The 57671-nt window shown below is 61.6% G+C and carries 47 protein-coding genes and 9 pseudogenes (2 of these 56 only partly in view); 27 read left to right on the top strand and 29 right to left on the bottom strand.

The genetic code is table 11. From position 1 onward, the window contains the following. Window positions 1–319, top strand: a pseudogene (locus tag EB815_RS14375) (transposase) (its annotated part extends 79 nt beyond the left edge of the window); the annotation flags it as partial. Window positions 320–335: 16 nt separating this feature from the next. Here the strand turns inward: EB815_RS14375 and EB815_RS14370 are convergent. Beyond that, window positions 336–485 (bottom strand): annotated as a pseudogene (locus EB815_RS14370) (IS256 family transposase); the annotation flags it as partial. Window positions 486–951: 466 nt separating this feature from the next. Between EB815_RS14370 and EB815_RS14365 the strand changes: the two are divergent. After that, window positions 952–2637, top strand: a complete 1686-nt coding sequence (locus EB815_RS14365) for an NAD(P)/FAD-dependent oxidoreductase (RefSeq protein WP_065005780.1) — start codon at window positions 952–954, stop codon at window positions 2635–2637. Between the two features lie 256 nt (window positions 2638–2893). On the opposite strand, the pseudogene EB815_RS14360 reads toward EB815_RS14365, so the two are convergent. Next, window positions 2894–3133: pseudogene (locus EB815_RS14360) on the bottom strand (DDE-type integrase/transposase/recombinase); the annotation flags it as partial. A 209-nt stretch (window positions 3134–3342) separates the two neighbouring features. Between EB815_RS14360 and EB815_RS14355 the strand changes: the two are divergent. Beyond that, entirely contained in the window at window positions 3343–4077 is a 735-nt protein-coding gene (locus tag EB815_RS14355) for an IS110 family transposase (protein ID WP_171883292.1), read from the top strand. Next, window positions 4064–4297: a hypothetical protein gene (locus EB815_RS14350; protein WP_065005782.1), complete on the top strand. Its 234-nt coding sequence runs from the start codon at window positions 4064–4066 to the stop codon at window positions 4295–4297. Before EB815_RS14355 ends, EB815_RS14350 begins: the two co-directional genes overlap by 14 nt. 401 nt (window positions 4298–4698) lie before the next feature. On the opposite strand, the pseudogene EB815_RS34245 reads toward EB815_RS14350, so the two are convergent. After that, window positions 4699–10266, bottom strand: a pseudogene (locus EB815_RS34245) (DUF3320 domain-containing protein). A gap of 428 nt (window positions 10267–10694) precedes the next feature. On the opposite strand from EB815_RS34245, the gene EB815_RS14340 reads away from it, so the two are divergent. Further along, entirely contained in the window at window positions 10695–11783 is a 1089-nt protein-coding gene (locus EB815_RS14340; protein ID WP_023827759.1) for an IS5 family transposase, read from the top strand. Continuing rightward, window positions 11780–12124 carry a hypothetical protein gene (locus EB815_RS14335; protein WP_019859992.1) on the top strand — a complete coding sequence of 115 codons (345 nt, stop codon included), beginning with the start codon at window positions 11780–11782 and terminating at the stop codon, window positions 12122–12124. The genes EB815_RS14340 and EB815_RS14335 overlap by 4 nt, the downstream gene beginning before the upstream one ends. On the opposite strand, the gene EB815_RS14330 is transcribed toward EB815_RS14335, so the two are convergent. Together EB815_RS14330 and EB815_RS14325 are read right to left on the bottom strand one after the other, a co-directional pair. Beyond that, on the bottom strand, window positions 12110–12487 hold the full coding sequence (locus EB815_RS14330; protein WP_065141645.1) for a hypothetical protein: 378 nt from the start codon (window positions 12485–12487) through the stop codon (window positions 12110–12112). The two genes, EB815_RS14335 and EB815_RS14330, sit on opposite strands and share 15 nt — an antisense overlap. Further along, complete coding sequence (locus EB815_RS14325; RefSeq protein ID WP_155249130.1) at window positions 12484–12624, bottom strand: hypothetical protein; 141 nt, start codon at window positions 12622–12624, stop codon at window positions 12484–12486. Before EB815_RS14325 ends, EB815_RS14330 begins: the two co-directional genes overlap by 4 nt. An 851-nt stretch (window positions 12625–13475) precedes the next feature. Between EB815_RS14325 and EB815_RS14320 the strand changes: the two are divergent. From EB815_RS14320 to istA, 8 genes and pseudogenes are all read left to right on the top strand, one after another. Then, window positions 13476–13814 (top strand): annotated as a pseudogene (locus tag EB815_RS14320) (IS21 family transposase); the annotation flags it as partial. A gap of 121 nt (window positions 13815–13935) precedes the next feature. Further along, window positions 13936–15162, top strand: a complete 1227-nt coding sequence (locus tag EB815_RS14315; protein ID WP_065005785.1) for a tyrosine-type recombinase/integrase — start codon at window positions 13936–13938, stop codon at window positions 15160–15162. Further along, a complete protein-coding gene (locus tag EB815_RS14310; protein WP_065005786.1) occupies window positions 15159–16103 on the top strand; it encodes a tyrosine-type recombinase/integrase in 945 nt (314 codons plus the stop codon). Before EB815_RS14315 ends, EB815_RS14310 begins: the two co-directional genes overlap by 4 nt. Then, window positions 16093–17088, top strand: coding sequence for a tyrosine-type recombinase/integrase (locus tag EB815_RS14305; protein ID WP_065005787.1), 996 nt, complete (start codon window positions 16093–16095; stop codon window positions 17086–17088). The genes EB815_RS14310 and EB815_RS14305 overlap by 11 nt, the downstream gene beginning before the upstream one ends. 276 nt (window positions 17089–17364) lie before the next feature. Next, window positions 17365–18246 carry a tyrosine-type recombinase/integrase gene (locus EB815_RS14300; protein ID WP_065005788.1) on the top strand — a complete coding sequence of 294 codons (882 nt, stop codon included), beginning with the start codon at window positions 17365–17367 and terminating at the stop codon, window positions 18244–18246. Between the two features lie 6 nt (window positions 18247–18252). Beyond that, on the top strand, window positions 18253–19452 hold the full coding sequence (locus EB815_RS14295; protein WP_065005789.1) for an IS91 family transposase: 1200 nt from the start codon (window positions 18253–18255) through the stop codon (window positions 19450–19452). Window positions 19453–19804: 352 nt separating this feature from the next. Further along, a pseudogene (locus tag EB815_RS34130) lies at window positions 19805–19951 on the top strand (IS91 family transposase); the annotation flags it as partial. A 393-nt stretch (window positions 19952–20344) separates the two neighbouring features. Further along, a pseudogene (gene istA, locus EB815_RS14290) lies at window positions 20345–20773 on the top strand (IS21 family transposase); the annotation flags it as partial. Here istA and EB815_RS14285 read toward each other — a convergent pair. Next, window positions 20774–22429, bottom strand: a complete 1656-nt coding sequence (locus EB815_RS14285) for a recombinase family protein (protein WP_245303401.1) — start codon at window positions 22427–22429, stop codon at window positions 20774–20776. It lies immediately after the preceding pseudogene. A gap of 146 nt (window positions 22430–22575) precedes the next feature. Here EB815_RS14285 and EB815_RS14280 point away from each other — a divergent pair, with 146 nt between their 5' ends. After that, window positions 22576–22866: a hypothetical protein gene (locus EB815_RS14280; protein WP_155767380.1), complete on the top strand. Its 291-nt coding sequence runs from the start codon at window positions 22576–22578 to the stop codon at window positions 22864–22866. Continuing rightward, a complete protein-coding gene (locus EB815_RS14275; protein ID WP_065005791.1) occupies window positions 22863–24926 on the top strand; it encodes a recombinase family protein in 2064 nt (687 codons plus the stop codon). Before EB815_RS14280 ends, EB815_RS14275 begins: the two co-directional genes overlap by 4 nt. Before the next feature lie 17 nt (window positions 24927–24943). Here EB815_RS14275 and EB815_RS14270 read toward each other — a convergent pair. The 3 genes and pseudogenes from EB815_RS14270 to EB815_RS14260 form a co-directional block, all read right to left on the bottom strand. Continuing rightward, window positions 24944–25321 (bottom strand): annotated as a pseudogene (locus EB815_RS14270) (recombinase family protein); the annotation flags it as partial. A 258-nt stretch (window positions 25322–25579) separates the two neighbouring features. After that, window positions 25580–26059, bottom strand: coding sequence for a helix-turn-helix domain-containing protein (locus EB815_RS14265; RefSeq protein WP_065005804.1), 480 nt, complete (start codon window positions 26057–26059; stop codon window positions 25580–25582). A gap of 167 nt (window positions 26060–26226) precedes the next feature. Then, window positions 26227–26514, bottom strand: coding sequence for a DUF5372 family protein (locus EB815_RS14260; RefSeq protein ID WP_081295214.1), 288 nt, complete (start codon window positions 26512–26514; stop codon window positions 26227–26229). 26 nt (window positions 26515–26540) lie between these two features. Between EB815_RS14260 and EB815_RS14255 the strand changes: the two are divergent. The 3 genes and pseudogenes from EB815_RS14255 to EB815_RS14245 form a co-directional block, all read left to right on the top strand. Next, window positions 26541–27317: pseudogene (locus EB815_RS14255) on the top strand (Mu transposase domain-containing protein); the annotation flags it as partial. Between the two features lie 13 nt (window positions 27318–27330). Next, entirely contained in the window at window positions 27331–28068 is a 738-nt protein-coding gene (istB, locus tag EB815_RS14250) for an IS21-like element helper ATPase IstB (protein WP_065005793.1), read from the top strand. Between the two features lie 383 nt (window positions 28069–28451). Next, on the top strand, window positions 28452–28814 hold the full coding sequence (locus EB815_RS14245; RefSeq protein WP_019859994.1) for a helix-turn-helix transcriptional regulator: 363 nt from the start codon (window positions 28452–28454) through the stop codon (window positions 28812–28814). Here EB815_RS14245 and EB815_RS14240 read toward each other — a convergent pair. The 6 genes from EB815_RS14240 to EB815_RS14215 all read right to left on the bottom strand — a co-directional run bounded on the left by EB815_RS14240 (window position 28795) and on the right by EB815_RS14215 (window position 35022). Then, window positions 28795–30048, bottom strand: a complete 1254-nt coding sequence (locus EB815_RS14240) for a tyrosine-type recombinase/integrase (RefSeq protein WP_065005794.1) — start codon at window positions 30046–30048, stop codon at window positions 28795–28797. The two genes, EB815_RS14245 and EB815_RS14240, sit on opposite strands and share 20 nt — an antisense overlap. A 316-nt stretch (window positions 30049–30364) precedes the next feature. Further along, on the bottom strand, window positions 30365–31927 hold the full coding sequence (gene guaA / locus EB815_RS14235) for a glutamine-hydrolyzing GMP synthase (RefSeq protein WP_056565210.1): 1563 nt from the start codon (window positions 31925–31927) through the stop codon (window positions 30365–30367). A gap of 55 nt (window positions 31928–31982) precedes the next feature. Then, entirely contained in the window at window positions 31983–32648 is a 666-nt protein-coding gene (locus tag EB815_RS14230; protein ID WP_056565213.1) for a 5'-methylthioadenosine/S-adenosylhomocysteine nucleosidase, read from the bottom strand. Beyond that, a complete protein-coding gene (locus tag EB815_RS14225) occupies window positions 32648–33106 on the bottom strand; it encodes a PaaI family thioesterase (protein ID WP_013893903.1) in 459 nt (152 codons plus the stop codon). The genes EB815_RS14230 and EB815_RS14225 overlap by 1 nt, the downstream gene beginning before the upstream one ends. 98 nt (window positions 33107–33204) lie before the next feature. Continuing rightward, a complete protein-coding gene (locus tag EB815_RS14220) occupies window positions 33205–33657 on the bottom strand; it encodes a TspO/MBR family protein (RefSeq protein WP_056565217.1) in 453 nt (150 codons plus the stop codon). Window positions 33658–33732: 75 nt separating this feature from the next. Beyond that, window positions 33733–35022, bottom strand: a complete 1290-nt coding sequence (locus EB815_RS14215) for an RsmB/NOP family class I SAM-dependent RNA methyltransferase (protein ID WP_056565220.1) — start codon at window positions 35020–35022, stop codon at window positions 33733–33735. Between the two features lie 302 nt (window positions 35023–35324). Between EB815_RS14215 and EB815_RS14210 the strand changes: the two genes are divergently transcribed. Then, window positions 35325–36002: an MIP family channel protein gene (locus EB815_RS14210; RefSeq protein WP_056565223.1), complete on the top strand. Its 678-nt coding sequence runs from the start codon at window positions 35325–35327 to the stop codon at window positions 36000–36002. A gap of 73 nt (window positions 36003–36075) precedes the next feature. On the opposite strand, the gene katG is transcribed toward EB815_RS14210, so the two are convergent. Beyond that, entirely contained in the window at window positions 36076–38274 is a 2199-nt protein-coding gene (katG, locus tag EB815_RS14205; RefSeq protein WP_056565226.1) for a catalase/peroxidase HPI, read from the bottom strand. Between the two features lie 161 nt (window positions 38275–38435). Between katG and EB815_RS14200 the strand changes: the two genes are divergently transcribed. Beyond that, window positions 38436–39344: a hydrogen peroxide-inducible genes activator gene (locus EB815_RS14200; protein WP_056565229.1), complete on the top strand. Its 909-nt coding sequence runs from the start codon at window positions 38436–38438 to the stop codon at window positions 39342–39344. 120 nt (window positions 39345–39464) lie between these two features. Here the strand turns inward: EB815_RS14200 and EB815_RS14195 are convergent, their stop codons facing one another. The 4 genes from EB815_RS14195 to EB815_RS14180 all read right to left on the bottom strand — a co-directional run bounded on the left by EB815_RS14195 (window position 39465) and on the right by EB815_RS14180 (window position 43228). After that, entirely contained in the window at window positions 39465–40217 is a 753-nt protein-coding gene (locus EB815_RS14195; RefSeq protein ID WP_171883354.1) for an amino acid ABC transporter ATP-binding protein, read from the bottom strand. A gap of 50 nt (window positions 40218–40267) precedes the next feature. Beyond that, window positions 40268–41209, bottom strand: coding sequence for an amino acid ABC transporter permease (locus EB815_RS14190; protein ID WP_056565235.1), 942 nt, complete (start codon window positions 41207–41209; stop codon window positions 40268–40270). Window positions 41210–41266: 57 nt separating this feature from the next. Next, entirely contained in the window at window positions 41267–42124 is an 858-nt protein-coding gene (locus EB815_RS14185; protein WP_056565238.1) for an ABC transporter substrate-binding protein, read from the bottom strand. 90 nt (window positions 42125–42214) lie between these two features. After that, entirely contained in the window at window positions 42215–43228 is a 1014-nt protein-coding gene (locus EB815_RS14180) for an isopenicillin N synthase family dioxygenase (RefSeq protein WP_056565241.1), read from the bottom strand. A 103-nt stretch (window positions 43229–43331) separates the two neighbouring features. On the opposite strand from EB815_RS14180, the gene EB815_RS14175 reads away from it, so the two are divergent. Together EB815_RS14175 and EB815_RS14170 are read left to right on the top strand one after the other, a co-directional pair. Next, window positions 43332–44276, top strand: a complete 945-nt coding sequence (locus EB815_RS14175; protein WP_056565243.1) for a nucleoside hydrolase — start codon at window positions 43332–43334, stop codon at window positions 44274–44276. A 103-nt stretch (window positions 44277–44379) separates the two neighbouring features. Then, window positions 44380–45066 carry a TetR/AcrR family transcriptional regulator gene (locus tag EB815_RS14170; protein ID WP_056565807.1) on the top strand — a complete coding sequence of 229 codons (687 nt, stop codon included), beginning with the start codon at window positions 44380–44382 and terminating at the stop codon, window positions 45064–45066. 41 nt (window positions 45067–45107) lie between these two features. On the opposite strand, the gene EB815_RS14165 is transcribed toward EB815_RS14170, so the two are convergent. Together EB815_RS14165 and EB815_RS14160 are read right to left on the bottom strand one after the other, a co-directional pair. Continuing rightward, a complete protein-coding gene (locus tag EB815_RS14165) occupies window positions 45108–45596 on the bottom strand; it encodes a hypothetical protein (protein ID WP_244493930.1) in 489 nt (162 codons plus the stop codon). A 48-nt stretch (window positions 45597–45644) separates the two neighbouring features. Further along, entirely contained in the window at window positions 45645–46454 is an 810-nt protein-coding gene (locus EB815_RS14160) for a class I SAM-dependent methyltransferase (protein WP_245303402.1), read from the bottom strand. 100 nt (window positions 46455–46554) lie between these two features. Between EB815_RS14160 and EB815_RS14155 the strand changes: the two genes are divergently transcribed. After that, window positions 46555–47463 (top strand): LysR family transcriptional regulator, encoded by a 909-nt coding sequence (locus EB815_RS14155; protein WP_056565250.1) that lies wholly within the window; start codon window positions 46555–46557, stop codon window positions 47461–47463. A 41-nt stretch (window positions 47464–47504) separates the two neighbouring features. On the opposite strand, the gene EB815_RS14150 is transcribed toward EB815_RS14155, so the two are convergent. From EB815_RS14150 to hisS, 4 genes are all read right to left on the bottom strand, one after another. Next, window positions 47505–49277 carry an AMP-binding protein gene (locus EB815_RS14150; RefSeq protein WP_056565252.1) on the bottom strand — a complete coding sequence of 591 codons (1773 nt, stop codon included), beginning with the start codon at window positions 49275–49277 and terminating at the stop codon, window positions 47505–47507. Window positions 49278–49377: 100 nt separating this feature from the next. Next, complete coding sequence (gene hisG, locus EB815_RS14145) at window positions 49378–50076, bottom strand: ATP phosphoribosyltransferase (RefSeq protein WP_056565255.1); 699 nt, start codon at window positions 50074–50076, stop codon at window positions 49378–49380. After that, window positions 50073–51194, bottom strand: a complete 1122-nt coding sequence (locus EB815_RS14140) for an ATP phosphoribosyltransferase regulatory subunit (protein WP_056565258.1) — start codon at window positions 51192–51194, stop codon at window positions 50073–50075. The genes hisG and EB815_RS14140 overlap by 4 nt, the downstream gene beginning before the upstream one ends. Before the next feature lie 11 nt (window positions 51195–51205). Then, window positions 51206–52699: a histidine--tRNA ligase gene (gene hisS, locus EB815_RS14135; protein WP_056565810.1), complete on the bottom strand. Its 1494-nt coding sequence runs from the start codon at window positions 52697–52699 to the stop codon at window positions 51206–51208. Window positions 52700–52868: 169 nt separating this feature from the next. Here hisS and EB815_RS14130 point away from each other — a divergent pair, with 169 nt between their 5' ends. Beyond that, window positions 52869–53204, top strand: coding sequence for a hypothetical protein (locus EB815_RS14130; protein WP_320411993.1), 336 nt, complete (start codon window positions 52869–52871; stop codon window positions 53202–53204). A gap of 3 nt (window positions 53205–53207) precedes the next feature. On the opposite strand, the gene EB815_RS14125 is transcribed toward EB815_RS14130, so the two are convergent. Further along, complete coding sequence (locus EB815_RS14125) at window positions 53208–53846, bottom strand: DNA-3-methyladenine glycosylase I (RefSeq protein WP_056565261.1); 639 nt, start codon at window positions 53844–53846, stop codon at window positions 53208–53210. 213 nt (window positions 53847–54059) lie between these two features. Between EB815_RS14125 and EB815_RS14120 the strand changes: the two genes are divergently transcribed. Both EB815_RS14120 and EB815_RS14115 read left to right on the top strand, forming a co-directional pair. After that, window positions 54060–54800: a L,D-transpeptidase gene (locus tag EB815_RS14120; RefSeq protein ID WP_056565264.1), complete on the top strand. Its 741-nt coding sequence runs from the start codon at window positions 54060–54062 to the stop codon at window positions 54798–54800. Window positions 54801–55064: 264 nt separating this feature from the next. Further along, window positions 55065–55985 carry a bifunctional 5,10-methylenetetrahydrofolate dehydrogenase/5,10-methenyltetrahydrofolate cyclohydrolase gene (locus tag EB815_RS14115; protein ID WP_056565815.1) on the top strand — a complete coding sequence of 307 codons (921 nt, stop codon included), beginning with the start codon at window positions 55065–55067 and terminating at the stop codon, window positions 55983–55985. 10 nt (window positions 55986–55995) lie between these two features. Here the strand turns inward: EB815_RS14115 and glcF are convergent, their stop codons facing one another. Continuing rightward, window positions 55996–57321 (bottom strand): glycolate oxidase subunit GlcF, encoded by a 1326-nt coding sequence (glcF, locus tag EB815_RS14110; protein WP_056565267.1) that lies wholly within the window; start codon window positions 57319–57321, stop codon window positions 55996–55998. Between the two features lie 10 nt (window positions 57322–57331). Further along, window positions 57332–57671 carry the end of an FAD-binding protein gene (locus tag EB815_RS14105; RefSeq protein ID WP_056565270.1) on the bottom strand. 866 nt of this gene lie beyond the right edge of the window, so only the last 340 of its 1206 coding nucleotides appear in the window; its start codon lies beyond the right edge, outside the window — the gene reads right to left on this strand; the stop codon is at window positions 57332–57334.

The following is a 57671-nucleotide window of genomic DNA, read 5'->3' as shown; positions in this document are numbered from 1 at the left end:
CCGGCACCAAGCAACAGCGCTGCTGGGTGCACAAGACCGCCAATGTACTGAACAAGGTGCCGAAATCTGTCCAGGCCGCCGTGAAGACGGACCTGCGCGAAATCTTTTCCGCTCCCAACCGGCTTCAGCCGAGGTGGCGATTGCCGTCTTTGTCGACAAATATGGCGCGAAATACCCCAAGGCGGTCAACTGCCTGACGAAAGATCAGAATGCCTTGCTGGCGTTCTACGACTTCCCCGCCGAACATTGGGATCATCTGCGAACCTCCAATCCCATCGAGAGCGTTTTTGCCACCGTTCGCCATCGCACGGTGCGCTCTGCGGCTTCGTTTCGATGACCTCGATTCCGTCCAGGAACCTGGCAACTGCGATGAGTTTCGGCAACTGATTTTGTCCTTTCAATCGTCGCCACGTCCTGGCCGCGGCCATGATCAGCTTGAAGACCATCAGCCTGGCGGTTTTCGAGGATAGCGAGCCCTTGGTGCGCCGCTTGATCAGCCTCGTCGCCCCAATTCCAGCATAGCTCATATTATATTACATATGAAACGCAATATTAATTCAATCAGTGGGAATTGAGTGATAGAAAGAAATAGATAATTTGGATCATTAGCAAGCACTAATAGAAGATATCGCGCCAGGGTATTTGTAACATGCTCGGTGACGGGAGCGATACTCCCCTATATAAGAGGAACGCGATGGATTACGACTGAGCAATCCATTATGCTCCAAATAAATATCCGTAAATCGTCTTCCACTAGCGAGGTGCGTTCGCAGTGATTGTTATTACTAAGTACAGAATCTGGCAAGCTTTCTACTAATATACACAGTTACTTGCGTCTCCGATGCGCAGCAATTGTTATGCTGAGGCCGCGGCGTTCCAATCTAACGAAGGAGGCACTCTGAGGGCAGCCACACTAGATCTCAAGAAATATAGCTATCACCGGAGAGCGGTATGCTGAACAATACCATCGCAAGAAATTCATTGCCGAGTATCGATCTTCTGTATGATTATGGACCGTTCTTGCGGTTGAGCGAGTCTGAAGGTGGTATTGGGAGCTTTGCTCAAAACAGCCGGCGCCCGCGGGTTGGCATTGTGGGCGCCGGCATCAGTGGCTTGGTGGCGGCGACTGAACTTTTGCGCGCCGGAATAACGGACATCGTGCTATTTGAGGCGCGGGATCGTATGGGTGGGCGGGCTTGGTCACAAATCTTCGACCCGCGCGAACCGCATCTCATTGCCGAGATGGGCGCTATGCGCTTTCCTTCCAGCGCAACCTGCCTGTTCCATTATCTGGACAAATTGAGGATAGATACCGCAGCTTCCTTCCCCGATCCGGGCATCGTGGATACCGAGGTGCACTATCGAGGTGCGCGTCATTTATGGCAGGCCGGCGAGTCTCCGCCGCCACTGTTCAGGCGCGTTCATCAAGGATGGCAGGCTTTGATAAGCGACGGTTACGTGCACGAAGGGATTCAACTGCCCGCACCGGCGAAGATCACAACTTTGCTTCGGTCGCATCGCTTTGACCAAGCTCGTGACGCATGGCAGGCCTGGCTAGATTCGTTTCGCGACATCTCCTTCTATTCGGCCCTCGTCACCATCTTTACCGGACCGCAGCCACCAGGGCGCGTACCTTGGAAAAGGCCGGAAGATTTTGAGCTTTTCGGATCGCTGGGAATTGGATCTGGAGGCTTTTTACCTGTGTACCAAGCCGCGTTTACTGAGATACTGCGTCTTGTAATTAACGGGTACGAGGACGATCAGCGCATGATTATGGGAGGGATCTCCCTGTTGGTGAACCGGTTGGCTGAACAGGAGCTTAACGGTGTGAGTTTGCGGCAGCGTGTCCGCTACGGTCATGTAAGCCGTATTTACAAGCAGGGCGGTCAGATTCTCGTGACATGCGCAGCAGGGCAGGTCGTGCCTTTTGACCGCGTCATCGTCACTACCAGCAATCGAGCTATGGAGCTGGCCCATCGTCTCACGGCGGATGGAACCTTTCTTACTAACGAAGTTTTGCGAGCGGTCAGAGAAACTCACCTTACCGGCTCTTCCAAGCTGTTTATGCTGACGGAAAACAAGTTCTGGTTAAAAAAGGGCACGCCGACAACCATCTTGTCAGATGGCCTTGCCAGAGGGGTTTACTGCCTAGACTATCAGCCAGATGATCCGGATGGTAAGGGCGTTGTGCTGTTAAGTTATACATGGGAAGATGATGCTAACAAAATGCTTTCCATTCTGGACAAAAAGGAACGGTGCCAGCGTCTGGTCGATGATCTGGCCACCATTTCCCCTGATTTCGCCCGTCATCTAGTCCCGGCTAACGGTGACTATGAACGTCATGTCCTGCAGCACGATTGGCTGATGGATCCATATTCAGTAGGTGCCTTCAAGCTCAATTATCCTGGTGAAGACATCTATTCAGAACGGTTATTTTTCCAATTCGCTACCGCAAAAAGACCGGAAGAAGACACGGGCTTGTATCTCGCAGGATGTGGATGCTCCTTTACCGGCGGGTGGGTCGAGGGCGCGGTACAAACGGGCTTGAATGCCGCATGTGCTGTTATCCGCAGCAGTGGCGGCCAGCTCTTGAGCGGTAACCCCATTGATTCGATGAATTCCGCTTATCGATATTGAGAACCGGTAAATTCTTTAGAAAAGGCTTCTTAAATGTTTGCAACGTCCACACTCGAGGAGATTTGCAATCAAATACTGGCCGGGAAAACTTCGGCGTTGGATATCAGGGAATCGGCACTTTAGGGCGCAAAAATCCATGGTCGACCGGTAGGATGGGATTTCCTGCGCTGACAGGCGCGGGATGCAGTAGCATCGGTTCTGGTGTGGTTCTGTAGCAAATTTTTGTTGAACTGCAAGAAGAGATGGCGGGCGGTGCTTATGCGGCGGCGAGGATATCGAACTGCTCGGCCAATGACGGATTTGGGTTGAAGGCGAATCTCGCCTGTCGTTTGCGCATCATGTGAAGCATTTCGATGCCGTCGAGGATGATGCTTGCGGCTGCGGGAGATTTGAAGCCGAGCATCGGCCGAACACGGCGCTTGATCCGCCGATGTCCCTGCTCGATCCGGTTGTTATCAGGCATGAATAGGCGCGACGCGCCAATCCGTATTTTCTTGCACGGATGGATCGACTACCGTCCACCTACCGGGATTGGGGTGTCGGGAGCACGCATGGCGGGCAGGCCGAAGTACCTGATGAACTGAGAGTTCGAGTTGTTATCGGGCCGCCCCCTTCGACTTGCCCGGTTGCGCTGCGAGCGCGGATCCGTAGTTGTCGTGAAGCCCGCCGACTCCCATGGTTGCTGACCCTGGAAAGGAGCCGGGAATGAGAAGCATTGCCCTTGATGTCCACCGATCATTCGCTCAAATGGCGATCTTGGAGAAAGGCAAAATCCGGGATGCCGGGAGGATCGATCTCGAACGCAGCCGCCTGTTGCAGTTCGCCACGAAGCTCAAGCCGGATGACGAGATCGTCATCGAAGCGACAGGCAATACGAGCGCGATCGTCCGGTTGCTCTCGCCCTTTGTGGGCAGGGTGGTCATAGCCAATCCGATCCTGGTTCGGGCCATCGCCTGGGCCAAGGTCAAGACCGACAAGATCGACGCGGCTGTGCTGGCCAAGCTCCACGCGAGCGGCTTTCTGCCTGAAGTCTGGATGCCGGATGAGGAAACCGAGACGCGTCGTCGCGTGGTAGCGGAACGAACGCAGCTCGTCTCCCAGATGACCCGTCTCAAGAACCGGATCCATTCGGTTCTGCACGCCAACCTGATCCCGCCCTACAAAGGCACCCTGTTCTCAAAGCGCGGCAGGACTTGGCTGGAGGCTCAGCCGCTCGCCGAGGATCAGCGCCGTGTTGTCCTTCGCCATGCCGGTGAACTCGATCGCCTTGGCGGAGAACTTGCACAGGTTGACAAAAGCCTCGCAAAGACGGCCCTCCAGGAACCACGGGTCAAGCGGCTGATGACGATCACCGGCGTGGATGTCACGGTGGCACTGAGTATCGTGGCAGCCGTCGGCGACATTCCCAACCAGCGGCGGCCTGATCATGCAGCGCGATAAGGTGCATCACGTCTACACCGTCGACCGTGTCGCCAGGGACCTCGGCGTCAGCGAAGAGCTCATCCAGGACCTGACGCTCGGTCTCGAGCCCGAGGACGGCGTCATCTGGGTGTACGGGGCCATCGATGACGACGGGATCTTGGCCTTCACCGATGAAGGTATCGAGGAGGTCAAACTCCTCCTCGAAGAATATCATCGCGTCTCCCTATCGAAAGCTTGACCCCAGCACCGCGGTGCTCAGGTGCTCATGGCCGCCGGATACGCACGTCTACGGTCTTCACCGGATGGGTACTGTATACACGGAGATTCGTACCCATCTTCGGCGGACCATCCATTGGCGAGAACAGCATCATTTACTTCTACCGGCCCACCTACGGGTGAGCAAGTCTAGTTGTTCAGCTGAAAAAATGCGATTCGCAATTTGGATTCTCTGGCGTCAACTCACTCATCGAAACTAGCGTAACAACTCGCTGAACAAACGCAGCGGTGAATCGAGATGGGTGTCGGCCGTGTGAACAAATCGAAATGCCATTCAGTCTCCAGCCAAGGGACAGGGTTCGTCCCAGGTTCGCTCTGATTTAGCGAGGGCGATTAAGCCCACCCTCACATTTCGCTGATTTCTTACTGAGCGTTTGCGCCGTCTATCAGCAGCCCGTCTTGGTACCGCAACGATCCCTTGGCGACAGCAGCGGCGACCGCCGTTGAAATCAATTGCCTCAATTGAGCGCTTGTGGCTTTGAAGCCCAGCATCCTCGCGATGCTCGGTCCAATTTCGTCCTCCGTCGCGCCGAGATTGGATCTCACCACCTCAATGGCTCCTTGGGCAACTTCTTCCGATGAGATCATTTCGGGCTTACGCAATCCAGGGGACATGACACCGCTGCGGTCCCGTAGCTTAACGGGGGCGCCGGGCTTAAAGCAGAAGTCGCCCCGCCGTGCCACCGCTCCCCGTGCTTCGGCGACAATAAGGCCGCGCTCAATCGCGTCCTGAATCCTACCGCCGGCCCGCTGCAGACCCCACGCAAGCCGAATACGCGATACCACCTCATCGAGATGGATTGGCGTCTCCGCAGCCACGACCTGCTCGACCAGCCCAGCCAGAAGACCGGTGGGCGTCTCGTGAAGTTCAAACTGGCCGGGCGGTCTCTGTATATGGGCTTCCGAGTAGGTCCGATCTGGTGCCGCGGTTCCGTTGGCGGTTTCCAAGCCGATTTCGGTAACATTACCTCGGTCGACGGTTACGACTCGTACGGCTGCGGCACGGCTTCTCTGGTTTCCCAACTCTGCTCGTTCAGCGAGTTCTCTTGTCGCAGCATCAATCGCCGCCACTGTCCGCTCGAGCTGTTCGCGCGGCCGTTGGAACCAATCAGCGCTCCAAATGCGATGTATGATCCAGCCATGGTCTTCCAGGACAGCCTGACGCAGCCGATCCCGATCTCTGGCAGAGCGCGACGAATGATACTCAGCGCCGTCGCATTCGATGCCTAGTAGGTAGCGCCCTGGCCGCTCCGGATCAGCAACCGCCAGATCGATGAAGAAGCCCGCGATACCGACTTGCGCATGGACCTGGTAGCCTCGTTCAATCAATGCGTTGGCTACCTGTTCTTCAAAGATTGAATCCATCTCCCGGGTCGTCGTCTGGGCGAGCGAGATACGCCCGGTCCTCGCGTAGTGCAAAAAGAGCTTGAAGGCGAACACCCCCTTGCCCTTTCCGCGCTCAAGGTCGATGTCCTCATCTGTTATCGACGCGTACACCTCACAGGCACGCTTGGCCCGGCTTATGAGAACGTTGAGGCGACGCTCACCGCCTTCCGAACCGAGTGGGCCGAAGCGCATGGCCATATGGCCCTGGGCATTCTTCGCGTACGCTACCGAGATAATGATTACATCCCGCTCGTCACCTTGAACGTTCTCCAGGTTCTTGACGAAAAACGGCTCACTCGGATGGGCGTGGAAGAAGTCTTCCGTGTCGGTATTCAATCGCCGCAGCGCTTCAAGCTCATCTTGAATTGCACGACGCTGGCTAACAGAGAAAGTCGCAACGCCCAGAGACTCCTGCGGATTCGACTTCGCATGACGGATGATCGCTTCTGCTACAGCTCGCGCCTCGATCGGGTTCGTTCCGGTCCCTCCTGAATCGAACACCCCGTCCGGCACGTGATGGAATCGCAGCCCCATGCCGGCCTCCTGGGTGTAGGGGCTCGGCACAATGAATAGCCGGTTCTCGTAGAACTGGCTATTCGACACGGCGATCAGCGATTGATGGCGACTGCGGTAGTGCCAGCGAAGCATCCGCTGCGGCAAACCACGAGCCGTGAAAAGCCCGAGGATGCTCTCGATATCAGCGACCTGTGCACCCTCTCCGTCGTCATCTTCAGACTGCGAACCCGTCATCTTCGCGAAAAATGTGGTCGGCGGCAGTTGCCGTTCATCGCCAACGACAACCACCTGGTTCGCCCTGGCAATTGCGCCGAGCGCATCCACCGGCTGGATCTGAGACGCTTCGTCCATAACCAGGAGGTCGAACGACATCCGACCGGGCGACAAAAACTGTGCCACCGAAAGCGGGCTCATCATGAATACCGGCTTCAACGCTTGGACAGCAGGCCCTGCCTTGAGCATCAACTGCCGGACAGGCATATGGCCCCTCTTGCGAGCCATCTCAGATCGAAGCAATCCGACAGGCCCAGCTCCGCCATCTCTTGGAGGTATCTTCCGATGATGTGCGGTCACGACCTCGATGGCGCTAGCCTTGATCCTTTGTCGGTCCAAATCAGCAAAATCGCGGACAGCTCTGGAATGAAGCTCGCCGTCGAACCTCCCTAGCTCCGGCTCTCTATAAGCCATCGCCGTCAGCATTTTCTCGTAATAGGCCATATCGAAAACCGACCGCGCAAATGCGGTTGGAATCTGGCCGTTGGCCAGGCCGTCTATCAACTGCCCTAATCCGGCCTTTCGGGCAGTGTCGGATCGTTCTTCGTACCCAACCCATTTCGAGAGCTGTTCGTGATGCTCGACCCAGCCCTGCAATCGAGCAATCAACTCGGATATCACGACCTCGGAGAAATCGCCTACTCCAAACAACGACGAAGCGTCTGCTTTCAAATCCTTTGCAACCGCCCTGAATTGCAGCGCCGCGGCTTGGGTCGCTTCTCGCGTTGCACGAGCTGATTTCGCTATCTCGGCCCTGTCAGGCAAACGGGCGACAAGGTGTCGAAGTGCGCTATTATTTTTCAGCCAGAGCTCGGCCTGCGTAAGCGCGGCCCAGTTGGATCCTCGCCCGAGCCAAGACGAACCGAATGCTGACGTGCCAAGGGCGTGAGCCGCATCGATCTCTTGAGCAAGCGTCTGTAGGGCGCCCAGGCGTCTTACGAGCTCCAGCCGATGCGACAACTGATCGGGCACGATGGCCAGAAGCTCTCTAGACGCTTCGTCCGCTCGTGCCACGGAGCGCGCCTTCGCTTCCATCAGCTGCAGTGAAGCTCTTTCTGCGGAAGCCACGTCACCCAGCATGGACGGCGCGAGGTGACCGAGATCATTCCAGAAGCCCTCGATCATCGGCCGGCCGATATCGATCACCTTGCGAACCCGGAGCGCCCGCGCGCCCGCTTCGGAGCGTTCGGCCATCCGCCCAGCGATAAGACGCGGTTCCGAGCCAAGCCCCCTCAGCGTGCGCATCCATTCCACTAGCGCCAGGAGCGGTGCCGACGACGATTTCTCCCGGCGCCAATCTGCTCCGAAGGCGGAACGACCAAAGGTGTCGCCATCACGGACCCTCGAGGCCGCCGCTTGTCCCTTCATCAATACGTCTAGAAGACGCACGATCTCGGTCTACGGCGCGTTGGAATCAACCAGAAGGGATTGCACAAGTGCTTTGGCGCGGCGGTAGTCGCCGCTCAATGCCTTCAGCAGTCCGGTTTGGGTTGCGAGGGCCTGCCTTGTCGGTGCTACGTCCGTGTTCCAGGCAGCGTCGACAACCTTGCCCTTCAGTTCTGCTTGAACCGCCTCAAGCGTTGCGACGCTCTCGGCAAGATCTGCTGCTTGCTCAAGTCCAGAGTCCCACACGGTCGCAGCAAACGCTTCTGGACTTGCGTCAGGGGCGGCCGCAACTCTCTCCCCCGTCACGATTAGTCTAACGAGCCCTGCCAGCGTGTCCGGTACAACCGTTGACCCCAGCTCCTGATTCAACCGCTCCGCTTCATCCCGCAATCGCGGGAGCAGAACGGCCAGATGGTGCGCGCGGACAAAGCCTTCTTTCGGAAATTCAGATGGCAGTTTCGCAAGCTCTGTCTCGAGATCGTCAATTGGGGTATCGATCGCTGTCGCCGCCAAATGCCGAGAAACGTCTTCGAATTTGCGGGCGAAATCCGATCCTGTCCAAAGGACCGACGCGATTTCCTTCGGCTGGTCGTCCCACGCCGGCGAGACCAACGCGTCGGCGGGCAGCTCTGGTGCGGAAGCAAGAAGTTCCCCGCGATCTTCTATCTCGCCGCTGTCGCTCAGAATTCGCGGAGGCTCGGCCTCGATCCGCGCGGCAATGTCAATCAGTTTGGCCTGTACGGCCTTCGCTTGATCCAGCAAGGATGATATCCGTGGGATAAACCGTTCGACGGTGGTCGGCAGTACGACATCCAGGCCAACCCCTCTCCAGGGATGGTGGATGGGTAGCCCGATTTCGTTGATCCGCTGAGAGACCTCGTCGAGCAGCTTCCGGCGTGACGAGACGCCCTCACTCGTCCAATCGGTGGCACCCGCGAGTTCGATATCAACGGGTTTTTGCCCGCTCTGCCTGAGCCGGGTTAACTGGCCGAACACCTGGTACGGCGTCAGGGCGGATGCGCCCAACGGTACATGCATCCGGTCGGCATGCGCATTGAGTCTATCTCGCGCCTGCAACAACTGGTCGGTGAGCGCGGACGGAAATTGGCCTCGGGGCGATCCGAGCTGCCAGGTGCGGCGCAGCTCCTCCAGCATCATGCGCTTGTTCGCCTTGTTGCTGTGGAGTTCCAGGCAAGCGTCACCTACCCCGGCATTGTCGAGGCGACGCTTAACGACCTCCAGCGCGGCCATTTTTTCGGCTACGAAAAGGACGGTTTTTCCGTCGGCCACGGCCGACGCGATAACGTTTGCAATCGTCTGCGATTTGCCTGTGCCGGGAGGACCTTGGATCACAAGGTCGCGCCCCTTCCTGACATCATGGATCGCGAGCGTCTGGGAACTGTCGCTGTCGACAATATGCAACATCTCCGCAGGCGCAATGTGCGGATCGATCGCGATATCATCAGACATCAGCGGCTCGCGTGCTTCAAAGCCGTCTGAAAGGAGCGAGCGGATCCTCGGCTGTTCGATAATCTTAGTGCCATCGGGCCAGATTTCGGGATCAAGGTCCCGGTACATCAAAAACTTCGCGAACGAGAAGAACCCCAGCACCATGTCGTCCCGGAGCACCTCCCAACCTTCTTTGGTTGAGATCGCTGCGGCCACGGCATCGAGGTACTTTGAGGCGTCGAAGTCGTCTCCAGCATCGAAGCTCGGCATGGCGAGCTTGTGCATCCGATCGAGATAGAGTTCGAGAGAGAGATTCGCGCTCTGATCCTCAGGCCTCGCGCGTAACCGGAACTTCTCTCCGGCCGTTCCTCGCTCGAGACGAACCGGTACCAAAATGAGCGGTGCTTGACGGATGTTTTCCTTGTTGCTCGGGTCAACCCACTTCAGCATTCCGAGCGCCAGAAAGAGGACGTTAACGCCCTGCTCCTCTTCTAGCGTCCTGGCATCGTGGTAGAGATCAAGAAGCCGGCGTTGCAAGCCGGTGGGAGTCATCCGCGTTTGCAGCTTGGTGTCTGAATGTCGCGTCGAGATCCCCCGATCGTCGACCCCATCGTCCTCTGGCTGAGCCAGGGAAATGGGCGAGTAGTCAATCTCGTCATCCGCGGCGGCTTCTTGGCCTGCCTTCGGTCTATCGGGCTTGCCGGCGAGGAAGGTAAAGGCCTTGCCTTCGTTCACCAGCAACCGATAAATCTCGGACGACTTCTCATCGACGATGTCGATCGTCTTCGCGCTCTTGGAAAACCGCGGCACATTCAAAAGCCGATTGCGCGCGGAAAGGTCGAGCAGCTCCATCCTGGCACGCTCGAGTTTCTCCCTCAGAGGCAGATCGCTCTGGAAGACCGATTTTTCGACGTCAGACAACTACACCCCCATGCAGAACGAAACACATAGAACCTACGCAATGGCAGTCGCAATAAAAAAACCAGTCGCTTTTGAAATTTGTGAATAAAAGGTTTCATGCCGGCTAGGCCTCAATATTTGTGAAAGCCGACTGCGCCAAACAGCACACTGGGTTGGATGCGCCGGAAGGTGGCATATGGCGTCACCGATCGCTTGGGGTTAACGCTAGAGAGCGACGCAAGAGGATCTCGTAGACGGCTCGGTGTCGCATACCAGCTCTGATGGCCCTGGGGTCACCTCGGTCTATTTCTCCAGAGCTAAAAAATCCCTGATGTTAGCAAATGTATCTGGATCGTGGATTGCAGCCCTTAGCAGGCTGTTGAAAAAGGGGCTCGCGGTTGGGGTAGCTCCGTGATTCACTCATTTCGCGAGAATGCGGAGGGTGAATCGTGCGCGGCGGCGACAATCGAACTGGCGAGTTGTTCAGCTACGTTGATCTCGAGGCGCGGGTTCGGCGCGATCATCCACTGCGCGCGATCCGTCGGATAGTGAATGAGGCGCTGGCAGCGTTAGAGCGGGACTTCGCGGCGCTGTATTCGCCGATCGGGCGACCTTCGATCCCGCCGGAGAAGCTGCTCAGGGCAATGCTGTTGCAGGCGTTCTATTCGATCCGCTCTGAACGGCTTTTGATGGAGCGGCTGGAATACGATCTTCTGTTCCGCTGGTTCGTCGGCATCGGCGTTGACGACGCGGCCTGGGATCACTCGGTCTTCTCGAAGAACCGCGACCGGCTGCTGGAGGGCGACATCGCGGCGAAGTTCTTGAACGCTGTCCTGGCGCAGCCCAAGGTGAAGAAGCTTCTCTCCACGGATCACTTCTCAGTCGACGGCACCTTGATCGAGGCCTGGGCGTCGATGAAGAGCTTCAAGCGGAAGGACGGCTTGGATGAGCCACCGTCGGGTGGCGGGCGCAATGAGGAGGCGGACTTCCATGGCCAGAAGCGCTCGAACGAGACGCATGCCTCGACCACTGATCGTGATGCTCGGCTGTTCCGCAAGGGGAAAGGCAAGGAGGCCAAGCTCAGCTTCATGGGGCACGGGCTGATGGAGAACCGGCATGGTCTTCTGGTTGATGCCTGCCTGACGCTGGCCGACGGGCATGCCGAACGAGTGGCGGCTCTGCACATGATCGAACCCCGCGCCGAGCGACCGCAAGCCATCACCCTCGGCGCCGACAAGGCCTATGACGCGGAGGACTTCATTAACGAGTTGCGCTCGATGAAGGTGACGCCACACGTGGCGCAGAACACGAACGGGCGCCGTTCCGCTATAGATCGTCGCACGACCCGGCACGTCGGCTATGTCGTCAGCCAGCGCATCCGCAAACGCATCGAGGAGGCGTTCGGCTGGATCAAGGTCATCGCAGGTCAAGAGAAGACGAAGTTCCGCGGTCGCGACCGTGTCGGATGGGCCTTCACCTTCGCGGCTGCCGCCTACAATCTGGTGCGGCTGCCCAAGTTGATCGCGGTGCCGACATGAGCGCGCCGGCGGACTGCAAGCTGATTGACCGCTGGCATATCGTCGAGGCCGATCTGTGGGATTGCGGCTATCTCAGCCTCTGCGGTCCCGCCATGGTCACCATCGGGGCCGACAACACCGGTGAGATCGCCTTTGGCGCTCTGCAAGCCAGCCTCGATCTCAACTACGGTCCCTCGATGGTATTCTTCACATGGGCCGGCTTCGACGAAATGGACGAAGCCACTGGTGATGGCTCCGCCGAACTACTCGACGACGGCTCCATCGAGATCACATTCGCCTATCACAATGGCGATGAGGCCATCCTCAAAGCCAAACGGGACACTTCTTCAACAGCCTGCTAGATGCTCCCGTAGCGACTCATCATCTTGGAACAACTTCAACATGTCGTGAATGAGGAATTCGGCCAGCTTTCCAGTCCTACCGCTGAATTGGCTATCAAGGTAGGTGGCGCAAGCTACTTCCAGATCGTTTAGGAGGTCGCGAAAGGCACCGGCCCATTCAGGGTTTTCGCTATCGCCGAGAGTCGGATCTAAGCGGGACAACATGTCGATCCGTACGCGAATATTCTCGTGTAGTGTAGCCACGGCTCCTGCAGAGGCTGACAATTTGTCGGTTCGCATTTGGTATAAAACTAGTCCGACGCCAACCAAGCCAAGAGGAAAGCCGATCACTGTGAAGAGATCGGCCAAATTGCTGAGGCTCAAGACTTCTTCCCGCCGCTTTTCACGCCCAGCCGCGCTTTGTAGTGATCGGTACTCAGAGATTTTGTTTCGTTGGTTGCGCCAGTGCGAGTCTTCCCGTCACCTGCAGGCCTTTTAACAACTTCAATCTTCTTAACCATTTCGTCCCTCCGCTAATCGTGAAACCGGCGGGCCGAAGCCCGCCGTCATTTTATTTTCCGTGCTTGGTCGGATCCACAAGCTTGTAAGTGGATCCCTTTGACGGAGTCGGCGGTAGTGGCTCATTGCGAGTCACTGTTCTTTCCGGTCCCTTGCCGCCACGTGGGCCAGTAATTTCGTACTGACCTGACCGTGGAGCGGGTTGACCAGGCCGAAGGGGAGGATTCTTCGCCATTAGTCTTTACTCCTGTGGCTTGCCAATGAAGCCTCAGGACGCTAGCTACCGACCTGCTAGGGAGCGGACTCGCGGTCTTTGTTCGTCCACTCGGCGCCACATTGACCGCGAGTACGCGTAAAGACAGAGGCAGGCTACCGAATCGGCGCCTGCCTCTTTTTTATGCAGAACTTGTTTGGCAAGTAAACAGAGATTCCCGTGCTGTGAGCAGGGAAGCACAAGCAAATAAGTCAGTATTGCTGTCCTTCTAGTGCGTCCTTTGACCTGGAAGAGCTAGAGGTACGGCACAACATCGTAGAAACTCGGGCGTGGGGAGGTGGCTCGCCAGTTCGCATCCCGAAAGCACTCCCGAACGGAGTCATGCGGAGAGGCGGCCATTCGGGCCTGCAAATTGCCCGTGTGCACTCGGTTTGTGGGCGCTGTGCTGATTCCGAGGCATGCCGCCCCCGTATTCCGAAATGATGCCGCCCCCTCATTCCGAGAAATAGTCGCCCCCTGATTCCGAGATGAAGCCGCCCCCCTCGTGGCGGTGTTTGGGCCGGGTGCTCTGCCGGTTACAGGTTCGTTCCCTTGGGATTGTCCAGAGGAAGGAACCAGATGCCGGCGGAGAGACTGACCATGCGGCGCGTCCGTGAGATTTTGCGATACCGATTTGAAGAAGGCCTTGGCCACAAGGCGATCTCGTACCGGGTCGGGGCCGCGCCCTCGACGGTGCGCGAGACGCTGCGGCGCGCCGAGGCTGCCGGGCTGGTGTGGCCACTCGGTGAGGAGATTACCGATACGGTTCTGGAGGCCGCGCTCTACAAGGCTGCCGGGACAAAGACGGGGCACCGCCGCAGCGTCGAGCCTGACTGGGCGCAGATCCATCGCGAGCTGAAGCGCAAGCACGTGACGCTGCAGATCCTGTGGGACGAATACATCGCGCGCCACCCGGACGGCTATCGCTACAGCCGTTATGTTGCGGCCAGATTTATGTTGCGCAAGCCTCGCTGTTGCTCGGGCGCTTGGCCATCTTCGGGTTCTTGACGCAACATAATTCAATGGCTGGGTAGCAAGCCTTTTCCAATGGAGGTTTGCGATGGATCTGACGACTGATGCCGGCCATTCGGCCGGCCACTACCATGATGACACGCCGTTTGCCGAAGAGCGGGACCGTTACCTTCGCCACTGTGCTGAATGCGGGGCGACTCCCGCTTCGCTGACGATAAAGCGCAACGAGCTGTTGTGGATTGCCACGCGTCTCGGCCCGGATGCCGCTTCGGAAGGCATCGACATCGAGGCACTTCGACGGATTGCCATTGAGAGGCAACAGGCCCACGGAGCGGTCACAGCGGCGCGAAGAGTAGTCGATATCGGACGACCTTGGCTTCGATTTCTCGGCTGGTGGCGTGAACCGAGTGCCGGGTTTGAGTATCAGAACCAACTCGACGATTATGTGAGATGGATGCGCGATGAGCGCGGATTCACACCATCGACACTCGAGCAATGGACCCGTGTGATCGGTAGGTTCCTGCGCTGGTGTGACGAGACAAATCGGCATCTTGGCAATCTTCAGGCCGGCGACATAGACGCTTATTTCGTTACCCAGGCAACGGGACGATGGTCCCGCGTGTCGGTCGCCAATACCGCTTCGGCTCTGCGCGGATTTCTGCGCTACGCAGGAAAGCGGGGAATGTGCGCAGACAGTCTAGCCGGATCGATTTGCCGTCCCCGGCTCTATCGACAGGAGTCTCTGCCGTACGCCCCGGACTGGTCAGACGTGCAGCGCATGTTGGCCGATGCCGAGACCGACAAGCCGCGAGACATCCGCGATCGTGCAATCCTACTGCTGCTTGCGGTCTATGGAATGCGCAGCGGGGAAGTAGTGGCATTGCGCCTCGATCAGATCGACTGGTCCGGTCGGACGCTCAGGCTTTTCCGTCTGAAGCGCCGCCAGCTGCAGATCTATCCACTTGTTTCGTCTGTTGCTGAGGCGCTCGCCCGCTACATCGACACGGTGCGGCCGCCGTCATCGTGCCCAGAGATCTTCCTTTGCATGCAAGCACCCCGTCGGCCGTTGAAGGCGGGGAGCATCTATGATGTCGCGAACCGCAGATTTGTCGCGCTTGGAATCGAAGCGGCTCATCGCGGAGGGCATGCACTGCGCCATGCCTGCGCCTCTCGGCTTCTTGCCGAAGGTCTGTCGATAAAGGAGATCGGAGATCATTTGGGACACAGTAGCGCGGCGACAACCAGTATCTACGCCAAGGTGAACATCAAGGCCCTTCGCGAGGTTGCTGCATTCGACCTGGGAGAACTCCAATGATGCTGGCCGATGTCATCGACAACTATCTGGCCAAGCAGCGGTCATTGGGCATGCGTTTCGGGTCCGCCGAGGTGTTGCTGCGCCGGTTCTGCCGCGTGATGGGCAATCGCGAGATCAGCGAGATTACCCCCGAGGCGGTCGCCATCTTTCTCCAAGGCAGCGGTTCGCTCAGTGCCACATGGATGCTGCGCTACAAGGTCCTGAGCGGATTTTATCGCTTCGCCGTCAGCCGCGGCTATGCGACGTTCTCGCCACTGCCGACATCATTGCCGAAGCTGCCGCCGCAACAAACACCGTACGTCTATTCGACGGAAGAGCTGCGTCGGCTGCTGGCCGCGACCTCGATCCTGAAGGATGGGCACAGCCCCCAGGTGCCGACAATTTATCGTACCCTTCTCCTGCTGCTTTACGGTAGCGGCATGCGCATCGGCGAGGCGCTTCGCTTGGTCTTGCACGACGTGAATCTGACCGAGCAGATCATCACCGTCCGCGACACGAAGTTCTTCAAAACGCGTCTCGTGCCGATCGGACCAAAGCTCAACTGCGAGCTGGCTGCGCATATCGAACGCCGGCACCTTCTACCTTTGCCGCGCGGGGAAGAATCTGCGTTGTTCACCACGCGCGATGGCCGGCCGTGGCATTACGTGCGGGTCATTTCCTGGTTCCAGCACGTCCGTCGAGCTGCCGGAATCAGTTGCCCTATCGGCGAGCTGCGGCCGCCACGGCTGCACGATATTCGTCACACGGCGGCCGTGCACCGGGTGATTGCCTGGTATCGCTCCGGCCAAAACGTGCAACGATTGCTCCCGCAACTCGCAACCTACCTTGGCCACATCGATATACGTTCAACCCAGCGCTATTTGCAGATGACGCCGGATCTCCTCCAGGCGGCCAGCGAGCGCTTTGCACAGTACGCGATGGGGGCCGGCCATGAAGGATAAAAACCTCCTTGGCCCGTGGATCCGTCGGTTTCTACTGGAACATCTGGTCGCCGAGCGCAATCTTTCCCGCAACACCCAAGCCAGCTACCGCGACACGCTGGCCCTGTTGCTGCCGTTTGCCAGCAAACAGGAAGGCTGCGCCATCGATCGCATGACCGTCGAAGATCTGACGCCGGACATCGCCCGCAAGTTCCTGGACCACCTGGAACGTGATCGCCGATGCAGCGATGCGACCCGCAATCAACGGCTTGCGACCATTCATTCACTGGCACGCTTCATCGGCATGCGTTCGCCGGTCCACCTGGCCTGGTGTTCCGAGATAAGGGCAATACCATTCAAGAAGACGGCAAAGGCCGCGATTGGATATCTCGAAAAGGCCGAGATGGATGCGCTTCTCGGTCAACCCGACAGGCGTACGACTCTGGGCGCGCGCGACCATGCTCTGCTGCTATTCCTGTACAACAGCGGTGCTCGCGCGGATGAGGCAGCAAAATTGACGGTCGGTAATCTTCAACTGGGCGCGTCTCCTTCAGTGCGCCTTCATGGCAAGGGAAACAAGATCCGGATCTGCCCATTGTGGCCAGCGACGGCAACATCGCTGGCCGGCCTCGCGACCGATCGGGATAATAGCGATGCGGTCTTTCTGGGGCGGATGAAGGAGCCTCTGACGCGGTTCGGAATACACCGCGTCGTGACGCAATATGCTGCCATGGCAAGCAAAACCGTTCCGACCCTGGCCACGAAGCGCGTCAGCCCCCATACGATTCGGCACACAACAGCCGTCCACCTCCTGCGTGCAGGTGTCGATATCAACACGATCCGCGCTTGGCTGGGCCATGTGTCGTTGGACACCACGCACATCTACGCCGAGGTGGATCTGGATATGAAGGCCAAGGCGTTGGCCAAGGTTGATATTAGCGGCTTGAAAGAGCCCCCACGGCAACGATCCCTGCCGTCATTGATGGCATTCCTGAAAGCATTGTAGGCAACTACCATCGCCGTTCTTCTTATGTGGCGGCTTGGGCCAAGGAAGTCACCGAGAGCCTTGGCTCATCCCCTGCAACCGCAACATAAATCTGGCCGCAACATAACAGGTGTTGGACTAACCCGCTCCGCGATTGCGGAGCGGCAAGGAGGTGTGCCACCGGCGTGGTGTTGATCGCGTCGTCTGTCGCGCTGGTCATGTGTCCACAACAAGCTCCGACTGCGTCAGCATGGAGTGGCTGCTTGCAGCCCATTCCATCGGACAAAGGAGCTTGTGATGACCCAACTTCGCCAGCGCATGAGCGAGGACATGGAGGTGCGCAACCTTTCGCTCAATACCCAGCTCTCCTACCTTCAGCAGGTCTCGCTGTTTGCCCGCCACTTCGGCAAGTCGCCGGACTTGCTCGGGCGAGAGGACATTCGGACCTATCAGGTCTATCTGACCAATGAGAAGAAGCTATCGCCCGGCTCGATCCACACCGCCATTGCGGCGCTGCGGTTTCTTTACAAGGTGACGCTCGAGCGGGATTGGGCGCCTGAAGAGGTCCTGCCGCTTCCCAAGAAGCCGCAGAAGCTGCCGATCGTCCTCAGTCCCGACGAAGTTCAGCGGTTCCTCGGTTGCGTCCTCGACCTCAAACACAACGCCATCCTGACCACTTGCTATGCCGCCGGCTTGCGCATCTCGGAGGCGGTGCAGCTGAAGCCCACGAACATCGACAGCCAGAGAATGGTCATCCGCATCGAACAGGGCAAAGGTCAGAAGGACCGCTATGTGATGCTGTCGCCCAAGCTGCTGGAGATCCTGCGCGACTATTGGAAGATGCGGCGGCCAAAGGCGTGGCTCTTCCCCGGCGATCGCGCCAGCCAGCCGATCACCAGGAGTGCGGTGGGACAAGCCTGCGCGAAAGCGCGCGACCTCTCCGAATTGTCCAAACCGGTCACGCCCCATAGTTTGCGGCACGCCTTCGCCGTCCATCTATTGGAGGCCGGCGCCGACGTGCGCACCATTCAACTGCTGCTCGGTCACCGCAGCCTCGCGACCACCGCCCATTACCTGCGGATTGCCACCAACAAGGTCTGCGCCACGTCGAGCCCCTTCGAGCTCTTACCGCGTCCAGCGCCCATCCTGTCGCCACCCGCCAAACCGCAATACTTCTGAGCGGCAATGGCCCGCTCGGGGCCGGAAGTGGCGGATATCTTCCGCCGCTACGGCGAGGCCTATCGCGCACAGCATGATGCGTCGCTGTCGACCGCCCAGCGCCGTGTCATGACGGCGATTGAACTGTGCCGGACCGCCGCGCTCGGCGGGCACGTCGAAGCATGTGATCAATGCGGCCACCGACGCATCGCCTTCAACAGCTGCCGCGACAGGCATTGCCCCCGCTGCCAATCGCTGGCCCGCGCACAATGGCTGGAGGATCGTCGCGCCGAGCTTCTCGACACGCAATACTTTCACGTCGTCTTCACGCTGCCGGAGCCCATTGCCGCCATTGCCTATCAGAACAAGGCACTCGTCTACAGTCTTCTCTTCCGCGCCACCGCCGAGACGCTGCGCACCATCGCCGCCGATCCCAAACACCTGGGCGCCGAGATCGGCTTCTTCGCCGTGTTGCACACCTGGGGCCAAAACCTGCTTCATCATCCGCATCTGCACTGCGTTGTCACCGGCGGAGGCTTGTCTCGCGACGGCCATCGATGGATCGCCTGCAAGCCCGGCTTCTTCTTGCCCGTCCGGGTGCTCTCGCGTCTGTTCCGACGATTGTTCCTGGAGCATCTTACGAAAGCCTTCGAGGCCGGCCAGTTGAAGTTCTTCTCTGACTTGCAGGCCTTGAGCGAGCGCAACGCCTTCCGGCGTTATTTGGCGATGCTACGAAAGGCCGAGTGGATCGTCTATGCCAAGCCGCCTTTCGCCGGACCCGAACAGGTCCTCGATTACGTCGGCCGCTATACCCACCGCGTCGCCATTTCCAACAATCGCCTCGTCGCCATCGAGGACGGGAAAGTCGCCTTTCGCTGGAAGGACTATCGGCACGGCAGTCGGCAGAAGGTCATGACTGTCGCGGCCGACGAGTTCATTCGCCGCTTCCTGCTACACGTCCTGCCCGAGGGCTTCCATCGCATCCGCTACTTCGGCTTCCTCGGCAATCGCTATCGCGCGCAAAAGCTCGCCCAGTGCCGCGACCTGCTCGGCATGCCGGTTCCCGAGCCGTCGGACAGCCGATCCGCAAAAGACTATCGCGACCGCTACGAGGACATCACCGGGCATTCCCTCAGGCAATGCCCGGCCTGTCGTCAAGGCCAGATGATCATCATCGAAATCTTCGAGGGCGTCACCGGACGCCCGCCATACGAGGACACGTCATGAAGCAGGGGCGTCGCCCTCCTTGTCATCAGCATCGCGCCGGCCCGCTCGGAAGCCAAACTGAGCCGGTCCCGCAAAAGTGTGCGCCGTCATCACCGGCAACTTCTCCCAGGCAAGGCGCGGCGCCGATCGTCACATGCCGGAACGATATCCGTGCCGCTTTCGGCGCACGCCACGCCTTCAATCACCGCGTCGCGACCGCATCCGCACCGCCGCGCGATGGCTGTTCACGGGTGCGGCCCCAATTGAAAACCCATAGCGCCCACCCGTGCCAGCGGCTTAGTCCAACACGTTTTTAGCTCACCGTCGCGATCCACCCCAGCGCGCTCTCGCCACCCGCCCTTCAGCGCGACGCCAAGCTAAAAACGCTCTTCGCGACCGCTACGAGGACATCACCGGGCATTCCCTCAGGCAATGCCCGGCCTGTCGTCAAGGCCAGATGATCATCATCGAAATCTTCGAGGGCGTCACCGGACGCCCGCCATACGAGGACACGTCATGAAGCAGGGGCGTCGCCCTCCTTGTCATCAGCATCGCGCCGGCCCGCTCGGAAGCCAAACTGAGCCGGTCCCGCAAAAGTGTGCGCCGTCATCACCGGCAACTTCTCCCAGGCAAGGCGCGGCGCCGATCGTCACATGCCGGAACGATATCCGTGCCGCTTTCGGCGCACGCCACGCCTTCAATCACCGCGTCGCGACCGCATCCGCACCGCCGCGCGATGGCTGTTCACGGGTGCGGCCCCAATTGAAAACCCATAGCGCCCACCCGTGCCAGCGGCTTAGTCCAACACGTTTTTAGCTCACCGTCGCGATCCACCCCAGCGCGCTCTCGCCACCCGCCCTTCAGCGCGACGCCAAGCTAAAAACGCTCTGCAATATGTTCTGCAGAACATATCAGCCGCTTCTGCGATCTTTACCGGGGCTGGGCGGCACGGCTGCCGGTGACGATGCGGCAGAACTATGCTGCCGGCGACAAGCTGTTTGTCGACTATGCCGGCGACACGGTGACGGTGGTCGTCGACCGGCTCACGGGCAAGACCCGGCAGGCGCATTTGTTTATCGCGGTCCTTGGCGCCTCGAGCCTGTCCTATGCCGAGGCCCGGTGGAGCGAGACGCTGCCGGACTGGATGGAGTGCCATGTGCATGCGCTGGAGGCCTTCGGCGGCGCGCCGGCGCTGTTCGTCCCCGATAATGCCAAGGTGGCGGTGATCAAGGCCTGCCGATACGACCCGCAAGTCAACCGCAGCTATGCCGAGATGGCGGCCCATTACGGCACCGCAGTCCTCGCGGCCAGGCCAAGACGTCCCCGGGATAAGGCAATTGTTTCATAGTGAGTCCTGTTCGGTTGATGGCACGGTAATTGAGGCACGGCGGGCGGCAACGGCGTTTCGGCCCGGGCGGCCTTTGATGATCTCGAGGTCGTGAGGAATGTCCCACAGACCACGGTTGAGACTGTCGCTGCAGACTTTGGTGATGAGCCCCTGGCGCCCCCATTGATGCACCGTGGTCTCGGCGATAGCGAAGTGTTCGGCCACTTCCTGGGTGGTGAGCAGACCACAATCCCGCAGACGCTGGCGACGGCTGGGCAGGTTGTAGGCTCCACGGATAAAGGCGATCTTCTTGAGACTGAACGGCTTGCCTTCCCAGGTCCGCTGACCGCGTTCATTGAAGATATCGGCGATCTCGCGATCGCAATGACGGTCGAGCAAGCGGTCGACCTCGGCGACGAGCTCAGGCTTGAACTTGCGGATCTGGGCGATCGGCAAAGGCCGCTCCAGCGTCAAGGTGCGGGTCGCCCCGCCGGATAGTCGCACGTTTGCGGTAATCGTCTCGGCCTTGACCAGGGTGACGTCGGCGACCAGCAGCCGCAGGATGCGCTTGCGCTCGCGGACGTCGATGCGGGCATCGCTCCAGATCCGCGGGAACTGCTCGGCAAGATCGCGGACGCGTTGCTGCGTCTCGGCATCGAGGGCGGCGGCTTCCTCGGGCGCGCGTCGTTCATAGTCCTCGACGACGTCGGTGTGGAGCCGCAGCTTCTCGTTCCACTCGGCCTCGAGAGTGTCGGCAACGAGGCGATTGTCGGGATCGACCTTCATGTAGCGGCGCCGGGCGAGCTCGGCGTCATGACGCGTCCGCTCGATATGTTGTCGGCGCAACGTGTCCATCTCGGCGGCGCGTGCCTCAAGCTCGCGCTGCACCGCCAGGGTGACCTCAAGGGTCATCGGCGTCATCAGCTCGACAAGCAATGCACCCACCGCCGGGTCGACGACTTTGCCGGGCACGGACTGGCAGACCTTGCCGCCACGGCGGGTGGCGGTCTCCTGACAGATATAGGTCGGGACAGGCTGACCATGCTCCTGGCTGTAATGGACGCCCATGCGCGCGCCACACAGGCCGCAGAGAACTCTGCCCTGGAGCAAGGCGGATCCTTCGCGGACCGGTCCGGCGTGGCGCTGCATTCCGTAGGCTTGCGCATTGTCGGCGAGACGCTGCTGGTTGGCCTTGAAGCGCTCCCAGTCGATATAGCCCGGGTGCGCGTCGGGGATCACGAACCGCCAGTCAGCCATATCCACCTTGATCTGCGAGACGCCGCCGCCCGGCCGGGGCCGTCCACGCGTTCGACCGTAGACGAAGGCGCCGGCATATCTCGGATTATGCAGGACCTGGAGGATGCGGGCGTGCCGTGGCGGCGCCCACATGAGTTCGCCTTTGTGCGATCCCTTGCGCAGTCGTCGCGGGAACAGGATGCCTTCATCGAGGAAGAACTTGACGGTTCTGGTTGCGCTGCCCAGGCGCTCGAAGGTCGTGAACACCATGCGGAGCGCGGCCTGGACCTCGGCGTCCGGGTCGAGTGCGAGGGTGCCATCGGGCAAGTAGACCAAGCCCACGGGCGGCCCTATCTTCAGATCGCCGCGGCTTGCCTTGTTGAGTTGGCCGCCTCGCATGCGCGCCTTGAGGAAGTGCAACTCCGCTTCCGACATCGTTCCTTTCAAACCCAAAAGAAGTCTGTCGTTGAAGCTGGCCGGGTCGTACGAACACACATCTTAATGCCCCAATTAGATTTGGGGATGATCAACGGATAGCAGTTACCGATCCGACGCACCCACTTTATGGGCGCGATTTCATTTTGGCGGGCAGACCGAGCGGCGCCGACCCCTATCGTCAGCTTCTTGTCGTTTACCGCGATGATATTTTCCTGAAGATTCCGATCTCGGCCACCAATCTGTATCCATCGGCACCAGATCTGCCGTCAGCCAAGCTTTCAACTACGAGCGTTCGCGATTTTATTCGCCTGGTCTGCTCTGCAAAGGCGCAGGCGCCGCAAAGTTCCGTCGATATACCTGAGCATGATAGCCTGACGTCAGAAACCGAATCACCCCTATCGGACCCGCATGGTTCTCTGGAGGGCGAGCCATGATGTCGGATCTGATAACGACCCAGCATTTGTGCCGAAAAGCCGTGATTTACATCCGGCAATCGACACCACATCAGATGGTCAACAACCAGGAAAGCCTACGGCTGCAATATGCATTGCATCAGCGTGCGGGAGATCTCGGCTGGGACGAAAACAATATCGAAGTGATCGACGCGGACCTTGGCCAGAGTGGAGCTGCGGCGGCTCACCGGGCCGGCTTCAAAGATCTCCTTGGACGCGTCACATTGGGTGAAGTTGGCATCGTTCTCTCGTACGAAGTGACACGCCTTGCCCGCAATTGTTCCGATTGGTACCCACTCCTCGATTTATGCGGCTATCGGCAATGCCTCATCGGCGACCGCGACGGAATTTACGACCCGGGCTCGGCCAACGGGCGCTTGTTGCTTGGCCTGAAGGGTACGATCTCGGAAGTGGAATTGCACACGCTTCGTGGCCGCCTGACAGCCGGTTTGCTCAGCAAGGCTGAGCGGGGCGAGCTGGCATTGCTGTTACCAGCCGGGTTGGAGCGGGACGCCAATGGTGTCGTGATGAAGGATTCAAACCAGGAAGTGCAGGACCGGATTGCCCTGATATTCTCTGCATTTTGGGAGTTGGGCACCGTCGGAAAAGTGATCCGTTCCTTGCGGGATCGTGCGCTCACCATACCGCGGCGAAATCGCTTTGGCGACGTTGTCTGGCGCGTCCCAACCGCCAGCATGCTTGCCGGGATGTTGAAGAACCCGGCCTATGCCGGCGCCTTCGTCTATGGCCGCACCCAGTCCTGTCACGCCAGATATGCAAGTGGTAAGATCATCTCGCGACGCCGGCCAATGGCAGAGTGGAAAATCGTAGTGAAAGACCGCTATCCTGCTTATCTCGATTGGGAGCGTTACGAGCGGATCCAGACCATGCTGACTGACAATCATGCTGAATACCGACGAAACCAGACACGCGGTGCGCCGCGTGATGGCGCGGCGGTGTTGCAAGGCATTGTCTGGTGCGGGCGATGCGGCCATAAAATGGGCGTTGAATACAAGAACGGCAACCGTTACGTCTGCAACTTCCTGGCACGCAGCCAGGGCGGAGCCTTATGCCAGCATTTGCCAGCCGATCCCATCGACGCCCGCGTCGTTGAGGCCTTCTTCGCGGCGGCCAGTCCGGCTGAGTTGGCCGACTTGATGCACGCCAAAGATGCTCGTCAGCAGGCAGACGAGGCTTTTGAGCGCGCTGAAGAGCAGCAGATCAAACGGCTGCGTTATCAAGCGCTGCTCGCAGAACGGCAATACGATCGGGTTGACCCAGACAATCGGTTGATCGCGGCAGAGTTGGAGCGCCGTTGGGAGAGGGCTCTGCGTGAGCTTCGTCAAGCGGAGGATGCACTTGAGCGCCGTCGCGCGATGCAAAGTCAATCTGACGATCTGACGCCGACAGAACAGAATGATTTTATCGCTGCCGGTTCGCAACTTCCTGAATTTTGGCAGAGACCTGACATAGAGTGGGGACGCAAGAAAGCCTTAATACGCAGCTTGATCGACAAAGTGATCCTGCAACGGGTGGTCCGAGATCGGATTACGATCCGCATCGTTTGGCGAGGCGGTGAAGTTACCGAACGCGAGGTCGAGCCGAGAGTTCATGCCTTGAGCGCCCTGTCTCGCGGCGCCGAGATGAAGGTCCGGCTGCTCGAACTGGCTCATCAAGGGCTCGACGACACGGCAATAGCGGCCAGACTGACTAAGGAAGGTTTCCGCTCACCGCGCCGCAGCTACGTTCCTGTGCGCACCGTCCAGGTCGTCCGACAAGGCCATCGCGTATTGAGGCAGTCTACACCAGCCCGCTCTTACCACATTCCCGGGTGGCTATCGGTGTCTGAATTAGCGATGGCGGCGGACGTTTCTCGATCCTGGATCCGGCATCGAATCCGCAATGGCGTGATCAGTATCCACCAAAGCGCCACTCACAAACGCGTTCTGTTTCCAGATGCCGCTGCAACAATCGCCGCAATAAAAGAGCTCAAATCCGGCGTGCGGCAACACCTCGACTTTACTCAATCCGCTACCGAATGAGGGTATCAACATGATAGATCGTAGACGCCATCCTCATCGAGGATGAGGGTGCTGGTCAGGGCGCACAGCTCAAGCAGCCGGTGCCAGTCGGCGGAGTTGCGGGCCAGGCGCGAGACCTCCAGCCCCATGACGACGCCGGCCTTGGCGAGGGCTACTTCGCTGACCAGTTCCTGGAAGCCGTCGCGGGCAACGGCGCTGGATCCTGATTTGCCCAGGTCGCAGTCGATCACGTGGACGCGTTCGGCCGGCCAACCGGCGGCAATGGCGCGATCACGCAGCCCATACTGTCGCTGCGTGCTCTCGCCGTTCTCGGCGACCTGTCGCAGCGTAGACTGACGGATGTAGAGGTAGGCGTCGCGCCGAAGGTGATCGGCGGTGACTTTGAGGTCAGGCATGTGCTGGCTCCGCGGTTAGCGTGACAACAAGGCTGGCAAGGATGAGGGTAAGCTCGCTGGTGGCGATCGCGCCTGCCGACGGGGGGCGATGTACCGGGCAAGGCGGCGTAAAGTTGGGTGTTGTCGTTGCGGCCTTGATCCAGGCGACCATGCCTTGACGGCGCAGGGTTACGAGTCCTGATCCGGTGATCAGCCGGGCGCTGAGCACCGCGGCGCGCAGTTGTTCGTATGTGCCGACGAGGCTGGTCGCGCGGACGGTTAAGGCAGATCGAGTGGTTTTTTTTTGGGCGCCGTGGCCCGCTCCAGACTTCGCCGGTGCACCCTGACGCCAAAGCGTGTGGCGATAGCGTCTACACATTGCGGCACGGTGAGGTCGGGCCTCGTCGTCCTGAGTTGGTCGATGTAGGCGATGACCTCGGCAGAGATCTTGTGTCCGCCCTTTGGACCCCGCTGCCGGGGCACCAGCCCGGCGAGGCCCTGGTCGGCCAAGGCGCTCTGAGCTTTGTAGAAGGTCGGCCGCGAGACCCCGAAGGCGCTGGCGACGTCGCTGATCGGCACGCGATCGGCCTGATGGCGGCGCACCATCTCGTAGCGGACCTGCACAAGGTCCCTGGCATCGAAGAAGGGATTGCCGGCAAACAGGGTGTCGCGCACGGCCTCGGGGTGGGGGTTGAGTGCGCCGTCGCGGGCCAAGGCCTCGGCCTTTGGGTCGCGTCGTCCTGGCTTTGGCTTCGCCATGACCATCATCCAAATTGATTCGTAAATATAAATACGCCTTACCTGGTGAGACGTCAAACAAGGTCGCTTCACGGTGCCCGAGACAAATCCTGCAATTCTGGGCATACCTGCGGTATCCGAGCAGGCGTTGCGGCGTAATTTGCCTTACACCAGCGGCGTATTTAACCTTACGCATCCTTCGCCTCCACCGGCGCAGAGACCCGATCCAGCAGCGTCAGCAAATCCAATAGGTCGACCGTCCGGAACGCCGCGCGCCCGGCCGCGACGCGCCGGAATGCGTCAGGCTGCTCCATGTCCGTCATTGCGGCGGCAATCGTGGGCAAGGTCCCGTCCGCCGCCCTGTAGATCACCCGGTCGTCGCCCCAATGCGGGCTGCGGCTGATCACCTCGAAAGTCTGGCCCTTAAGAGGGTGGAATGGATGCGTAATGCGGACCGTGAGGCCGGTCGTCCCCATACGGGCTGCAGTTGACGGCTTTATCCAAGGCAAAAGTTGAGTCGGCGGTGCTTATTGTCGAGCGCTGGCTGCTCGGCCGCCTGCGCCACCGCGTCTTCTATAGCCTGGCCGACGTCAACGCCGCGATCGGCGAACTGCTTGCCGATCTGAACGATCGTCGGATCTTGCGCCGGGTCGGCCGGACGCGGCGTCAGCTGTTCGAGGAGATCGATCGCCCGGCGCTGCGCCCGCTGCCCGTCGAGCGCTACGTCTATGCCGAATGGCGCGTACGCCGGGCCGGGCTCGATTATCATGTCGAGATCGAACGCCATTATTACTCAGTGCCGTATCGCTTGGCGCGCGAGCAGGTCGAGGCGCGGATCACCGCCAACACCATTGAGCTGTTCCACAAGGGCGAGCGGATCGCTGCCCACATGCGAAGCGGCAATGGCCGGCATACGACCGTGGCGGCGCACATGCCGTCCTCACATCGAAGGTTTGCCGACTGGACGATCGAGCGGATCACCCGGGAAGCTTCCGCGGTCGGCTCCAACGCGGCGCTGCTGTGCGAGCGCATCCTTGCCGATCGCCCGCATCCCGAGCAGGGCTTCCGGGCCTGCCTGGGCATCATCCGCTTGGTCAAGGGCTTCGGCCGGGAGCGCGTCAACGCCGCCTGCGGGCGCGCGCTCGAGATTGGCGCGCGCACCTACGGCTTCGTGCGGTCGATCCTCGACAACCGGCTCGACCAGACGGCGGCATCGCGTCCGGCGGCACGAGATCCCATCGAACACCCCAACATCCGAGGCTCACGCTACTACCACTGAAGAGGAGAACTTCATGCTTGCACATCCTACCCTCGACCGCCTGCACGCCATGGGCCTGGCCGGTATGGCCAGGGCATTCGACGAACTGGCCGCCAATGCTGAGGCGGAGCAGCTTTCCCATGCCGAATGGCTCGGCCTGCTGCTCGATCGTGAGTGGAACTCGCGATACGACCGCAAGCTCGCCGCGCGACTGCGCTTCGCAAAGCTCCGCCACCAGGCCGCGCCTGAAGATGTCGACTATCGCAGCGAGCGTGGTCTCGACCGCGCGCTGTTCGTCAAGCTCATCGCCGGCGACTGGATCGACGCCCATGACAATCTGGCCATCTGCGGCCCTTCAGGAGTCGGCAAAAGCTGGCTGGCCTGCGCGCTCGGCCACAAGGCCTGCCGGGATGATCGCTCCGTCCTCTACCAGCGCGTTCCACGCCTGTTTGCCAATCTGGCGCTGGCCCGGGGCGACGGACGCTACGCGCGACTGCAACGCACGCTCGGACGCGTCCAGCTCCTGATCCTCGACGATTGGGGACTTGAGCCGCTCGACGATCAGGCCCGTCATGATCTGCTTGAAATCCTCGAGGACCGATACGGGCGCCGCTCGACCATCATCACCAGCCAGCTGCCGGTGTCCGCCTGGCATGACGTGATCGGAAATCCGACCTACGCCGATGCCATCCTCGACAGGCTCGTCCACAATGCCCATCGCATCGATCTCACAGGCGAAAGCTTGCGCCGAAATCAACAGCGAAAAGCTTGACACCAATCGCGAACGAAATGACAACAATCACAGCCAGCAGAGCTCCAGCCCCAGGGGGCGACATCATGTCGGAATCCGGGGGCGCAATCATCTCAGAATCAAGGGGCGGCTTCGTCGGAATCGGCAGCGCTGCAAGCGGCGAGAGTCGACGTGGACATTTTGCTGCCTAGTCTAGTGCTACCCCGGCTCAGGGGGCTTGTTGGCGTCCGTATGGTGCGGAGGACGAGCTGGCGACATGGCGATGAAGATTCCAGACCTCGCTATCATGATGCCTCCAAAGCTCGCCTGCTGGTCAAAGGAGACGGTTGGATCGTAGTTGAGAGCTATACCTGGATTGGAGCAGACGCACGATCTTTGATCCGACGGAGCCCTTCGGTAAGCACATGGTCAAACGGCAGAAGCCAACTCAATGCGAAAGCTGCCAAGGCATAGGGGGCGCGCCAGCGGATAGCTCGCTTCCGGTTCTACCGCACATTGAGACGCGACAGGTCGTGCGAACCGTTCGCCGATCGCAATTGCGAGAAATCGTCCCGTTATCGGACACGACCATTTATGAAATGGAACAACGAGGCGAGTTCCCCCGACGGTTCAATCTGACCCCCCGCTGCGTCGTTTGGGACCTGGGAGAAGTCGAAGCCTGGATTCAGGAACGCCGGAACGCGTCCTTTGCTGGTTCGATCGAACTGGCCCCGGGACCAGACGTGCGGTCGCGGAAGACGAAGCCCGTCAAATCGGATCGAGGATGACGGCTGCCCCGGAAATCGGCTGCAGTGTGGGTGCGTGTTTGTTGCCAGCCGCCCACGCTTCAATCATGTCGGCCCATTCCTGCAGCATGTGGCGCCGCTGCGGTTCGTATTCAGCCTTGTTATAGACGCCGCGGGAGGAGCGACTGTCTTCGTGTGCAAGGCATTTTTCGATCCAGTCGCGATTGAATCCGATCTCGTTTAGCAGCGTGGAGCCGGTCCGCCGTAGATCGTGCACCGTAAAGGGAGCAAGCGGCAGATTTTGTTGTTTTGCGCGGTCCACAATCGTCATCGTAATCCGATTGAAGGTCGCGCGCGACATGGGTTCGTCGGCGTCATAGCGAGATGGAAGCACGTATCGAGAGTTCGCAGCGCAAGTCTTGAGCGCAATCATGATGTCGAGGGACTGGCGGGATAGGTAGACGTTATGTGGCTTCTTCCGCTTCATTCGCTCTTTGGGAATGCTCCATACCGCGTTCTCGAAGTCGACCTCATCCCACGTCGCGTCCAGAAGCTCACTCTTCCGAACCATCGTGAGCAGGATCAGCTTTAGGCCCAGCCGAATGGTCGGCAAAGTAGGCACATTCTCCAACTCTTTCAGCATGATTCGAATTTCTACGGGTGACAACGCCCGGTCTTTCGCCTCGAAGGTGGCTATCGAAGATGGCCCTACCTTGTCCGCCGGATTAGCGATCTTCTCGCCGTGCAGAATGGCATAACCATAGACCTGCTTAACAATATCCCGGACATGAATGGCGGTTGCTGGTGCGCCACGGTCCCGGACCTTTGCGCACAGCGCCCGCAAATCGTCCGATGTTATTTCTGTGAGGAGCCTTTTGTCCCAAATCGGCAAGATGTCTCGATCGAAGATGGCTTTGCGCATGGAGCGCGTGCTGTCCGCCATCTTCGCCCCTTTAAACCATCTTCTGCCGGCATCGCCGAACGTCCCCGTCTCAGACAAGCGCCTCTTGTCACGCTGCTTTTCCTGGGCTGGTGATTTTCCGGCTGCCACCATTTTTCGTGCTGCAAGACAGCGGTCACGCGCCTCTGCTAGCGAGATGCCTCCCTCACCATAGCGGCCCAGCGTCACTGTCTCTCTCCGACCATTCACGCGGTAGTCGTATCGGAACGATATCTGCCCTGTAGGAGCCACGGTCGCGTACATACCGTCACGATCAGTGACTTTGTATATTTTATCTTTTGATTTCAGCTTCTTAAGTGCGATGTCTGTGAGCATAGGAGGAGACAAATGGGCGCATCTAGGATTGTGAAATGCCTAATTTTACCGTCATTCGTTTTACCGTCAAGGCTCTGGGAGAGCCCATTGGATTCAATGCCTTACGTCGAAAGCTGCCAACAGGCTTGAGTCCGGCGCAGTGACGGCATCACTCTGCAGCGAAGATGACGCGAAAAGGAATGCCGTCAGATCTACCGTCAAATGGTTCCGCTTGGGGGCGATAGTCAGCGATAGACGTAGAGACGAAAGCAGATAAAATTCAGACGTTTAATGAAGTTTCCTCGATAGTCCCCGAATGCTGGCGAACGACCCCAAATCATTCCCACTCGATCGTACCAGGCGGCTTCGACGTCACGTCGTAGACGACGCGGTTGATGCCTCGGACCTCGTTGATGATGCGCGTGGCGGCGGCGCCCAGGAAGGCCATGTCATAGTGATAGAAGTCCGCCGTCATGCCGTCGACCGAGGTGACGGCGCGCAGCGCGCAGACGAATTCGTAGGTGCGGCCGTCGCCCATCACGCCGACGGTCTGCACCGGCAAGAGCACGGCAAAGGCCTGCCAGATGGCGTCGTAGAGGCCAGCCTTGCGGATCTCGTCGAGATAGATGGCGTCGGCTTCGCGCAGGATCTCCAACTTTTCGCGCGTGATGCCGCCCGGGCAGCGGATGGCCAGGCCAGGACCCGGGAACGGATGGCGGCCGATGAAGCTCTCGGGCAGGCCGAGTTCCTTGCCGAGCGCCCTCACCTCGTCCTTGAACAGTTCGCGCAGCGGCTCGACCAGCTTCATGTTCATGCGCTCGGGCAGGCCGCCGACATTGTGGTGCGACTTGATGGTCACCGACGGACCGCCGGTGAAGGAGACGCTTTCGATGACGTCGGGATAGAGCGTGCCTTGCGCCAGGAAGTCGGCGCCGCCGAGTTTCTTGGCCTCTTCCTCGAACACTTCGATGAACAGCCGGCCGATGGTCTTGCGCTTCTTCTCGGGGTCGACCTCGCCTTCCAGCGCCGAGATGAATTTTTCCGAGGCATCGACCAGGATCAGCGGCAGATTGTAGTGTTGGCGGAACATCGCCACCACGCCCGCCGCCTCGTCCTTGCGCATCAGGCCATGGTCGACGAGAATGCAGGTGAGCTGGTCGCCGACCGCCTCGTGGATCAGCAGCGCCGCGACCGAGGAGTCCACGCCGCCTGACAGCGCGCAGATGACCTTGCCCTTGCCAACCTGCTTGCGGATCGCCTCGACCGCGTGCTCGCGGTAGGCGCGCATCGTCCAGTCGCCCTCGATGCCGGCGATGTTGTGGACGAAGTTCCTGAGCAGCCTCGCGCCATCGGGCGTATGCACCACCTCGGGATGGAACATGATGCCGTACATGCGGCGCTCGACATTGCCGAAGATGGCGAAGGGCGAACTTTCCGACTTGCCGAAGACCTGAAACCCCGGCGGCAGGGCGATGACGCGGTCGCCATGGCTCATCCAGACCTGATGCCGCTGGCCCGTCGCCCACAGACCCTCGAACAGCGGGCTGTCCTTCTCGATCTCGACGAAGGCGCGGCCGAATTCGCGATGGTTGGAGCTTTCGGCGACACCGCCCATCTGCACGCACATCGCCATCTGGCCGTAACAGATGCCAAGCACCGGCACGCCGGCATCGAAGACGATCTGCGGCGCTCGCGGGCTGCCGATATCAGATGTCGAGGCCGGACCGCCGGACAGGATCACGGCCTTGGGATTGATGCGCTTGAACGCGGCTTCGGCCGACTGGAACGGCACGATCTCGGAAAACACGCCGGCCTCGCGGATGCGGCGGGCGATGAGCTGCGTAAACTGGCTGCCGAAATCGACAATCAGGACGGTGTCGGGGTGATTGGCTGTTGTCATGGCGAGCGTTTAGAGAAAGAAATGAGTCTGCGCAATGGGTTGCTTAGCCTGACTTTCAGACGGGTCTTGCCTGGCCATTGGATGGAGCAGTCCGCAGCAGACCCGACCCGATCGCCTGTTCGAGGCGCATGACGGCCTCGGCCAGCTTCTCGTCGATGACGTGCAGATATTCCGTCCAGTCGCCGACATGCCTGAGATCAGCCGCGCCGTCGGAAATGCCGCGCAGCCCGATCAGGGGCACATCGAACAGCTGGCAGGCGCGCAGGCAGGCGAAGGTTTCCATGTCGACCATGTCGGCCGCGATCGTGTCGTAGGCCCCGCCGGTGACGATCGCGCCGCCGGTCGACAGCGTGGCCTCCCTGATTTCGGGTATCCGCAGCGGCAACGGCACGATGGCCGGCAGGTCGAGGAACGGCGTCGCGCCTTTTTCGAAACCAAGCGGCGAAGCATCGATGTCGCGATAACCGACCGAGACGGCCTGATAGATTTCCGTTTGTTCCAGGGTCCGGCTGCCGGCCGAGCCGAGCGACACGACGAGATCCGGCAACGCCTTTTCCGACTTCAACCAGGAGAGTTCGGCGCCAAGCCGAACAGCGGCTTCGACAGGGCCGACGCCCGTCATCAAGGGCGTGAACAGCCGCTGCAGATGTGGACCATATTCTGCCTGCGCCGCCATGACGAAGAGGACATCCTTGCCGCCAATTCGCGTAACATTAGCCATCAGCCCGCAATCCCATCGCGGCCCACCACCGTCATCATCGTCCCCGTCATGGTCGCGATCAACTTGGCTTCGCCGTCGACAGCAAAAGCATAGGCCTGGCCATCGGCGACGATGATGGTGCGGCCAGGCTTGGTCACCGAGCCGCGAAACAGGAAGCGCTCGCCCCTGCCCGGCGCCAAAAGGTTGACCTTGAACTCGATAGTGAGCACGCCGGAATTTTCCGGCATCAGGGAAAAGGCCGCATAGCCGCAAGCCGAATCCAGCGCCGTCGAGATGACACCGGCATGCAGGAAGCCGTGCTGCTGGGTCAGTGCCGCGGAATAGGGCATCTCGATTTCGATGATGCCGGGCGTCACCAGTGTCAGTTCGGCGCCGATCGTGGCCATCGCCTGCTGGCGCGCGAAGGACGCCCTGACACGATCCTCATAGTCCGGAGCCGGTACGATCTTTGCTGCCATCGCAATTGCCTTCAGTTTTGCCGGAGAAGCTTATCGCAGAGGCATGGGCGGCAGGCAAATGCTTTTGCTGCACTGCAACAAAACGACATTGGAGGGACCTAGTTCAACCACAGGAGCGAAGCGTTGAGGGTGGCGGCGAAGGCCACCCATGCCGCGTAAGGCACGAACAGCCAGCCCGAAAGCCGGTCGCGGTTCCAGGCTCTCACGATGAACAGCACGATGCTGGCGAGAAGGAGCACGATGACGACCAAGGCGGGTCCCATCATCCTTGCGCCGAAGAAGGTCGGTGACCATAGGAAATTCAGGGCGAGCTGGAGGCCCCAGATTTTCATCGCCGCTCCTGCCGGTGCTCGCTCCCACGTTCTCCAGCCGGCCACCGCGATCAGCACGTAGAGCAGTGTCCAGGCGGGCGCGAAGACCCAGTTGGGCGGATTGAAGGGCGGCTTCACCAGCGATGCATACCAGGCGCCCGGCAACGTCGCATAGCCGATCAGCAAGCCTCCACCGAGCACCAGGACAAGGAAAAGCAGCAACGACAGATATTTTTTCAAGAATCCCACCCCCACAGCGACACGGCGCCGCGCATCTGCAACTGGGGCACCGGCGCTCCTTGTCAACGGCAGCGTTCAACTCACCTTGCGCATGGCGCAGAAGTAAAACCCGTCAGTGCCGCTCAGCGCCGGAGACAGCGAAATATCCACGCCAGCGCCAATTCTCGCGGCCGCCTCGTGGCCCGGAAAACAGCTATCCCAGAGCGCGCGGTGATCGAGCGGGGCAAAGCCACTGTCGCGCTCGCGAAACGCGGCGACCTGTTCGCCGTTCTCCTCGTCGAACACAGAGCAGGTGATGTAGACCAGCAGGCCGCCGGGCTTCACATACGCCTTGGCGGCATCGAGGATCGCGGATTGCTCACCCTTGCGGGCATCGAGCTGCCTTTGCGTCAGCCGCCATTTCGCATCGGGACGGCGCCGCCAGGTGCCGCTGCCGGTGCAGGGCGCGTCGACCAGCACGATATCCATATGGCCAGAGAGCGGAGCGAGTTCGGCCGGCTTGGTGACGACCTGCACATTGCGGTTTTCCGAGCGTCGGATGCGGTCGAAAATCGGCGCCAGCCGCGCCTTTTCGGCATCATGGGCAAAGATCTGGCCCCGATTGTCCATCGATGCCGACAGCGCCAGTGTCTTGCCGCCGGCGCCGGCGCAGAAGTCCAGCACCTGCATGCCGGCCTCGGCGCCGGCAAGCGTCGCCGCTATTTGCGAGCCCTCGTCCTGCACCTCGAACCAGCCTTTCTGGAAGGCCGGCTCGGACTGAACGTTCGGATGCCTGCCGTCGCCATCGATCGGCGGAATGCGGATACCGAGCGGCGCGATCCGCGCGGCCTGCGCCCCGGTATCGGCCAGTTCCTTGAGGACCTTGGCACGATCGGCCTGCAGTGTGTTGACCCTGATGTCGAGCGGCGGGCGGGTCGCCAGCGCCGCGCCCTCCCCGACCCATGCCTCGCCAAAGGCCCGTTCGAAAAGCGGCTGGCACCAATCGGGTATGTCGGCCCGCACCGCAGATGGGGCATCGGCAAGCCGGCGACCGGCGATCGTCTGCAGCTCGGTGGTGCTGAGCAGCGGCGGTGCGAACTTGTCACCGTCGAGCGTGTCGTTGAGCGACTGCGCCATCTGGCTCCATTCCAGCAACAATGCGCCGAAGCCGATGGCGCGCGGCGTGTCTTCGCCAAGCAGCCAGCCGGCGGAGCGTTTGTGGCGCAGCGCGTCGTAGACGATGTTGCCGATGGCCGCGCGATCACCGCCGCCAGCGAAGCGATGTGACAGGCCCCAATCCTTCAGCGCATCGGCCACCGGCCGGTGACGCCGGCCAATGTCCTCCAGCACTTCGATGGCCGCAGCCAGCCGTCCGCCCAGTCGCATCGGTCATTCCATCAAATCGTGATCTATCGCCTGCTCTTAGAGCCTTTCGCGTCCGGATTGAACCCCGCTCCGTCTCGCGACGAAGAGGCCGTCCGAAATCCGTCCGATCAATAAATCTCGCGCGCCGGCAACAGCAGATCGATCAATAAATGCAAGGTGTCTAATGTTCGCAACTGCCGACCGCAAGCACGACCTGTGGGACAACCGCTCTGCTTTCCAAGTTTTTCGGTTGGTAATACTCTTCACACCATGATTCGCGGCGTGGAAAACGCGGACCGGCGGATCGCTACGAGGAGAGGGCAATGAAAACTTATTTGGCGGAAGTTCTGGGCACATTTCTGTTGGTGTTCATCGGCACGGCGTCGGTGGTGACGGGCGGCTTCGGAGGCGCGCTGCCACTCGGCCAGGAAGGCATCGGTCTGGCGTTCGGCATAGGCCTCATCGCCGCTGCCTACGCGATCGGCCCGATTTCGGGCGCGCATCTCAATCCGGCGGTGACGCTCGGTGTCTTTCTTGCCGGGCGGTTGCCGGCCAAGGACGTCATCCCCTATTGGATCGCGCAGATCATCGGTGCCATCCTGGCTTCGCTGGCATTGTGGATCATCGTTTCCGGCCAGGCCGGCGGCCACACCACCGGCTTCGGCGCCAATGGCTGGGATGAGACGAAATGGGGCGTGAGCTCGGCGTTCCTGTGGGAACTGATCGGCACCTTCACCTTCGTCACGGTGATCCTTGGCGTCACCGCTGAAAAGCACTCGACGGCATTTGCCGGGCTGGTCATCGGCCTGACGCTTGCAGGCATCCACTTCGCCATGATCCCGGTCACCGGCACCTCGGTCAATCCGGCCCGCTCCATCGGCCCGGCGCTGTTCACCGGCGGCGCCGCGCTCAGCCAGCTCTGGCTGTTCATCGTCGCACCGCTGATCGGCGGCGCCATCGCCGGCGTCGTCGCCAAGGCGCGCGTCTTCGAGAAGGACTGATTTCAAGAGCCTGAATGCAAAAGGCGCGGGCCGTGGCCCGCGCCTTTTTTTGTCGGACAGAGCTGTGTCCGGATCAGTCGGCGATGTCGAAGCGGTCGGCGTTCATCACCTTGGTCCATGCCACAACGAAGTCTTTCGCGAACTTCGCCTTGGCGTCCGTGGCCGCATAGACTTCGGCAAGAGCGCGCAGCTGCGAGTGTGAGCCGAAGATGAGGTCGGCACGGGTGCCGGTCCACTTGACTTCACCGGTCTTGCGGTCGCGGCCTTCGAACACGTCCTTGGAATCGGACGTCGCCTTCCACTCCGTGCCCATGTCGAGCAGGTTGACGAAGAAGTCGTTGCTCAGCGTTTCCGGCTGTTTGGTGAAGACGCCATGCTTGGACTGCCCGGCATTGGCGCCGAGAACACGCAGTCCACCGACGAGGACGGTCAACTCCGGCGCCGTGAGCGTCAGCAACTGCGCACGGTCGATCAGAGCCTCCTCGACGGTCAGCCGCTGCTTGCCGCTGACATAATTGCGGAAACCGTCAACGGTCGGTTCCAGCGGCGCGAAGGAGTGGATGTCTGTCTGCTCCTGCGAGGCGTCCATGCGGCCTGGCCAGAAGGGAACGTCCACGCTGTGGCCGGCGGCCTTCGCGGCCTTCTCGATGGCCGCGTTGCCGCCGAGAACGATAAGGTCGGCAAGCGAGACCTTCTTGCCGCCGGCCTGCGCGGCGTTGAAGTCCTTGGCGATCGCGTCGAGCTTGTCGAGCACCTTGGCGAGCTCGGCCGGCTGGTTGACGGCCCAGTCCTTCTGCGGGCTGAGGCGAATGCGCGCGCCATTGGCGCCGCCGCGCTTGTCGGAACCACGGAAGGTCGAGGCCGACGCCCATGCCGTCGAGACCAGCTGCGACACCGACAGGCCGGAGGCCAGGATTCTGGCCTTGAGCGCTTCGGCATCCTGCTCGTCGATCAGCACATGATCGACCGCCGGGATGATGTCCTGCCAGGGCAGCTCTTCCTTGGGAACGAGCGGGCCGAGATAGCGCGCGACCGGGCCCATGTCGCGGTGGGTCAGCTTGTACCAGGCGCGGGCGAATGCGTCGGCGAACTGATCCGGGTTCTCGTGGAAACGCCGCGAGATCGTCTCGTAAGACGGATCGAAGCGCAAGGCGAGATCGGTGGTCAGCATGGAGGGGGCGTGGCGCTTGGCCGAATTGTGCGCGTCCGGCACCGTGCCGGCGCCCGCGCCACCCTTCGGCGTCCACTGATGCGCGCCGGCCGGGCTCTTGGTCAGCTCCCATTCGAAGCCGAACAGATTGTCGAAGAAGTTGTTGCTCCATTTGGTCGGCGTCGTCGTCCAGATGACTTCCAGACCGCTGCCGATGGCGTCACCGCCCTTGCCGGTGCCGAATTTGCTCGCCCAGCCAAGACCCTGCTGCTCGATGTCGGCGCCTTCCGGCTCTACGCCGACAAGTGCCGCATCGCCAGCGCCATGGGTCTTGCCGAATGTGTGGCCACCGGCGATGAGCGCGACGGTTTCCTCGTCGTTCATGGCCATGCGGGCGAAGGTGTCCCTGATATCGCGCGCCGAAGCCAGCGGATCAGGCTTGCCGTTCGGCCCTTCCGGGTTGACGTAGATCAGGCCCATCTGCACGGCGGCGAGCGGGTTCTGCAGGTCACGGTCGCCGCTGTAGCGCTCGTCGGCCAGCCACTTGCCTTCGGGGCCCCAGTAGACGTCCTGCTCGGGCTCCCACACATCGGCGCGGCCGCCGGCAAAGCCAAAGGTCTTGAAGCCCATAGATTCCAGCGCGACGTTGCCTGTCAGGATCAGAAGGTCGGCCCAGGAGATCTTGCGGCCATATTTCTGCTTGATCGGCCACAGCAGCCGGCGGGCCTTGTCGAGGTTGACGTTATCCGGCCAGCTGTTCAGCGGCGCGAAACGCTGCTGGCCGGCTCCGGCGCCGCCACGGCCGTCAGCGATGCGGTAGGTGCCGGCGCTGTGCCACGCCATGCGGATGAATAGCGGCCCGTAATGGCCGAAGTCGGCCGGCCACCATTCCTGCGAATCGGTCATCAACGCATGCAGATCCTTGATGACGGCGTCGAGGTCGAGGCTCTTGAATTCCTCGGCATAGTCGAACGCTTCGCCCATCGGGTCGGACAGAGACGATTGCTGATGCAGAATCTGGACATTCAGCTGGTTCGGCCACCAGTCACGGTTGGCCCGGCCGGCGGATCCATGCGCCACAGGGCATTTGCCCGCGCTGTTGTCGTCGGTTTTCGCGTCCATCTTAGTGCTCCGATTTTGCCGAGGTTTGTTTTTGCCGAGGTTGATTTTGCCGAGATCTTGGGGCCGGCCGGCGACCGCACCAATCTGGAATGATTCCAGACTAGGCCGCATTGCTGATAAAAACAAATTGCCTTTCCTGTTCATTTCGATAGGATTTTCTTATGATAGGCTTGACTGTCCGACAGATGCACTATTTCGACGCGCTGGCGCAGACGCTGCATTTCGGACGCGCGGCAAAACTCGCCGGTGTCAGCCAGCCGGCGCTGTCCTCGCAGATCGCCGAGATGGAGCAACGGCTGAACTGCCGGCTGTTCGAGCGCGGCGGCAAATCGGTCCGAATGACCGACGAGGCGGTTGCCCTTCTGCCGCGTATCGAACGCATCCTGGCCGACATACGCGACGTCGAAACGACAGCCCGGCGCGGCCGCACGGCCATGGAGGGGCGCTTCCGGTTGGGCATCATCCCGACCGTCGCGCCCTATCTTCTGCCGCGCGCCCTGCCCGAACTGAAGAAGCATTTTCCGGCCTTGCTGCTGGAATTGCGCGAGGCCGTCACGACCTCCCTGGTCGAGGACACCGCATCACGCAAGCTCGACGCTTTCATCGCGGCACTTCCGCTCGATCATCCGGGCCTGACCACCGAGGCACTGTTTCCGGACCGGTTCTTCCTCGCCGTGCCAGCCGGCGATCCGGCCTTCGCCTCGCCGCCGGTTCCGCCTGAGAGCCCGGCACTGGAGCGGCTGATGCTGCTGGAGGAAGGACATTGCCTGCGCGAACAGGCGCTGGCGGTCTGCGGCAATGTCCGTCCGGTGGCGATGGCAAGCTACGGCGCCACCAGCCTGACCACGCTCTTGCAGATGGTGGCGCATGGCCTCGGCGTCACGCTCATCCCCGAAATGGCGGCCGGACCCGCCGGCACCATCCCCGACCTCAAGATCGTGCCGTTCCAGGAGCCGATGCCGCAACGCATGATCTGCCTTGCCTGGCGGCGCAACAATGCAAGGCATGGTGAATGCGTCGAACTCGCCAAGATCATCCGCAGCCTCGGCGCGGCGATGCTGGCGGCGTGAGAAGCGACCAGCCGGACGATGGAGCGGTTTCATCGTCTCGCGGAGACACCGAACCACTCTATTCCTTTGTTTTGACGTAATTCCGGACGGAAAACCGTTTCACACTTTTCCTGGAATTGCCTAGAGAACCCGAGACAAGAACTCGCGGGTGCGCGGCGATTTCGGGCTGGCGATCATCTCGCGCGGCACGCCGCGTTCGACGATCACGCCGCCGTCCATGAAAACGAGCTGATCGCCGATCTCGCGGGCAAAGCCGATCTCGTGGGTGACGACGACCATCGTCATGCCGCTCTCGGCCAGATCATGCATCACCTGCAGCACCTCGCCGACCAGTTCAGGGTCGAGCGCCGATGTCGGCTCATCGAACAGAAGCACCTTCGGCTTCATCGCCATGGCACGCGCGATGGCCACGCGCTGCTGCTGGCCACCGGACAGTTCGCGCGGATAGCGGTCGACCTTGTCGGCAAGGCCGACGCGGCGAAGCAGGACTTCCGCCTCGGCCTTGGCCTGGTCGACGGGGATGCGCCGCACCTGTGTCGGCGCCTCGATCAGGTTCTCCATCACCGTCATGTGCGAGAACAGGTTGAACGACTGGAACAGCATGCCGATCTCGGCCCGGCGCTGACACAGGAGATCGTCCTTGACCTCGTAGAGCTTGTCGCCCTGGAGGTCGTAGCCGACGAACTGGCTGTCCACCAACAGGATGCCGCCGCTGAGTTTTTCCAGATGGTTGATGCAGCGCAGGAACGTGCTCTTGCCGGATCCCGATGGACCGATGATGCAGGCCACCGTCCCCTCGGCCACGTCGAAGTCGACGCCCTTGAGCACTTCAAGCTGGCCATAGGTTTTGCGCACGCCGCGCGCGAACACCATGGAATCGGCCGGGACGCCGAAGCGGGCGCGATTTTCGGACTTCACGTCGCTCATCGGGCAACGCCGCGCAGGCTGATCAAGTTGCGCAAGGCGCGCATCGCCAGGGGATCACGGCGCGTGTCGCTGCGGCCGAAATGGCGCTCCAGGAAATGCTGCCCGACCGACATGATGCTGACCACGGCCAGGTACCAGAAGGCGACCACGATCAGGAGCGGGATGGTCTCGAAGGTACGGGCATAGATGCTCTGCGCCGTATAGAACAGGTCATCAACGGCGATGAAGGTCACCAGCGAGGTCATCTTCAGGAGGTTGATCGCCTCGTTGCCGGTGGGCGGCAGCACGAAGCGCATGGCTTGCGGCAGGGTGATGCGCTTCAGGATCATGCGGTAGGGCATGCCGAGCGCGCTCGCCGCTTCCGACTGGCCCGACGGCACGGACTTGATGCCAGCGCGGATGATCTCGGCCATGTAGCCGGCCTCGCACAGCGAAAGCGCAACGACAGCGGAGAAGAACGGGGTCATGAAATCATTTGTTCGTACGGAAAAAAGCGTGCCCAGGAAAGGCACAGTGAGCGAGATTTCGCGCACCAGCAGCGACAGGTTGAACCAGAAGATCAGCTGGATCAGCGCCGGGACACCCCGGAAGAACCAGACATAGACGCCCGCGAAGGCGCGCAGCACCTGACTTGGCGATACCCGCATGATGGCGATGACAGTGCCGACCACGATCGCCAACACCATGATGATGACGGTGAGCACCAGCGTGTTGCCAAGGCCGCGCATGATCGAGGGGTGGAACAGGTAGCCGGCGGCCGTGCTCCAGGCGAAGGCCGGATTGCTGGCGAAGGCGCGAATGATGAGGAACGCCAGCAGCAACGCGAACGCCGTGCCGATCCAGATGCCATAGCGGCGCTGCGGCACGACGGTCAGTCGCGACACGGCAGCGGCAACGCCCGGCTCGACGCCGATCTCGGTCGGGTGGGCCACGCCCATCAATCGTCTCCTGATTGCTGGCCGGCGCCTGACCGATGATCAGGCGCCGGGTCGTTTCTATTCGGCGCGCAGCGCGTCCATGGTCCCGACGAAGTAGGGTTCCTTGATGGCGTAAGCGCCCATGCCGTACTTGTCGAGAATAGCCTTGTAGGTGCCGTTCTTGAACAGCTCGGCGAGCGCGCCCACCATCATGTCGGCGGTTTCCTTATCGTCCTTGGCGATCGCCATGCCGAGCGGCGCGACCTCGTAAAGCGTCGGCAACACCACCAGCTGGCCCTTGCTCGTCACCTCGAAATAGCTCGACGCGGTCGCATCGTCCATGCGCGCGTCGACACGGTCGGACAGCACGGCCTGGACGATATCGGTCGAGGAGTTGAAGACCGACTTCTCGATGGCCGCCTGGCCCTTGTCGGTGCACTCCTTGCCGAGCTTGTCGACCAGGAAGTCGGAGGCGCTGCCGGCCGAAACGCCGATGCGCTTGCCGCAAAGCGGCATGTCGCCGCTGAAGCTCGCCTTCTTGTCGGGCGAGGTCGAGACGGCGAGACCGGCCTTCAGGAACATGACGAAATCGACCTGCTTCAGCCGTTCGGGCGTGGCCGAGAACGTCTCCCAGGCGATCTTGAAGCGACCAGCGGCCAGGCCGGGGATCATCGAGGGGAATGGCGTGCGCTGAACATCAAGCTTGGCGTCGACCAGCTTGGCCACCTCGCCCGCGAGTTCGATGATGATGCCGGTCTGCTTGCCGTCGGCATCCAGATATTCGAACGGCGCATAGTCCAGCGTGTTGGCGACAGCGAGCGTTCCGCTCTGCTTGACGTCGGTGGATTTCGCAACCTCGGCGGCCCGGGAAACCCCGCCCCAGGCCATGGTGGATATCGCCAGCGCAAGGCTGGCCGTTCGCAGATATGCATTCATGCTGTTCCCCTTTCTTGCTTGTTTGCAGTCTTCACCAGGCAAAGCCCGAGCCGGCCTCCGTTCAGGGACCTGCTCGGGCTCGACATTCGCTTAAGCGCCTGCCGCTTCGGCCGCCTTCTTCTTGCGATAGTGGTAGTTCTTGTCGATGCGCTCCATCAGATAGTCGCCATAGAGCACCGGTGCGTATTTCGGCTGCGTGCCGGCCGGCACGCAGACCGGCAGCGCCTCGATGATCTCGTCCATGGAGGGATCGAAGAAGAAGGGCTGCGAATAGCGCTCGCGTCCCGACCGGTTGATGACGCGGTGCGGCGTCGAGACAAACTGGTCATTGGACCAGCGCGCCAGGATGTCGCCGACATTCATCACGAAGGAATCCGGGACCGGGGGCGCGGGAACCCAATCTCCCGCCTTGTTCTTGACCTCGAGGCCGCCGACATTGTCCTGAGCCAGCAAGGTGATGAAGCCATAGTCGGTATGCGGCGCAGAACCGAAGAGCCCTTCTTCCTGAGGCTGGGTCGGATAGTGCAGCAGCCGCAGAAAGGTCGTCGGCTGCTCGAAATGGCGGTCGAGGCTGTCGGAAGGCAGTCCCAGCGAGAGCGCGATGGCGCGGACCATCTTGCGGGCAAGCGTGCCCATCTCATCGACATAACGCTCGATCGTCTGCCTGAAGCCCGCCACCGTGGCCTCGTCCGGCCACTGGTTGGGACCTTGCAGCGGCTTTTCGGCCAGGGCCCTAGGATCGTCGGCGCCGACCTCGTGCATGAAGAAGATCGATTCGCTCTGGTTCGGCTTGCTGACGGTCGCCACCGACGAGGTCACGATGGTCGAGCCGGCAAAGGGCAGGAAGCCGCGGAAATTCTTGTCGATCTTGAGCTTCGCCTTTTCCTCCTCGGGCAAGGCAAAGAAGCGCTTGGAGGCTTCGCGAACGGCTTCGACGTCGGCGCGCGGAATGGGATGGCCGGTCACGTAGAGGAAGCCGATCGTCTCGAGATAGCGGCGCAGCGTCGCCGCCGTTGCCAGGATCGCGGCTTCGTCGTCGCCATAGAGCGCCGAAACGTCGAGGATCGGAATTTCGGAAAAATCGCCGCGCTCTTGTGCATCCATTTTCGAACACCCTGTCTTGAACATAAGATACAGTACTGTATTTCTACACATCCGAACGGCCTCATCAATAGGCTTTCGATGGCAAAAGGAGAGTCGCGGCATCATGGCACCACGCAAGATCATCATCGACACCGATCCGGGCCAGGACGACGCGTTCGCCATCCTTTTCGCACTGGGCTCTCCGGCCGAGCTCGACGTGGCTGGCATCACCACGGTCGGTGGCAATGTGCCGCTGGCCCTGACGTCGAAGAATGCACTCAAGGTCGTCGAGCTTGCAGGGCGGCCCGATGTGCCGGTCCATGCCGGATGCCCAGCGCCGATGGTACGCAAGCTGATCACGGCCGAGTATGTCCATGGCGAAACCGGTCTTGACGGCGCCGACCTTCCCGAGCCGGTGACGCGGCTGCAGGACGAACACGCCGTCAACTACATGGTGCGGACCATCATGGATGCACCGGAGGGCGAGCTGACCGTCTGCACGCTCGGGCCGATGACCAATCTCGCCATGGCGATGACCATGGAGCCGAGGATCGTGCCCCGGCTGCGCGAAGTGGTGCTGATGGGCGGCGGCTTCTTCCAGGGCGGCAACGCCACGCCCGCGGCCGAGTTCAACATCTTCGTCGACCCGCATGCGGCGCACAAGGTGTTCGACAGCGGCGTGCCGGTGACCATGGCGGGCATAGACTGCACCTACACCGCGCTGATGACGCCCGAGTGGCTCGACCGCCTGCGCGCCACCGGCAGCCGCGCCGCGATCGAGGCGGCCAATCTGGCCGACTTCTTCCGCCAGTACGGCACGCACAAATTCGAAACGCCGGCGCGCCCCATCCACGATGCCTGCGTCACCGGCTATCTGCTGGCGCCGCAGATCTATGAGCAGCGCCAGTGCGCGGTGACGGTCGACATCGTCTCGCCGGAGACGATCGGCATGACCGTCGTCGACTGGTGGCACGTGACCGGCCGGCGCAAGAACTGCAACGTGCTGCGGCGCATCGACCCGGCGCCGTTCTTCGAACTCATGCTGGAGCGGATCAGCGCATTGCCCTGAGCCCGGCGTTCCGCGATAGATGGACACTCGAAGAGTCGCGAAGCGCATCGGAGCCGGCAAACAGATTGCAGGCGTTGGGCATGGCGATGAAGGTCTTGATCAGATGAAAGCGGACAGCACCCCTGCCAGAGGCAAGAGACCGTCCAAAGCCGCCCCGCCTGCGAAGGCGGCGCGGCAGACGCTGAGTCGCGAGGCCTGGATCGCGGCGGCACGCAAGGTGCTGGAAAAGCGCGGCATCGGCGAGGTCAAGATCGACCGCCTCGCCCAACAGTTCAAGGTGACGCGCGGCTCCTTCTACTTCCACTTCGCCAGCCTGGCCGACCTTCGCGACAGCCTGCTGCAGGAATGGCGCGACATCAATTGCGCGCCGTTCTGGGCGATGCGCGACATGCACGACATAGACGGCCTGCAGTTCTTCACCGACATCGTGCATGTCTGGGTGGACGAAGCGCCGTTCAGCCCTCTGCTTGACCTGGCGGTACGCGACTGGTCGCGCACGTCGAAGAAACTGACGCAGGAGGTCAAGGACATGGACGACCTGCGCATCGCGCTCCTGATCCGCTCCTTCCGCGCCATGGGCTATCCCGAGGATGAAAGCCTGGTCAGGGCGCGCATCACCTATTTCCACCAGATCGGCCAGTACGCGCTGTCCTTCAAGGAGGATCCGGCGGTGCGCAGAAGCTACCAGCCGCTGTTCGGAGAGGTGCTGCTTGGACCGCTCGTGCAGGAGCCGGGTTCGGCGCCGCGACCGAGCGAAATGCGGACCGGCCGTCGCCAGCAAGGGGCGTAGCGGCGGCGGGTTGCGGGACGCCCAGCCGATCTCCAAACAATCTACGAAGCCGTCGCCTCGTTGGCGACGGTGCGTGTCGCGTTCCGGTGCGGGCGCAGCAGAAGATAGAATGCGGTGACGTGCGTGATCATCAGCAGCGGCACGTAGATGACGGGGATGGCGTAGGTGGCGCCAAACAATCCTGCATGGGCCGGGAGGTCGGCCTGAATGGCTTGATAATAATCCACGATGAGGTCGACCACCCCGACGACATTGAAGGCGACGACGAACGGCCGGAAGAGCTGGCGTATCCGCACCGTGAGCAGCGCCAGCATGGCCAGCACCCCCGTTGCGAAGTCGCCATAAGCGGCGAAGGTGGCAAAGCTGGCGGGCAGGTCTGGGCTGACGACGCCCGGAAGGATAAAGACGAGCCCGAAGAAGCGAAAGCTGTGCAGCGTGGCGATCGCGCGTTGCGCCGCGACGCGGTCGATCGAGCTCAGCCACGGCCAGATATACGCAGCGAAGCAAAGCAGCCACGCGACATAACCCAGAACGAGATGGGTCTAGAAAAGGATTTCCGTCGACATTGCGGTCTCCTGTCAACTGTTGGTCGATGCGGCCTCGAACACCGCTGTCAGGACTCCGAGCCGGCTTTCCATGAGATTTCGTCCCAGATTGGCTGCAAGCTCGGCAAAGTCCGATCCCATCACCACGCCGAGATTTGGCGACGGCGGCGGACCAGACGCACGCAACTGCGCGAACCAGGCCTTGGCGGCCTCCGTGTCGTCTTGCCATGCCAGCATATGGAAGCCGGCCGGTTCGATCGCCTTGCGCGTCGCGTCGCTTGTCAGGAGGAAGCTCGTCGCCGGTGTTCGCGCCCAGGGAAGCGGATAGTGCGGCTGGCCGCTGCCCAACACGACATCGAAAGTTGCAAACCTGCCGCCTGACTTCAGCACGCGCCGAATCTCGCGGTACAGCCGCGCCCGGTCGGAGATGTTCATCGCCACATGCTGCAGCAGCACGATGTCGAAGCAGCCGTCATCGAACGGAAGCTCCAGCGCACTGGCGGTCTGGAACGACAACTGCCCACCCTGCCCCGTGCGCCCGGTCAGATAGCGCGCGGCATCCACGAAAGGCTCGCTGAGGTCCACGCCGGTAACCCGGCAGCCATAGGTCGCAGCCAAGAAGCGCGCCGGCCCGCCGACGCCCGAACCGACGTCGAGAACCGACATGCCGGCGGTGATATCAGCCAATTGGGCAAGCTCAGCCGTCGCGGCAAGCCCGCGGGTGTGAAACTGGTCGAGGGCGCCCAGCTGCTGCGGCGTGAGAAGCTGATCCTCCGGGCCGAGGTCAGCCAGCACCGCCCTCAGCCGCTCGGTCAGGCCAGTCGCGCGATAGTGGTCGCGCACTCCATCAAGTTCATTGGTCATGGCAAGATGCTCCTGTCTCTCGGGCTCTTACCTAAACCCGCTTCCATCGTTCGACTATCCGCTGTAATCACAACAACCCATGAAGCAGAACTACACAATCCGGCACGGTGCGCTCGACGGCGTCGAGGTGTTCCTGGCTGTCGCCAGGCGCCGCAACTTCCGCCGCGCCGCCGCCGATCTCGGCGTGACACCGTCGGCCGTGAGCCAGGCGGTGCGCGCGCTGGAAGCGCGGCTCGGTGCGGCGCTGTTTGTCCGCACGACACGCAGCGTCGGCCTGACCGAGGCCGGTCAGCGGTTCCTCGACCGTGCCGGCCCCGCCTTCGAGGAGATCGTCGCGGCCGGCGAGGCCGCGCGTGATCTCGGCCAGCGCCCGACGGGCCTGCTGCGCCTGTCCGTCCCGCGCGCCGTCGTGCCGTTGATCCTGGAGCCGGTGATCGCCTCGTTCTGCCGGGCCTATCCCGAGATCGAACTGGAGATCGCCGCGAGCGACGAGATGGTCGACCTGGCGACCGGCGGGTTCGATGCCGGCATCCGCCTCGGCCAGTTCATCGCACCGGACATGATCGCGGTACGGCTCACTCCGGCATTCTCGTTCGTGGTTGTCGGCAGCCCCAACTATCTCAAGCGCCGCGGACGCCCCGAGCGCGTCGACGACCTTCGCCACCACGCCTGCCTGCGCTTGCGCCGCTCGAACGGCGCCATCGCGCCCTGGTCCTTCGTCGACGGCAATGGAACGATCGAGGCGGCGGTCTCAGGCCCGCTGATCGCGCATGACTATCCGACATTGCTTGGGGCCGCGATGCAAGGCGTAGGGCTGGCGCAGATCCCTCGACCGGTCGCCGAAAATCCGATCGCCGCGGGAAAACTCAAGCCGGTGCTGGAAGGCATCTCCGCCACGACGCCCGGCGTCTTCCTCTATCACCCGGGCAAACGCCAGATCCTGCCCAAGCTGCGCGCCTTCATCGATCACCTCAAATCCGAAATGTGAGGTAAGGAACGATGCCGAAACCCTCGGCGCTTCCCCCCTGCTCACGCCGTCTTCTGCGCCACCAGCCCCAGCTCTTCCACCATCGCCTGGCGCATCAGGAACTTCTGCGGCTTGCCGGTCACCGTCATCGGCAATTCGGTGCGGAAGCGGATGTGGCGGGGGATCTTGTAGTGCGCGATCTGGCCGGCGCAGAAGTTCTTGATCTCTTGTTCGGTGGCGATCTGGCCGGGCTTGAGCACGATCCAGGCGCACAGTTCCTCGCCATATTTTTGGTCGGGAATGCCGAACACCTGCACTTCCCTGACCTTGGGATGGCGATAGAGGAACTCCTCGACCTCGCGCGGATAGACATTCTCGCCGCCGCGGATGACCATGTCCTTGACCCGTCCGACGATGTTGCAATAGCCCTCGGCATCGATGGTGGCGAGGTCTCCGGTGTGCATCCAGCCGTCGCTGTCTATCGCCTCGCGGGTCTTGTCCTCGTCGTCCCAATAGCCTTTCATCACCGAATAGCCGCGCGTGCACAGTTCGCCCGGCGCGCCGACGGCAACGGTGGCGCCGTCGGAATCGACGGCCTTGACCTCGACATGAGGGTGGATGCGCCCAACCGTCGAGACGCGTTTTTCCAGCGGATCGTCGACGCCGCTCTGGAAGGAGACCGGGCTGGTCTCGGTCATGCCGTAGGCGATGGTCACCTCAGACATATGCATCAGCGACACCACCTTTTTCATCACCTCGATCGGGCATGGCGAGCCGGCCATGATGCCGGTGCGCAGGCTGGAGAGATCGAAGGCGCTGAAATCGGCATGATCGAGCATGCCGACGAACATGGTCGGCACGCCATAAAGGCCGGTGCAGCGCTCCTGCGCCACGGCCTTCAGCGTCGCGCCGGGATCGAAACCCTCGCCCGGGAAAACCATGGTCGCGCCCTTCGACACGCAGCCCATCGTGCCCATCGACATGCCGAAGCAGTGATAGAGCGGCACCGGGATGCAGAGCCGGTCGTCGACGGTGAGCTTGATCGCCGAGGTGACGAAATTGCCGTTGTTGACAATGTTCAAATGAGTCAGCGTCGCACCCTTGGGCGCGCCCGTCGTGCCCGAGGTGAACTGGATGTTGATCGCATCGTTCGGCTTCAGTCCCTCTGAAATGCGGTCGAGACTGTCATGCTCGTCGCGGCCGGCCATGGCCAGCACGTCGGCGAAATTGAACATGCCTGGCGAATTCTCGTCGCCCATGCGGATGACGATCCTGAGCGACGGCAATTTGCTTGCCTTGAGCTTGCCCGGTGTCGCCTTGGCAATCTCCGGCGCCAGCGTCTCGATCATGCCGAGATAGTCCGAGGTCTTGAAACTGGCGGCCGTCACCAGCGCCTTGCAGCCGACCTTGTTCAGCGCATATTCGAGTTCGGTCAGCCGGTAGGCCGGGTTGATGTTGACCAGGATCAGGCCGATGCGGGCGGTGGCGAACTGCGTCACCAGCCATTCCCACCTGTTGGGCGACCAGATGCCGACGCGGTCACCCTTTTCGAGACCGAGCGCCAGGAAGCCGGCGGCCAGCGCATCCACCGTGTCCGACAGTTCGCTCCAGGTGAAGCGCTTGTCCTGGCCGACGAAAACGGCGGCATCCTGCGTGGCGTATCTGCTGGCGGTGTCGGAAAAAAGTGCCGGAATGGTCTTGTCGAGCAGCGGTACCTTGCGCTCGCCCGAGACATGCGCCCTGCCATCGACGGGTGCGATAAAGACGCTGCCGGCGCGCGCGCCGCGGCCGCGCAGATTGGTGGCGTTCTTCAGCTCGTCGAGATTGACCGGCATCGCTGTCTCCTCCCAGGCCGCATCGAGCCTATCAGCCTGCCGGGACGGTGGAAATCCCGTCGATGGTACTGGAGTTTTGTTCCGTGGAGGGGAGCGATCGTTACCCGACCGCCGCCGCCATCTTCGTGACGATGTCGCGCAAGATGGCTTCATCACCTGTGGCACGCGCCTTCTTCGACGCGACCAGACAGGCTTGCGACTTCAACACGACGCCGTCGCCCAGCACCTTGAGATGGTTGGCCCGCAGCGTCGAACCGGTCGTGGTGATGTCGACGATGACATCGGCAAGTCCCGCCGCCGGCGCGCCTTCGGTGGCCCCCAGGCTTTCGACGATGCGATAGACCTGGATGCCATGCTTCTGCGAGAAGAATTGCTGCGTCAGCCGCCAGTATTTGGTGGCAATCCTCAGCCGCCTGCCATGACGCTGGCGGAAATCGGCGGCAACGTCGTCGAGGTCGGCCATGGTGTCGACATCGAGCCAGATCTCGGGCACGGCCACCACGACGTCAGCATGGCCGAAGCCTAGACGGGCGACGATTTCCGCGCGCGCTTCCCAGTCGGCCAGGTTTTCCCGCACCAAATCCTCGCCGGTGATGCCGAGATCGACCGCACCCTGGCCGATCTCGCCCGCTATTTCGGACGCCGACAGGAAGGCGACCTCGACATTGTCCAGACCCTCGACGCGGGCGTGATATTTGCGCTCGTCGCCGGGCAGGCTGATGGCGAGGCCGGCCCTGGCCAGCACGTCCAGCGCCTGCTCTTTCAGCCGGCCCTTCGACGGAATGGCCAAGGTGATCATGGTGCCGTCTCCCGCAACGCCTCGATGCGGTCGAGCCAAACCGAAAAGCCGACGCCGGGGATGGCCGTCTTGGCGCCAAGCAATGTCAGCAACCGGTCGTAGCGGCCGCCGCCAGCCAAGGGGCGCTCGCTATCCTGCGCCGCGATTTCGAAGACCACACCAGTGTAGTAATCGAGCGGACGGCCGAAGGCGGCGTCATAGCGGATGTTTCCTGCCAGCAAGCCATGCGCCTCGATCGCCCGGGCACGGGCGGCGAATTTTTCCAGCGCGGCACCCAGTGAAAGCCCGGCACCAGCGGCGAAGGTCTCCAGCGCCTCAGCCGCGCCATCGAGTGGCACGTCGATCGCCAGAAAGCTTTTCAATGCCGCGAAGGCCTCATTCGACAGCCTCACGCTGCGCAATTCGGCCTTCTCGATCAATCGCCGCGCAATGTCGGAGGGTGAGCGCCCGGCCGTTGCCGAAAGCCCAGCCTCTTCCATGCCGCCTGCGATGTGGATCGAGAGACCTTCGAGATCGCCATCGAGGACAAGGGCGGCGACATCGCCTGAGAGCTGGCCGTTGCGCGGCGGGTTGGCGAGATCGGCAAGTGCCGCCTGCAGCATCGGCGCCGAGCCGAAGGCACGGGCCAGCCGCATGCGCCAGCCGCGCGGCAGACCGAGTGCGGCCAGCACCGCTTCGAAGATGCCCTGGTCGCCGAGCGTGACCGTCAGCGGCTGGCCGGGCAGCACCAGCGACAGCAGCGCATGCGCATCGGCCACCGAGCGGGCATCGGCTTGCGCCGTGTCGCGGTCGCCAAGATCCTCGATGCCGGCCTGGAAGAATTCATTGCCGCCTTCGCGACGCTGGCGGAACACTTCGCCCAGATAGGAATAGCGGCGCGGCGTGCCGGCCTGCGAGCTTATGTGGTCGAGACAGACCGGAATGGTGAATTCAGGCCGCAGGCACAATGTTTGCCCGGTCTCGCTTTCGGTGAGGAAGATGCGGCGCCGCAGATCCTCTCCGGCCATGTCAAGGAACGGGTCCGCCGGCTGCAGGACGGCAACCTCGACCGCGTGCGTGTCGCGCGCGGCGAAGAGGCTGGTGATGTCGGCTGCAATGGCGGGATAGCGCGAGGTCACTGGCCGCGCTCTTATTTCGCGCGATCGGCAGCCTGCGCCACCAGGATCTTCTTCACCTCGGCGACCAGTTCACTTTCCGCCACCGTGACTTGCGCCGGGCGGGCGGCGCGCCATTCGGCGTTGTCGGTGATTTCGGCGGACATGCGCGCGCCTTCGATCAAATCCTTGATCTGCAGCTCGCCCTTGGCGCGCTCGTCGCCACCCTGGATGATTGCGACCGGGCAGCCGCGCCTATCGGCATATTTGAGCTGCGCCTTCATCCCGGCGCCGCCGAGATACATTTCGGAGCGGATGCCGGCCGCGCGCAATTCGCCCACCATCTTCTGGTAGCGGCCGAGGCTCTCGGTATCCTTGTCCATGACCAGCACGACGACCGGTGCTATCACGTCGGCGCTGTCGAGCTTGCCGAGGTTCTTCAGCGCCGTCATCAACCTGGAAACGCCAATGGAGAAGCCCGTCGCCGGCACCGGTTCGCCACGGAAGCGCGAGACGAGGCCATCATAGCGGCCGCCACCGCCAACCGAGCCGAAGCGCACGATCTGGCCGTCCTCGTTGGGGATTTCGGCCAGAAGCTCGGCCTCGAAGACCGGGCCCGTGTAATATTCGAGGCCGCGCACGACGGAGCGGTCCATGGCGATGCGATCTTCGCCGTATCCGGCGGCCCGGACCAGGGCTTCGATCGTCGCGAGTTCGCCGACGCCTTCCTGGTAAGTCGCGTTGGCGTTGACGCTGGCATCCTGGCCCTGTGCATTGCGCGCTGTCGCCAGGAGAACCGCCCCGGCCTGCTTGTCATCCAGGCCGGCACCCTTGGCGAAATCGCCCTCGCCTTCCTTGCCGCCATCCCAGCGCCCCGGCCCAAGCAGAAGCTTCACGCCTTCCGGGCCGAGCTTGTCCAGCTTGTCGATCGCGCGCAGCACGGTCAGGCGGCGTCCGGAATTTTCATCACCGCCGAGGCCGATTGCCTCCAGCACGCCATCGAGCACCTTGCGGTTGTTGACCCGGATCACATAGTCGCCGCGCTTGATGCCGAGCGCTTCCATCACGTCGGCCATCATCATCGCCATTTCGGCGTCGGCGGCGACACCCGGCGTGCCGATCGTGTCGGCGTCGAACTGCATGAACTGGCGGAAGCGGCCGGGGCCGGGCTTTTCGTTGCGGAACACCCAGCCGGAGCGGTAGCTGCGATAGGGTTTTGGCAGGCGTTCGTAATTCTCGGCGACGAAACGCGCCGTCGGCGCGGTCAGGTCGTAACGCAGCGACAGCCACTGGTCGTCATCATCCTGGAACGAGAACACGCCTTCATTGGGCCTGTCCTGGTCGGGCAGGAATTTTCCGAGCGCATCGGTGTATTCGATCAACGGCTGGTCGGCGGGCTCGAAGCCGTAGAGCTCGTACACCGAGCGGATCGTCGCCATCATCTTCTCGACGGCGCGAATGTCCTCGGCGCTGCGGTCGGCAAAACCGCGCGGCAGCCGCGCTTTCGTCTTTTCCGATTTATCGGCCATGAGATGCTTGCCCGGAGTTTCGTGATGCTTGCAGGTCAACAATGTTGCGATTTTCGCAACGCGCGTGTCCTAACCGATGAAGCCCAGAGCGGCAAGGGTCGCCGCCTCGGACCAGCCCGGATCAAGAGAAGACAGAAGCGAACTTCCGTGAAACAAAAACGCACGGAAAATGAAACAATCGCGCCATGAGCGCGGCATCGTACCGACACAATCGGAGCCGATACAGCGCATCGACATGAAGGGGTTCGGGAATATGACCAGCGCAGTGAAATTCCATGCCGATGGCGACGCTGGCGCGCTGCCGGCGCGGCTGCGCCCGGCGGGCATCCATGCACCGAAAGTGCTTGGCCAGGCTGCGGGCCCGTTCGATGTGCCGGCCGCCACCGACAACGGGACTTCCCTGCGCGAAGCGCTGGTGACCGGGCTGCTGGTCATCTATCCGACGGTGGCGACGGTGGTGGCAATCATTGCCGGACTTTTCCTGGCCAGCGCCAACGGCACCTGAACGTCACTTCGGCCGCTTGAAAGCCTTCCGTTCCTTCTCGACCTGCTTGCGGCAGACGCAACCTTCGAGATGGTCGTTGACCAGGCCCATGGCTTGCATGAAGGCATAGACCGTGGTCGGGCCGACAAAGCTCCAGCCGCGCTTCTTCAATTCCTTCGAAATCCGCACCGAGACCGCCGTGGTCGGATTGGCACGCAAATGGGCGAGATCGACAATTCTGGGCCGCTCCTCCTTGCCGGGTTCGAATTTCCAGAACCAGGCGGCGAGCGAGCCGAACTCGTCCACCATCTCGCGGGCGCGCTTGGCGTTGTTGATGGTCGAGACGATCTTGCCGCGATGGCGGATGATGCCGGCATTGCCGAGCAGGCGCTCGACATCCTTGTCGGTGAAAGCGGCGACCTTGTCGAAGTCGAAGCCGGCGAAGGCCTCGCGAAAATTCTCGCGCTTGCGCAATATGGTCAGCCACGAGAGGCCCGACTGGAAGCCTTCGAGGCAGATCTTTTCAAACAGCCTGCGGTCATCGGCCACCGGCCGGCCCCATTCATGGTCATGGTAATGGAGATAATCGGGCAGGTTGCCATGCCAGAAGCAGCGCGCGACACCGTCGGGACCGGCAAGCAGGCCGGTGTTTTCATTGCTCATTGCGAAAAATCCATCCGTTAACGCGCTTCCGCGCCGCTTTTACCGTGGCTTTACCAGATTCCTGAACCGGGCGGTAACCACACCAAAGGGTTTACTGGCAGAACCGCATTTTACGCATTCCGATTCATGTTTCGGTTGCTGCTTGCGCGCCAATGATCGCTGAACCGGGAGCGTTTCCACCCGGTTGTATCAGACGATCAAGGTGCGTTCCCGATGAAGAGAGTTTTGTTTTCCGTGCTCGGCGCCGTGGCTGTATTTGCCGGCGTCACCCCCTCGGCCGCTGGCGACCGCTATGCCGACAGGCCGCCGGTCATGGTGAGCCCCGATCTTTCCGCCCCCTGGGTGCTGCAGCTTGGCCGCGCGCCCGGCATCGTGCGGCAGAGCCGCCAAATCGTGCAGCAGCCGCGCCTGCGCACCGCGCAACCGGCACAGCCCGACCGGGTGCAGACGGCCGCCGTGCAGCCGCCGGCCAAGCGCATGGTGATGCGCCCACAGATCAACCCGGTCTACCTGCCGCAGGAAGTCGCCTATGACGGCCCGCAGAAGCCGGGCACGATCGTCATCGATACGACGCAGAATTTCCTCTTCCTGGTCGAGAAGAACGGCAAGGCACGGCGCTATGGCGTCGGCACCGGCAAGCCCGGCTTCGAATGGTCGGGCACACACAAGATCACCAACAAGCGCGAGTGGCCGGACTGGCGTCCGCCGGCGGCAATGATCAAGCGCGAGGCCGCCAAGGGCCGCTATCTGCCGACCTACCTGGCCGGCGGCATCGAAAATCCGCTCGGCGCCCGTGCGCTCTATCTCGGCACGACCGAATACCGTATCCACGGCACCAACCAGCCGTGGACGATCGGCGGAGCGGTGTCGTCGGGCTGCATCCGCATGCGCAACGAGGACGTTGTCGATCTCTACGAACGGGTCAATGTCGGAACAACGGTCGAGGTGATATAATAGCTCCAGCGAATCACCTGACCGGGAAATACGTCGTTTCCGGAATTTGGAAGGAATAACGGGGGACGGGCCGTATGGGGATGCGGTCGGTCGAGAAGGGCAGTGCGGGAGACCGCGCTGCCCTTATCTTTTTTGATCGGCGTCGGGTGCCCGCGACACGGCCCGCGTCGTTGCGTCGCGCAAAAGGCATGGCGGTTCGCTTTCGTGCTGCCATCTTCGATGTTCTTTTGCTATGTCGGCGCCAACGAAAGAAAGAGTTCATCCATGTCCCTGTCCGATGACAGCCGCTACCTCAAGGGCGGCCCGGTTGCCCAGCGCATCATCGCCGCCGTGCGCGAGGATGCGGCAATCGCCAAAGCCGAGGGTTTTCCGCCCAAGCTGATCTCGATCACCGTCGGCGATACCGACGCGGTTGACGTCTATGTGCGCAACCAGCGCGCCAAGGCTCAGCTCGCCGGCATCGATTTCGAGGAACGGCGTTTTCCCGCCACCATCACCGCGGGTGAACTCGAAGCCGCCATCCACGGCCTGAACGCGGATCCACGCGTCACCGGCATCATCATCCAACGGCCGGTGCCCGCCCATATCCCGATCAAGACGCTGCAGGCGGCGGTGCATCCGCTGAAGGACGTCGAGGGCATGCATCCGGCCTCGATCGGCAACATCGTCTACAACCAGCTCGATCTGGCGCCCTGCACGGCGGCGGCCTCGGTCGAACTGCTCAAGGAAACCGGCCTCGACCTCAAGGGGCTGGAAGTCGTCATCGTCGGCCATTCGGAAATCGTGGGCAAGCCAATCGCGTTCCTGCTGATGAGCGAAGGCGCGACGGTCACGGTCTGCCATCACATGACGCGGTCGGTCGCCGCACATGCGCGCCGTGCCGACGCGCTGTTCGTCGCGGTGGGCAAACCCCGGCTGATCAAGGCCGACATGGTGAAGCCAGGTGCGGCCGTCATCGATATCGGCATCAATTCCGAGGTCGGACCGGATGGGATGAGCCGCATCGTCGGCGACGTCGACACCGAAAGCGTGCGTGAAGTCGCCTCCTGGATCACGCCGGTGCCGGGCGGCGTCGGTCCGATCACGGTCGCGATCCTGCTGCGCAACACGATGGTGGCGCTCAGCCGGCAGCGCGCGCGGTACGAGGCGACCTACGGCACGGCGGACAGGCTCGCGGCGGAATAAGCGCCGACCCCTACTCGGCGGCGATCGGGCTCCCGTCCAGAACGCCGTCCGGCTTTGGCCCGCCATAGGCCCAATCGAGCAGTTTTACCGTGTGCACCACCGGCATCCTGGCGGCGGAGGCAATTTGCGTGATGCAGCCGATGTTGCCGGTGGCGACGATGGAAGCTCCCGTCGCCTCGATGTTTTTCACCTTGCGGTCGCGCAGCTTGGCCGAAATCTCGGATTGCAGGATGTTGTAGGTGCCGGCCGAGCCGCAGCACAGATGGCCCTCGCGCGGCTCGCGCACGATGAAGCCGGCCCTGGCCAGCAGATCCTTCGGCTGGCGGACGATCTTCTGGCCGTGCTGCATGGAGCAGGCCGAGTGATAGGCGACGACAGTGCCCGGCTTGCGCACCGGCTCGGGCAGGTCGAGACCGGCCAGATATTCGGTGATATCCTTGGCCAGCGCCGACACACGCGCGGCCTTGTCGGCATAGGCCGGATCAAGGCGCAGCATGAAGCCGTAGTCCTTGATCGTCGTGCCGCAGCCGGATGCTGTTATGATGATGGCATCGAGCCCGCCCTGGTCGATGGCACGCGTCCAGGCATCGACATTCCGCCTTGCCGAGGCAAGGGCTGCCTGTTCGCGCCCCATATGGTGGACCAGCGCGCCGCAGCAGCCCTCGCCCGGCGGCACCACCACCTCGACGCCGAGGCGCGTGAGCAGCGAAATCGTCGTGTCGTTGATGGCCGGATCGAGCACCGATTGCGCGCAGCCGGTGAGGATGGCGACGCGACCCTTTTTTGCCCCCTGTCCGGCATGGATGCTCGGCGTGGCCGTCGGCGAAGCCGCCGGGATCGATATCGGCGCGAGCTTGAGCATCGCTCCAAATGGCTTCAGCGCCGGGATTGTCTCGAACAGGCCGATGAAAGGCCTTCCCAGTTTCGCCAGTCTGAGCGCGGCGCGAAAGCGCGTGGGATAGGGCAGAACGAAGGCCAGCATGGCGCGGGTCAGGCGGTCGAGCAGCGGCCGCTTGTAGGTTTCCTGGATGTGAGCGCGCGCATGGTCGACCAGGTGCATGTAGTTGACGCCCGACGGACAGGTGGTCATGCAGGCCAGGCACGACAGGCAGCGGTCGATATGGGTGACGATCTCCTTGTCGGCGGGCCGGCCGTTCTCCAGCATGTCCTTGATCAGGTAGATGCGCCCGCGCGGTGAATCGAGCTCGTTGCCCAGCGTCACATAGGTCGGGCAAGTGGCGGTGCAGAAGCCGCAATGCACGCATTTGCGCAGTATCTTCTCCGATTCCGCGACATGCGGATCGGCAAGCTGGGCAAGTGAAAAATTGGTCTGCATCGCTGATTTCCTAGGCCATGCGGCCGGGATTGAGGAGGTTCCTCGGATCGAACTCCTGCTTCAGCCGTTGGCTGAGCGCGGCCAGTGCTGGCGCCTGCGGCTCGAATACCGGCAGGGCGGCGCGATGAGCGGGAGCGGCGCGCACCAGCGTCGCATGGCCGCCGCCATGTTTGCGCAACAGTCCACGCAGCAGAGCGGCTTCCGGGTCGCCCTCTTCCATACGCAACCACACCAGTCCGCCCTGCCAGTCGTAGAAGGCGCTGACGGCGGCCTGCATGCGCAGTGTCAGGACCATCTGGTGACCTTGGGTAGGTGTCATCGAGACCCGCCAGACCGGTTTCTCGCTGCCG

The organism is Mesorhizobium loti, from assembly GCF_013170705.1.
GTDB classification, from domain to species: Bacteria; Pseudomonadota; Alphaproteobacteria; order Rhizobiales; family Rhizobiaceae; genus Mesorhizobium; species Mesorhizobium loti_D.
This window is presented reverse-complemented; position numbering and strand designations above follow the sequence as displayed.

What these genes read in the sequence shown, in the direction of transcription:
- EB815_RS14365 (WP_065005780.1), top strand. Translation starts at nt 952, where the DNA reads ATGCTGAACAATACCATCGCAAGAAATTCATTGCCGAGTATCGATCTT.
- EB815_RS14355 (WP_171883292.1), top strand. Translation starts at nt 3,343, where the DNA reads ATGAGAAGCATTGCCCTTGATGTCCACCGATCATTCGCTCAAATGGCG.
- EB815_RS14350 (WP_065005782.1), top strand. Translation starts at nt 4,064, where the DNA reads ATGCAGCGCGATAAGGTGCATCACGTCTACACCGTCGACCGTGTCGCC.
- EB815_RS14335 (WP_019859992.1), top strand. Translation starts at nt 11,780, where the DNA reads ATGAGCGCGCCGGCGGACTGCAAGCTGATTGACCGCTGGCATATCGTC.
- EB815_RS14325 (WP_155249130.1), bottom strand. Translation starts at nt 12,624, where the DNA reads ATGGTTAAGAAGATTGAAGTTGTTAAAAGGCCTGCAGGTGACGGGAAG.
- EB815_RS14315 (WP_065005785.1), top strand. Translation starts at nt 13,936, where the DNA reads ATGGATCTGACGACTGATGCCGGCCATTCGGCCGGCCACTACCATGAT.
- EB815_RS14310 (WP_065005786.1), top strand. Translation starts at nt 15,159, where the DNA reads ATGATGCTGGCCGATGTCATCGACAACTATCTGGCCAAGCAGCGGTCA.
- EB815_RS14305 (WP_065005787.1), top strand. Translation starts at nt 16,093, where the DNA reads ATGAAGGATAAAAACCTCCTTGGCCCGTGGATCCGTCGGTTTCTACTG.
- EB815_RS14300 (WP_065005788.1), top strand. Translation starts at nt 17,365, where the DNA reads ATGACCCAACTTCGCCAGCGCATGAGCGAGGACATGGAGGTGCGCAAC.
- EB815_RS14295 (WP_065005789.1), top strand. Translation starts at nt 18,253, where the DNA reads ATGGCCCGCTCGGGGCCGGAAGTGGCGGATATCTTCCGCCGCTACGGC.
- EB815_RS14285 (WP_245303401.1), bottom strand. Translation starts at nt 22,429, where the DNA reads ATGTCGGAAGCGGAGTTGCACTTCCTCAAGGCGCGCATGCGAGGCGGC.
- EB815_RS14275 (WP_065005791.1), top strand. Translation starts at nt 22,863, where the DNA reads ATGATGTCGGATCTGATAACGACCCAGCATTTGTGCCGAAAAGCCGTG.
- EB815_RS14265 (WP_065005804.1), bottom strand. Translation starts at nt 26,059, where the DNA reads ATGGCGAAGCCAAAGCCAGGACGACGCGACCCAAAGGCCGAGGCCTTG.
- EB815_RS14260 (WP_081295214.1), bottom strand. Translation starts at nt 26,514, where the DNA reads ATGGGGACGACCGGCCTCACGGTCCGCATTACGCATCCATTCCACCCT.
- istB (WP_065005793.1), top strand. Translation starts at nt 27,331, where the DNA reads ATGCTTGCACATCCTACCCTCGACCGCCTGCACGCCATGGGCCTGGCC.
- EB815_RS14245 (WP_019859994.1), top strand. Translation starts at nt 28,452, where the DNA reads ATGGTCAAACGGCAGAAGCCAACTCAATGCGAAAGCTGCCAAGGCATA.
- EB815_RS14240 (WP_065005794.1), bottom strand. Translation starts at nt 30,048, where the DNA reads ATGCTCACAGACATCGCACTTAAGAAGCTGAAATCAAAAGATAAAATA.
- guaA (WP_056565210.1), bottom strand. Translation starts at nt 31,927, where the DNA reads ATGACAACAGCCAATCACCCCGACACCGTCCTGATTGTCGATTTCGGC.
- EB815_RS14230 (WP_056565213.1), bottom strand. Translation starts at nt 32,648, where the DNA reads ATGGCTAATGTTACGCGAATTGGCGGCAAGGATGTCCTCTTCGTCATG.
- EB815_RS14225 (WP_013893903.1), bottom strand. Translation starts at nt 33,106, where the DNA reads ATGGCAGCAAAGATCGTACCGGCTCCGGACTATGAGGATCGTGTCAGG.
- EB815_RS14215 (WP_056565220.1), bottom strand. Translation starts at nt 35,022, where the DNA reads ATGCGACTGGGCGGACGGCTGGCTGCGGCCATCGAAGTGCTGGAGGAC.
- EB815_RS14210 (WP_056565223.1), top strand. Translation starts at nt 35,325, where the DNA reads ATGAAAACTTATTTGGCGGAAGTTCTGGGCACATTTCTGTTGGTGTTC.
- katG (WP_056565226.1), bottom strand. Translation starts at nt 38,274, where the DNA reads ATGGACGCGAAAACCGACGACAACAGCGCGGGCAAATGCCCTGTGGCG.
- EB815_RS14200 (WP_056565229.1), top strand. Translation starts at nt 38,436, where the DNA reads ATGATAGGCTTGACTGTCCGACAGATGCACTATTTCGACGCGCTGGCG.
- EB815_RS14195 (WP_171883354.1), bottom strand. Translation starts at nt 40,217, where the DNA reads ATGGTGTTCGCGCGCGGCGTGCGCAAAACCTATGGCCAGCTTGAAGTG.
- EB815_RS14190 (WP_056565235.1), bottom strand. Translation starts at nt 41,209, where the DNA reads ATGGGCGTGGCCCACCCGACCGAGATCGGCGTCGAGCCGGGCGTTGCC.
- EB815_RS14185 (WP_056565238.1), bottom strand. Translation starts at nt 42,124, where the DNA reads ATGAATGCATATCTGCGAACGGCCAGCCTTGCGCTGGCGATATCCACC.
- EB815_RS14180 (WP_056565241.1), bottom strand. Translation starts at nt 43,228, where the DNA reads ATGGATGCACAAGAGCGCGGCGATTTTTCCGAAATTCCGATCCTCGAC.
- EB815_RS14175 (WP_056565243.1), top strand. Translation starts at nt 43,332, where the DNA reads ATGGCACCACGCAAGATCATCATCGACACCGATCCGGGCCAGGACGAC.
- EB815_RS14170 (WP_056565807.1), top strand. Translation starts at nt 44,380, where the DNA reads ATGAAAGCGGACAGCACCCCTGCCAGAGGCAAGAGACCGTCCAAAGCC.
- EB815_RS14155 (WP_056565250.1), top strand. Translation starts at nt 46,555, where the DNA reads ATGAAGCAGAACTACACAATCCGGCACGGTGCGCTCGACGGCGTCGAG.
- EB815_RS14150 (WP_056565252.1), bottom strand. Translation starts at nt 49,277, where the DNA reads ATGCCGGTCAATCTCGACGAGCTGAAGAACGCCACCAATCTGCGCGGC.
- hisG (WP_056565255.1), bottom strand. Translation starts at nt 50,076, where the DNA reads ATGATCACCTTGGCCATTCCGTCGAAGGGCCGGCTGAAAGAGCAGGCG.
- hisS (WP_056565810.1), bottom strand. Translation starts at nt 52,699, where the DNA reads ATGGCCGATAAATCGGAAAAGACGAAAGCGCGGCTGCCGCGCGGTTTT.
- EB815_RS14130 (WP_320411993.1), top strand. Translation starts at nt 52,869, where the DNA reads ATGAAACAATCGCGCCATGAGCGCGGCATCGTACCGACACAATCGGAG.
- EB815_RS14125 (WP_056565261.1), bottom strand. Translation starts at nt 53,846, where the DNA reads ATGAGCAATGAAAACACCGGCCTGCTTGCCGGTCCCGACGGTGTCGCG.
- EB815_RS14120 (WP_056565264.1), top strand. Translation starts at nt 54,060, where the DNA reads ATGAAGAGAGTTTTGTTTTCCGTGCTCGGCGCCGTGGCTGTATTTGCC.
- EB815_RS14115 (WP_056565815.1), top strand. Translation starts at nt 55,065, where the DNA reads ATGTCCCTGTCCGATGACAGCCGCTACCTCAAGGGCGGCCCGGTTGCC.
- glcF (WP_056565267.1), bottom strand. Translation starts at nt 57,321, where the DNA reads ATGCAGACCAATTTTTCACTTGCCCAGCTTGCCGATCCGCATGTCGCG.